42 protein-coding genes, 2 tRNA genes and 3 pseudogenes (1 of these 47 only partly in view) are annotated in these 49,091 nt (G+C 43.9%); 37 read left to right on the forward strand and 10 right to left on the reverse strand.

The features are described 5' to 3' along the window. The 5 genes from truA to WJQ40_RS04925 form a co-directional block, all read left to right on the forward strand. On the forward strand, positions 1 to 582 hold the 3' portion of the coding sequence (truA, locus tag WJQ40_RS04905; RefSeq protein ID WP_262575118.1) for a tRNA pseudouridine(38-40) synthase TruA. Its footprint begins 207 nt before the window's first position; the window shows 582 of its 789 coding nt (coding positions 208–789); its start codon lies off the left edge, out of view; its stop codon occupies positions 580 to 582. After that, on the forward strand, positions 561 to 1,043 hold the full coding sequence (locus WJQ40_RS04910) for a VanZ family protein (protein WP_337405683.1): 483 nt from the start codon (positions 561 to 563) through the stop codon (positions 1,041 to 1,043). Before truA ends, WJQ40_RS04910 begins: the two co-directional genes overlap by 22 nt. Next, positions 1,036 to 1,629 carry a DUF308 domain-containing protein gene (locus WJQ40_RS04915; RefSeq protein WP_118798921.1) on the forward strand — a complete coding sequence of 198 codons (594 nt, stop codon included), beginning with the start codon at positions 1,036 to 1,038 and terminating at the stop codon, positions 1,627 to 1,629. Before WJQ40_RS04910 ends, WJQ40_RS04915 begins: the two co-directional genes overlap by 8 nt. A 223-nt stretch (positions 1,630 to 1,852) precedes the next feature. Next, a complete protein-coding gene (gene amt, locus WJQ40_RS04920; RefSeq protein WP_337538234.1) occupies positions 1,853 to 3,601 on the forward strand; it encodes an ammonium transporter in 1,749 nt (582 codons plus the stop codon). Positions 3,602 to 3,810: 209 nt separating this feature from the next. Then, complete coding sequence (locus WJQ40_RS04925; protein WP_337538237.1) at positions 3,811 to 4,860, forward strand: hypothetical protein; 1,050 nt, start codon at positions 3,811 to 3,813, stop codon at positions 4,858 to 4,860. Between the two features lie 127 nt (positions 4,861 to 4,987). On the opposite strand, the gene WJQ40_RS04930 is transcribed toward WJQ40_RS04925, so the two are convergent. Beyond that, the gene (locus WJQ40_RS04930) at positions 4,988 to 5,863 is read right to left on the reverse strand and encodes an aldose 1-epimerase family protein (protein WP_118798924.1); all 876 of its coding nucleotides are present in this window, start codon (positions 5,861 to 5,863) and stop codon (positions 4,988 to 4,990) included. A gap of 154 nt (positions 5,864 to 6,017) precedes the next feature. Between WJQ40_RS04930 and WJQ40_RS04935 the strand changes: the two genes are divergently transcribed. The 4 genes from WJQ40_RS04935 (at position 6,018) to WJQ40_RS04950 (ending at position 9,894) form a co-directional block, all read left to right on the forward strand. Continuing rightward, positions 6,018 to 6,395: a hypothetical protein gene (locus WJQ40_RS04935; RefSeq protein ID WP_337405676.1), complete on the forward strand. Its 378-nt coding sequence runs from the start codon at positions 6,018 to 6,020 to the stop codon at positions 6,393 to 6,395. Positions 6,396 to 6,473: 78 nt separating this feature from the next. Continuing rightward, positions 6,474 to 6,995, forward strand: a complete 522-nt coding sequence (locus WJQ40_RS04940) for a DUF1653 domain-containing protein (protein ID WP_337405674.1) — start codon at positions 6,474 to 6,476, stop codon at positions 6,993 to 6,995. Between the two features lie 10 nt (positions 6,996 to 7,005). Next, on the forward strand, positions 7,006 to 8,751 hold the full coding sequence (gene mutY / locus WJQ40_RS04945) for an A/G-specific adenine glycosylase (protein ID WP_337538239.1): 1,746 nt from the start codon (positions 7,006 to 7,008) through the stop codon (positions 8,749 to 8,751). Between the two features lie 117 nt (positions 8,752 to 8,868). Next, entirely contained in the window at positions 8,869 to 9,894 is a 1,026-nt protein-coding gene (locus tag WJQ40_RS04950; protein WP_337538242.1) for a glycosyltransferase family A protein, read from the forward strand. A gap of 89 nt (positions 9,895 to 9,983) precedes the next feature. Here WJQ40_RS04950 and WJQ40_RS04955 read toward each other — a convergent pair whose 3' ends face one another. Both WJQ40_RS04955 and WJQ40_RS04960 read right to left on the reverse strand, forming a co-directional pair. Then, positions 9,984 to 10,664 carry a phosphatase PAP2 family protein gene (locus WJQ40_RS04955; RefSeq protein WP_337538245.1) on the reverse strand — a complete coding sequence of 227 codons (681 nt, stop codon included), beginning with the start codon at positions 10,662 to 10,664 and terminating at the stop codon, positions 9,984 to 9,986. A 28-nt stretch (positions 10,665 to 10,692) separates the two neighbouring features. After that, positions 10,693 to 11,667: a diacylglycerol kinase family protein gene (locus WJQ40_RS04960; RefSeq protein ID WP_337538248.1), complete on the reverse strand. Its 975-nt coding sequence runs from the start codon at positions 11,665 to 11,667 to the stop codon at positions 10,693 to 10,695. 172 nt (positions 11,668 to 11,839) lie between these two features. Here WJQ40_RS04960 and glyA point away from each other — a divergent pair, with 172 nt between their 5' ends. From glyA to WJQ40_RS04975, 3 genes are all read left to right on the forward strand, one after another. Next, on the forward strand, positions 11,840 to 13,078 hold the full coding sequence (glyA, locus tag WJQ40_RS04965) for a serine hydroxymethyltransferase (protein WP_262575106.1): 1,239 nt from the start codon (positions 11,840 to 11,842) through the stop codon (positions 13,076 to 13,078). A gap of 874 nt (positions 13,079 to 13,952) precedes the next feature. Then, entirely contained in the window at positions 13,953 to 15,287 is a 1,335-nt protein-coding gene (locus WJQ40_RS04970) for a glycoside hydrolase family 3 protein (RefSeq protein ID WP_262575105.1), read from the forward strand. A gap of 185 nt (positions 15,288 to 15,472) precedes the next feature. Further along, a tRNA-Gly gene (locus tag WJQ40_RS04975) sits at positions 15,473 to 15,545 on the forward strand. A gap of 94 nt (positions 15,546 to 15,639) precedes the next feature. Here WJQ40_RS04975 and WJQ40_RS04980 read toward each other — a convergent pair. Further along, positions 15,640 to 16,848, reverse strand: a complete 1,209-nt coding sequence (locus tag WJQ40_RS04980; protein ID WP_337538253.1) for a site-specific integrase — start codon at positions 16,846 to 16,848, stop codon at positions 15,640 to 15,642. Between the two features lie 656 nt (positions 16,849 to 17,504). Here WJQ40_RS04980 and WJQ40_RS04985 point away from each other — a divergent pair. From WJQ40_RS04985 to WJQ40_RS04995, 3 genes are all read left to right on the forward strand, one after another. After that, complete coding sequence (locus tag WJQ40_RS04985; RefSeq protein ID WP_337538256.1) at positions 17,505 to 18,350, forward strand: PD-(D/E)XK nuclease family transposase; 846 nt, start codon at positions 17,505 to 17,507, stop codon at positions 18,348 to 18,350. Between the two features lie 59 nt (positions 18,351 to 18,409). Beyond that, on the forward strand, positions 18,410 to 19,030 hold the full coding sequence (locus WJQ40_RS04990; RefSeq protein WP_337538259.1) for a hypothetical protein: 621 nt from the start codon (positions 18,410 to 18,412) through the stop codon (positions 19,028 to 19,030). Positions 19,031 to 19,153: 123 nt separating this feature from the next. Continuing rightward, on the forward strand, positions 19,154 to 20,146 hold the full coding sequence (locus WJQ40_RS04995; RefSeq protein WP_337538262.1) for a hypothetical protein: 993 nt from the start codon (positions 19,154 to 19,156) through the stop codon (positions 20,144 to 20,146). A 76-nt stretch (positions 20,147 to 20,222) separates the two neighbouring features. Here the strand turns inward: WJQ40_RS04995 and WJQ40_RS05000 are convergent, their stop codons facing one another. Beyond that, on the reverse strand, positions 20,223 to 20,417 hold the full coding sequence (locus tag WJQ40_RS05000; RefSeq protein ID WP_337538264.1) for a Txe/YoeB family addiction module toxin: 195 nt from the start codon (positions 20,415 to 20,417) through the stop codon (positions 20,223 to 20,225). 65 nt (positions 20,418 to 20,482) lie between these two features. Continuing rightward, positions 20,483 to 20,737, reverse strand: a complete 255-nt coding sequence (locus tag WJQ40_RS05005) for a type II toxin-antitoxin system Phd/YefM family antitoxin (protein ID WP_337538266.1) — start codon at positions 20,735 to 20,737, stop codon at positions 20,483 to 20,485. A gap of 386 nt (positions 20,738 to 21,123) precedes the next feature. Here WJQ40_RS05005 and WJQ40_RS05010 point away from each other — a divergent pair. From WJQ40_RS05010 to WJQ40_RS05040, 7 genes and pseudogenes are all read left to right on the forward strand, one after another. Beyond that, positions 21,124 to 21,570, forward strand: a pseudogene (locus WJQ40_RS05010) (reverse transcriptase domain-containing protein); the annotation flags it as partial. A 157-nt stretch (positions 21,571 to 21,727) separates the two neighbouring features. Beyond that, positions 21,728 to 24,085 (forward strand): DEAD/DEAH box helicase family protein, encoded by a 2,358-nt coding sequence (locus tag WJQ40_RS05015; RefSeq protein WP_337538269.1) that lies wholly within the window; start codon positions 21,728 to 21,730, stop codon positions 24,083 to 24,085. A 2-nt stretch (positions 24,086 to 24,087) separates the two neighbouring features. After that, positions 24,088 to 24,582 (forward strand): hypothetical protein, encoded by a 495-nt coding sequence (locus tag WJQ40_RS05020; protein ID WP_337538272.1) that lies wholly within the window; start codon positions 24,088 to 24,090, stop codon positions 24,580 to 24,582. A gap of 8 nt (positions 24,583 to 24,590) precedes the next feature. After that, positions 24,591 to 26,063, forward strand: a complete 1,473-nt coding sequence (locus tag WJQ40_RS05025) for a class I SAM-dependent DNA methyltransferase (RefSeq protein WP_337538323.1) — start codon at positions 24,591 to 24,593, stop codon at positions 26,061 to 26,063. Next, positions 26,063 to 27,565, forward strand: a complete 1,503-nt coding sequence (locus WJQ40_RS05030) for a restriction endonuclease subunit S (protein ID WP_337538274.1) — start codon at positions 26,063 to 26,065, stop codon at positions 27,563 to 27,565. The genes WJQ40_RS05025 and WJQ40_RS05030 overlap by 1 nt, the downstream gene beginning before the upstream one ends. Positions 27,566 to 28,198: 633 nt before the next feature. After that, the gene (locus WJQ40_RS05035) at positions 28,199 to 28,582 is read left to right on the forward strand and encodes a zinc ribbon domain-containing protein (RefSeq protein WP_337405560.1); all 384 of its coding nucleotides are present in this window, start codon (positions 28,199 to 28,201) and stop codon (positions 28,580 to 28,582) included. A 12-nt stretch (positions 28,583 to 28,594) separates the two neighbouring features. Further along, positions 28,595 to 29,971 (forward strand): MATE family efflux transporter, encoded by a 1,377-nt coding sequence (locus WJQ40_RS05040; protein ID WP_262575100.1) that lies wholly within the window; start codon positions 28,595 to 28,597, stop codon positions 29,969 to 29,971. Here WJQ40_RS05040 and WJQ40_RS05045 read toward each other — a convergent pair. Continuing rightward, on the reverse strand, positions 29,940 to 30,887 hold the full coding sequence (locus WJQ40_RS05045; protein ID WP_262575099.1) for a tRNA-dihydrouridine synthase family protein: 948 nt from the start codon (positions 30,885 to 30,887) through the stop codon (positions 29,940 to 29,942). The genes WJQ40_RS05040 and WJQ40_RS05045 overlap by 32 nt on opposite strands. 80 nt (positions 30,888 to 30,967) lie before the next feature. On the opposite strand from WJQ40_RS05045, the gene WJQ40_RS05050 reads away from it, so the two are divergent. From WJQ40_RS05050 to WJQ40_RS05110, 13 genes are all read left to right on the forward strand, one after another. Next, entirely contained in the window at positions 30,968 to 31,801 is an 834-nt protein-coding gene (locus WJQ40_RS05050) for a DNA/RNA non-specific endonuclease (protein WP_337538279.1), read from the forward strand. Between the two features lie 51 nt (positions 31,802 to 31,852). Continuing rightward, positions 31,853 to 33,010: a hypothetical protein gene (locus tag WJQ40_RS05055; RefSeq protein ID WP_337538283.1), complete on the forward strand. Its 1,158-nt coding sequence runs from the start codon at positions 31,853 to 31,855 to the stop codon at positions 33,008 to 33,010. 55 nt (positions 33,011 to 33,065) lie between these two features. Further along, positions 33,066 to 35,801 (forward strand): cation-translocating P-type ATPase, encoded by a 2,736-nt coding sequence (locus WJQ40_RS05060; RefSeq protein WP_337538286.1) that lies wholly within the window; start codon positions 33,066 to 33,068, stop codon positions 35,799 to 35,801. Between the two features lie 54 nt (positions 35,802 to 35,855). After that, complete coding sequence (locus tag WJQ40_RS05065; protein WP_337538289.1) at positions 35,856 to 36,170, forward strand: hypothetical protein; 315 nt, start codon at positions 35,856 to 35,858, stop codon at positions 36,168 to 36,170. A gap of 279 nt (positions 36,171 to 36,449) precedes the next feature. Continuing rightward, on the forward strand, positions 36,450 to 38,048 hold the full coding sequence (locus WJQ40_RS05070; protein ID WP_337538291.1) for an MBL fold metallo-hydrolase: 1,599 nt from the start codon (positions 36,450 to 36,452) through the stop codon (positions 38,046 to 38,048). A 17-nt stretch (positions 38,049 to 38,065) separates the two neighbouring features. Beyond that, the gene (gene thyA, locus WJQ40_RS05075; RefSeq protein WP_337538295.1) at positions 38,066 to 38,914 is read left to right on the forward strand and encodes a thymidylate synthase; all 849 of its coding nucleotides are present in this window, start codon (positions 38,066 to 38,068) and stop codon (positions 38,912 to 38,914) included. Between the two features lie 27 nt (positions 38,915 to 38,941). Then, entirely contained in the window at positions 38,942 to 39,433 is a 492-nt protein-coding gene (locus WJQ40_RS05080) for a dihydrofolate reductase (RefSeq protein WP_262575089.1), read from the forward strand. Between the two features lie 58 nt (positions 39,434 to 39,491). Further along, positions 39,492 to 40,541, forward strand: a complete 1,050-nt coding sequence (locus WJQ40_RS05085) for a branched-chain amino acid aminotransferase (protein WP_262575197.1) — start codon at positions 39,492 to 39,494, stop codon at positions 40,539 to 40,541. A gap of 199 nt (positions 40,542 to 40,740) precedes the next feature. Further along, positions 40,741 to 42,744 (forward strand): methyl-accepting chemotaxis protein, encoded by a 2,004-nt coding sequence (locus WJQ40_RS05090; RefSeq protein WP_337538301.1) that lies wholly within the window; start codon positions 40,741 to 40,743, stop codon positions 42,742 to 42,744. A 134-nt stretch (positions 42,745 to 42,878) separates the two neighbouring features. Next, positions 42,879 to 44,171: an adenylosuccinate synthase gene (locus tag WJQ40_RS05095; protein ID WP_337538304.1), complete on the forward strand. Its 1,293-nt coding sequence runs from the start codon at positions 42,879 to 42,881 to the stop codon at positions 44,169 to 44,171. A 74-nt stretch (positions 44,172 to 44,245) separates the two neighbouring features. After that, positions 44,246 to 44,905, forward strand: a complete 660-nt coding sequence (locus WJQ40_RS05100; protein WP_262575086.1) for an epoxyqueuosine reductase QueH — start codon at positions 44,246 to 44,248, stop codon at positions 44,903 to 44,905. Between the two features lie 74 nt (positions 44,906 to 44,979). After that, positions 44,980 to 46,746 (forward strand): arginine--tRNA ligase, encoded by a 1,767-nt coding sequence (gene argS, locus WJQ40_RS05105; protein ID WP_337538327.1) that lies wholly within the window; start codon positions 44,980 to 44,982, stop codon positions 46,744 to 46,746. 255 nt (positions 46,747 to 47,001) lie between these two features. Continuing rightward, a tRNA-Gly gene (locus tag WJQ40_RS05110) sits at positions 47,002 to 47,072 on the forward strand. 297 nt (positions 47,073 to 47,369) lie between these two features. On the opposite strand, the gene WJQ40_RS05115 is transcribed toward WJQ40_RS05110, so the two are convergent. The 3 genes and pseudogenes from WJQ40_RS05115 to WJQ40_RS05125 form a co-directional block, all read right to left on the reverse strand. Beyond that, the gene (locus tag WJQ40_RS05115) at positions 47,370 to 47,786 is read right to left on the reverse strand and encodes a hypothetical protein (protein WP_337538310.1); all 417 of its coding nucleotides are present in this window, start codon (positions 47,784 to 47,786) and stop codon (positions 47,370 to 47,372) included. A 135-nt stretch (positions 47,787 to 47,921) separates the two neighbouring features. Next, positions 47,922 to 48,181: pseudogene (locus WJQ40_RS05120) on the reverse strand (Txe/YoeB family addiction module toxin). Then, entirely contained in the window at positions 48,178 to 48,429 is a 252-nt protein-coding gene (locus WJQ40_RS05125; protein ID WP_337538313.1) for a type II toxin-antitoxin system prevent-host-death family antitoxin, read from the reverse strand. Before WJQ40_RS05125 ends, WJQ40_RS05120 begins: the two are co-directional and overlap by 4 nt. Positions 48,430 to 48,496: 67 nt before the next feature. Here WJQ40_RS05125 and WJQ40_RS05130 point away from each other — a divergent pair, with 67 nt between their 5' ends. Beyond that, positions 48,497 to 48,850 carry a hypothetical protein gene (locus tag WJQ40_RS05130; RefSeq protein ID WP_337538317.1) on the forward strand — a complete coding sequence of 118 codons (354 nt, stop codon included), beginning with the start codon at positions 48,497 to 48,499 and terminating at the stop codon, positions 48,848 to 48,850. A gap of 59 nt (positions 48,851 to 48,909) precedes the next feature. Further along, a pseudogene (locus WJQ40_RS05135) lies at positions 48,910 to 49,091 on the forward strand (hypothetical protein); the annotation flags it as partial.

Consider the following 49,091-nt stretch of genomic DNA (forward strand, 5'->3'; position numbering starts at 1 on the left):
GAGAAAACACCGGCGCAGATCATGGAATATATGAACCTTTATCTGCCGGAGGATATAGCAGTCATTGACATCTGTGAAGTGGAAGAACGTTTTCACAGCAGGCTGAATGCAAAGGGAAAAACCTACTGTTACCAGGTAGTAAATTCTGCAGTTCCGCATATATTTGAGAGAAGGTATGCCATTCAGATAGAAGAAAAACTGGATGTACCTGCGATGAGAAGGGCGGCAAAGCTCCTTAGTGGAACACATGACTACAGGGCATTCACATCTCTGAAAAAGAGTAAAAAGTCAACAGTAAGGACAGTTGACAGCATCAGGATAGAGGAAAGTGAAGCGTTGCCCGGACTTTCCGGTGACAGGGCAAGGAAGCTTACCTTTACATTCAGCGGAGATGGATTTTTGTACCATATGGTGCGGATCATGATGGGAACGCTGCTGGAGGTAGGTCTTCATAAGAGGGAGGCTGAAGATATCCCTGCTGTTTTTGATGAGGGAAGAAGGGAAAGAGCAGGAGAGTTAGTACCGGCAAAGGGACTTACATTAATGGAGGTTCGTTATCTGTGCAGAAAAGAAGAAAAATAATCTTCTTTCTTTATCTGATTCTGGTGGTCAAACTGGTTATCTTTAAATATCCGATAGAAGATCTGAAGGCAATTGCAGCCTCCTGGCAGAAGGATGTGATACTGGAGGGTCTGTATACGGCGAATTTTACACTGTTTAAGACAATCCGCATGTATATTGATTATGCCTATAAGCTGAACAGCTTTGAAAACCTTGTGGGAAATATCGTACTGTTTATCCCCTTTGGGTTTCTGCTTCCTCTCTGTATGAAGCAGGGATGTAATTTTTTTGTGATGCTGCTGAATGCATTTCTTTTTGTACTTGGCATTGAAGTATTTCAGCTGTTCAGTGCTTTTGGTGCATTTGATGTGGATGATATTCTGCTTAACTGCCTTGGTGCAGTGATGGGATATTGTCTGTACATTATAGCAAAGGCAATAAAGAAACAGAAAAGAAAAAAGGAGAGACAAGAAAATGGCTGATTTTTTCAAAAATCTGAAGGCAAATGAGCTGATCTCAGCAATCATCTGTATGGCACTCGGGATCGTACTGATCATCTGGCCGGGAACATCTGTGAAGGTAGCTTGCATGATCCTTGGAGGGGCACTGCTTCTGTATGGAGTACTGCAGATCATCCTGTATCTTTTTGCAAAGGAAAGGACGATCTATCTGCAGGGCATGCTCCTGTTTGGAATCGTGCTGGCAGTGATCGGTGCATGGATCCTGCTGAAACCGGAAAGTATCATGAAAGCGGTTCCTGTGATCGTTGGCATTATTATCGTGATCCACGGAATCAATAATGCTGTCCAGTCTGTTGATCTGAAAAAGCTGGGTTATGGAAACTGGTGGATTGCCTGCCTGCTTGGTCTTGCAACCATCGTCCTTGGTGCTGTGCTGATCTTTAAACCATTTGGTGTTATCAATACTGTGACGAGAGTGATCGGCGGGTTCCTGATCTATGATGGATTATCAGATCTCTGGATCCTGTCAAGACTGTTTAAGGCCAAAAAAAATTATCAGAAGATCGTGGATGTGGATGCCAGGATCATTGATGAGGATGAAAAATAAAAAAACAGTTGACAATCGTATACTGGGATGATAGTATACAATACATAAAAGCGAAGGCGCTATGGAAGAGATCCGTAGCGCTTTTTGTTTTATAGGCTTTAAGCTGAATCCTCTGATACTAAGGGAAGAGCGGAGGAAAACAAAATAAGAAGGAGTGGAGCAAAGGAGCTCGTTTAAAAACGGATACTTTGCCTCCACTCTTTTTACATGAGGAGGAAAAAATATGACAGAAGAGATTTTTAGTGTTGTGAACGGTGAAGTATTTGGTGTCTGGTTCCTGATTGGAGCAGCGCTCGTGTTCTGGATGCAGGCAGGGTTTGCAATGGTGGAAACTGGATTTACCAGAGCAAAGAATGCCGGCAATATCCTGATGAAGAATCTGATGGATTTCTGTATTGGTACAGTAGTATTTATTCTTATCGGATTTGGACTCCTGTTTGGAGAAGATCTGGTTGGGCTGATTGGAAAGCCGGGATTTGATATTTTCACAGATTATGCTAATTTTGACTGGTCCAATTTTGTATTCAATCTGGTGTTCTGCGCAACAACAGCAACAATTGTATCAGGAGCTATGGCTGAAAGAACCAAATTCCTTTCTTACTGCGTTTATTCAGCTGTGATTTCTGCATTTATCTATCCTGTTGAAGCACACTGGATCTGGGGTGGCGGCTGGCTTTCACAGATCGGGTTCCATGATTTCGCAGGTTCCTGTGCAATACATATGGTAGGCGGTATTTCCGCACTGATCGGTGCATGGCTGCTCGGACCGAGAATTGGGAAATTTGTAAAGGATGCTAAGGGCAGAATCACGAAAGTAAATGCATTTCCTGGTCATAACCTTCCTATTGGATGTCTCGGCGTATTTATCCTCTGGCTTGGCTGGTATGGCTTCAATGGTGCTGCATGTACAAGTGTTGAACAGCTTGGCTCTGTATTTGTAACAACTACAGTTGCTCCGGCAATTGCAACAGTGGTATGTATGATTTTTACCTGGATTAAATATGGTAAGCCTGATGTGTCTATGTGTCTGAATGCTTCTCTGGCAGGTCTTGTAGCAATTACTGCTCCCTGCGATGTAACAGATGTAACAGGGGCTATCATTATAGGTGCAGTTGCAGGTCTGTTAGTAGTATTTGGTGTGTGGTTCCTTGATAACAAGCTTCGTGTAGATGATCCTGTTGGCGCAGTTGCAGTGCACTGCTTAAATGGTATCTGGGGAACAATTGCAGTTGGTCTGTTTGCTACAACCTCTGCTCCTGGAAATGACAGCATAGTTGGTCTCTTCTACGGTGGCGGGTTCAAACAGCTTGGACTTCAGCTTGCCGGCTTTGCAAGTGTTGCAGCATGGACAACAGTTATGATCACAATTACCTTCCTGGTAATTAAAGCAACCGTTGGTCTCCGCGTGAGTGAAGAGGAAGAGATTGTAGGACTGGATTCCTGTGAGCATGGACTTCCTTCCGCATATGCAGGCTTCAGTATCATGGATATTTCTAATACCATGACAATGGATGTGAATGAAAACACAGATCTTGGTGTTTCTGATTATGATTCAGCATCCAGCTTCCAGAAGAAGGCAGCAGTAAATGTTGTGAAAGCACCCGAGATGCTGACAACTGGAATTTATAAGGTAGTGATCATCGCAAAGCTTTCCAGATATGATCATCTGAAGAAGGCAATGAACGATCTTGGTGTAACTGGTATGACGGTAACACAGGTTATGGGCTGTGGTGTTCAGAAGGGTGCTGGAGAAATGTATCGTGGTGTTGAAGTAGATGCTACACTTCTTCCGAAGGTAAAGGTAGAAGTAGTAGTCAGCAAGATCCCGGTAGATTCCGTGATCGCAGCAGCAAAGAAAGCACTTTACACAGGTCACATCGGAGATGGCAAGATCTTCGTATACAATGTGGATAAGGTTGTAAAGGTACGTACTGGAGAGGAAGATTTTGAAGCTCTGCAGGATGTAGAATAAAGAAGCGTGTATCTATTCCCTTAGTTTAGTATAGCGAAAGGCTCCGGATTATCCGGAGTCTTTTGCTGTCATAGCTGACACAAATGTCATAAAAAGGAAAACACAGATAAAATAAGGCTTTCCTGGCATTGCATTTTCAAAACGCGTATTGTATGATGAATTCAAATGATAAACGTATTCTGGTAAAGAAGGGGAGGAAAGGTAATCAAATGAAACGAAAACTGGCAGCGATTGGAATGGCATTCTGTCTGATGACCGGTACGGTCAGTGCTATGGGAATAGAAGCGGCTGCAGCTGAAGCAGCAACAGTAACAGGAACAGTAAGATCAGGGACAACATCAGATCTGCTCTTACTCTCTACGAAAGAGGGGAATATGGAGATCAAGCTGGACAGTGGTACAGATACAAGCGGATGCAAGTTCCTGCTTCCGGGCAGTCAGATCAGTGTGACTGTAACCCATGGATCAGATGAGTATCTTCATGCGACAAAGCTGAGTGGAAGCACGACAGTCACCGGTGTGACAGTGGATGCCTCCAATGTTTCCACTGTTTCCGGCAGTGTCAGCGAAAAGACAAAGGATGGACTGCTGGTGCTCAAGACGGCGCAGGGGGAAATGGAGATCAAGCTGGATACTTCAACAGATATGAGTGGATGCAGAGTACTGGTGGCAGGCAAGACCTACAGCGTAGCAGTTGCCAGAGGCTCTGATGCCTATATGCATGCGGTAAGTATTTCGGATTCTGTAGCAGCATCATCATCTGCAGCAGCAGCGGGTCTGACACCTGCGCCTTCAGGAACTGTTACCGCACAGCTTACAACAGTGACCGGTACAGTCGGTGACAAGACAAAGGATACCCTTCTGTATCTTGTTACTTCAGATGGCACCATGGAGCTTGTAATCGACAGCTATACAGATTCCAGAAATGGAATGGTACTGACACCTGGCAGATCACTTACCGTAACCTGCTACAGAGGAAGTGATGCCTATATGCATGCGGCATCTATTTCAACGACCAAAACCTATGGTGGACTGGTAACGATCGATACCAATACTTCTACAGTCACCGGAACGATCGGAAGCAAATCTACAGAGAATATGTTATATCTGACGACACAGCAGGGAGATATGGAGCTGAAGCTGGATGCAGTCAGAAGTGTGACAAACTGCAAGGTACTGGTAGAAGGCTCCAGAGTTTCCATTGTGTGCGCCAGAGGAAATGATGCTTATATGCATGCGCTGGAGATCAAGGGTGCCTGAATAGGCTTTTCTGATAACAGATTTTAAACAGAATTGAAAATCCCTGTGAATGACTAATATGGTCAAACACAGGGATTCTTTATGCTCTGCAGAAACTGCAATGCTTCAGTATCCTGACAGAAAGCTCCTATACGGTAATGGTGTAGGAAGCTTCAAAGGTCTGATGGGGTGCAAGCTTATTGCCCCATTCTCTTTCAGTAAGATCACCGTCGAAATATTCGTCATCACAGCGTCCATACCAGGGCTCGATACATACGAAGGGAGCATTTTTACCCGGAGGAGACCAGATGCCGAAAAGAGGAGCTTCCATTTTGACAGTCAGGTAAGGCGTACCATCCTTCCTGCAGAGAGCAACAGTATCGGTCTGATGATCTTCAATGACAAGGGCGTCATGATCAAAAAGGTTGCTGGTAAGGGAAAGATGACCATCTGCCAGATGGTAAATATCCATGCAGCCGGTAGCAAGCCCCTCTTCACTGATCCTTGTGCTGACAATCTCGTCAGTATCAGCAAAGGAAACAGAATAATCGCTCTGCTTTGTTCCTTCGGTAAGTGGACAGTTGAAGGCAGGATGTCCTCCAATAGAGAAATACATCTGCTTTTCAGAAGGATTCTCTACCTTCCAGAGGACGGCAACAGTACTGCCCTCAAGTCTGTAGCCCAGATTTAAAATAAAAGGGAAGGGATACCTTGCAAGGGTTTCTTCTGTCGATTCCAGTGTAAACCAAAGTTCACTTTCAGTCTGCGTTTCCAGTTCAAAATCCATGTCTCTGGCAAATCCATGCTGTGTCATGGAATAGGTCTTTCCTTCAAAACGGTATTCCTTGTTTTTCAGACCACCTACAAAGGGGAAAAGAACCGGTGAGGTCCTGCCCCAGAATTTTGCATCGCCGCACCACATATATTCCTGATCGTCAGCGAGCTTTTTGAGAGATTTCAGCTCTGCGCCATGACTGTCAACAGTAATGGCGATTTGTTCGTTCTTTAATTCATATAATGCCATGTCAGACTCCTGTTCTATTCGTTTTGTAACTATTTTGCGTGATTCTGAATAGTTACTTTATTTTACATCAGATAGACAATAAAGTGCAAGTCCGTATTTTGGGACACGTAAAATGATATGCTTATGTTATCAAAGAGAGAGCGGAGGATTTATCATGAAAACATTTCTGAGGACCGTTAGCGTATCGGTATGTCTGGTGCTGATCACAGTACTCTGCATATCAGGGACAGTGATGAGCAGGGAGAAAAGAACAGAAGAAGCAGAAGGTAAATATTACAGAGAGCTGGGAAGCATATATGCGGAAGAGATGCGGGAATTTCTGAAGGGACAGGGCTATGCGGACTGTGGAGTAACCGTGACTTCAGTGGAGGATGAGAGCGGAGCAAGAAGGTATATTGTAACGATCCATCATGGCAGGATCGACAGAATGACGCAGACAGAAAAAGAAAAGCTGCTCGCAGAGTGCGGAACGGTTTTGTTCCCTGACAGGGCATGTAGTGTTTACCATAAATTTCTGGAGGAAGACTGCTAAAAGAAGCATGACAGACAAAGAAAGAATGCGTATAATGGGAATATCAGCATAAAAGAGATTGCTGATCAGGAGGAATATATGATGAGACAGAATCCCATGCCGCAGCAGATCTACAGACATTTCAAAGGTAATTTTTATCAGATCGTGACACTGGCAGAGCATACAGAAACAGGTGAGTGTCTGGTGATCTACCAGGCACTGTATGGAGATTACAGAATATATGCGAGACCGCTTTCCATGTTTATGGAGAAGGTAGACAGAGAGAAATATCCGGAAAGCACGCAGGAATACCGGTTTGAGATTGCGGATGTACCGGCGGTGAGCATAGAGGGCGGTGCACGACGCACAGAACAGGTAGAGTGTCAGGCAGAGGAGGGAGGTCTTGATCCGCTGGTGATCGAGTTCCTGGATGCAGACAGCTATGAAGAACGTCTGAATATCCTTGCAGCGCTTCATCACCGGATTACAGATGACATGATCAATACCATGGCGATAGCTATTGATGTGGAAGTAAGAGAAGGTGAACTGGAGGAGCGATACAGCGAATTGAGGAATTGTCTTCTTCTTTATGATAAGTTTGAATGTAACCGGCTCAGATAAGAGGAAATCTATGAAATACGGACAGATAGAAAAGGCATATTTTGAGAGCAGGCCAAACCGCTTTATTGCTTATGTGGACAGGCTTTCACAGCAGGAAAAGGTACATGTGAAAAATACAGGACGCTGCAGGGAGCTCCTTTTGCCGGGAGCAGAGGTATATCTTGCCAGAGGCAGTGAGGATAAGAAGGAAGAGAGGAAGACGAAGTATGATCTGGTTGCCGTGAAAAAAGGGGAGCGGATCATCAACATGGACTCCCAGGCACCGAACCAGGCAGTTTATGAATGGCTTTTGGAAAAGAAGCTGTTTCCGGATCTTGTATCAGTAAGACCGGAAACAACGTATGGTGATTCAAGGTTTGATTTCTATGTAGAAACGCAGGATGAAAAGATATTTCTGGAGGTAAAAGGTGTTACCCTGGAAAGGGATGGGGTGGTATTATTTCCTGATGCCCCCTCAGAAAGGGCTGTAAAGCATGTGAAAGAGCTGATAACAGCTGCCAGAAATGGATTTGGTGCTTATCTTATCTTTGTGATCCAGATGCAGGATGTCCAGTACTTTATGCCAAATGAAGAAACGCAGCCTGAATTTGCAGAAGTGCTGCGGGAAGCCAGAAGGGAAGGCGTGAAGATCCTTGCTTATGACTGTCAGGTGACACCACAGAGCATGGAAATCCGGAAACCGGTGCCGGTGAAGCTTTCCCTTCTTGACAGGATTGAAAAGCCGCTGCTTTCCTGGTATGACAGGGGAAGACGGATCCTTCCCTGGCGTGAGGATCCGACACCATATCATGTATGGGTATCTGAGATCATGCTCCAGCAGACGAGAGTGGAAGCGGTGAAGCCTTATTATGACAGGTTCATGCAGACACTTCCGGATATTGCATCACTGGCAGCTGCAGAGGAAGAAACGTTGTTAAAGCTGTGGGAAGGACTTGGGTATTATAACAGAGTACGGAATCTGAATAAGGCGGCAGTCATGATCATGGAAGAATATGGTGGCAGGATGCCGGATGAATATGAGGAGATCCAGAAGCTTCCGGGGATCGGAAGCTATACAGCAGGAGCCATAGCATCGATCGCCTATCACAGAAAAGCACCGGCAGTGGATGGCAACGTCCTGCGGGTACTTGGGCGGCTCAGGATGGATGGCGGAGATATCATGCAGCAGTCCGTGAAGAAAAGAGTAGAAGAGGAACTGTTCCTTTCTATGGGAGAAGAGAGACCGGGCGACTTTAACCAGGCTCTGATGGAGCTTGGGGCTATGGTATGTATTCCAAACGGAGAACCAAGATGCGGCCAGTGTCCATGGGAAAACCTGTGCCTTGCCCACAGGGAGGGGAGAGAAACTGAATTTCCTGTAAAGTCTGCAAAAAAGCCAAGGACAATAGAAGAAAAGACAGTGCTGATCATTTTGGACGAAAACAGGGCAGCACTCTGCAAAAGACCGCCAAAGGGACTGCTTGCAGGTATGTATGAATTTCCTTCCATCAGTGGGAAGCGGACAGAGGAAGAGGTTCTTTCTTATTTGAAAGACAGAGGACTCTCTGTACTTAGGATTGAACCCTTAAGAGAATGCAGACATATTTTTACCCATAAGGAATGGCATATGACAGGCTATTTCATCAGGGTAGATGAACTGAGCAGACAGACAGACGGGGAGTATATCTTTGCGGAGAAGAATGAGGCGAAGGACAAATACCCGATCCCCTCTGCGTATGATGTTTACAGAAAGTATTTCTATGAAAAGATCGTCTGAAGGTCTGTTAAGGAAATGTTTAGGAAACCTTAAGATTGATAAGGTGGGAAAAAAAGACAATATATGTTATACTTTCCCTGAAATCATGAAAATCAGTAAAAGTAAAGGAATGAAGGAATGAAGCTATTAACGTTTGCTGTACCCTGTTATAATTCGGCAGCCTATATGGAAAAGTGTGTTGCTTCCCTGCTGCCCGGTGGAGAGGAAGTAGAGATCCTGATCATTGATGATGGTTCTACAGATGAAACTGCAGAAATTGCAGACAGACTGGAAAGGGAACACCCGACTATCATCCGGGCGATCCACAAGCCAAATGGTGGACATGGATCGGCAGTCAATACCGGGATCGCCAATGCAAAGGGAATTTATTTTAAGGTAGTAGACAGTGATGACTGTGTCAGGGAGGATGCCTATCAGGAGATCCTTCAGAAGCTACATGAACTGACCGGCGGCAGCAGGACACTTGATATGCTGATCAGTAACTTTGTATATGACAAGGCAGCAGAGAAGCATCATAAGGTGATGCATTACCGTCACATCCTGCCAAGAAATGAATTTTTTACATGGAGTGATATCCACCATTTTTACAAGGGGCATTATATCCTGATGCATTCAGTTATTTTCAGAACAAAGCTACTTCGGGAATGTGGGATCAGACTGCCGGAGCATACCTTCTATGTAGACAATCTCTATGTGTTTGAGCCGTTGCCCTATGTGAAGACCATGTATTATCTGGATGTGAATTTTTACAGCTATTATATAGGCAGAGAAGATCAGTCTGTGAATGAAACCATTATGATCGGGAGGATTGACCAGCAGCTTAAGGTCAATCAGATCATGATCGATTATATGTCGGAGAATAAGGGAATGATCTCCGTAAACAGAAAGCTGGATCAGTATATGCTCAGTTATCTGGACATCATTACGACAGTTTCCTCTATTCTTCTGATCAAGTCAGGAACAGAGGAGAATCTTAAGAAGAAAGAAGAGCTGTGGAGCTATTTGAAGAAAAAGGACTGGATCCTGTACAGGAGACTGCGCTTTGGGCTGCTTGGCCAGGCCATGAACCTGCCGGGAAAGGGAGGCAGGAAAATCTCAGTAGAAGGATATAAGATCTGTCAGAAGTTCTTTGGATTTAATTAATTCAGAAACGGGAAACAAGAACAAAAAAGCTGTGTAAATGCAGATCCCGGAGTGGGAAGCATTTACACAGCTTTTTGCGGCTCAATGATCTATACCTGTCTGATCTGTTTGCGGGCTCTTACTTCATAGCGGTGATTCTGCCAGATTGTTACAATATCCATGCCATATACTACAATATACATCACAGCCGCCATGATGAAAGCAGTCAGCACATCAAACACAGAATGCTGCTTGATGAACATGGTGGACAGGATAATGGAAACACATAGTATAAGGGATGCTGTGTGGACTGCCGGATTTTTGCGCAGCTTTTCATTACGGATTACTGCAAAATGGGTTCCAAGTGAATTATACACGTGGATACTTGGCCACAGATTGGTTGGTGTATCGGTATGATACAGGAATGCAACCAGATGGGTGAAAATATTGTCCCTTGGCATTACGGCAGGGCGCAGGTGGTGGCCATTTGGCCAAAGTGTGGATATGATCAGGAAAATGGTCATACCTGTAAATAAAAATACACAGCTTCTGAAATAATCCTGTTTATCTTTAAAGAAAAAATAAACTACAACTGCACTGACATAAAAGAACCACAAAAAATAAGGAACCACGAAAAATTCGCAGAATGGGATCACGTCATCAAGACTCATGTGGATCAGATTTGCAGGTCTTGTCACATGTTTTTCCAGATAAGTGAACCAGGTCAGGTAAATGATGCCATAGATAATAAGAGGTATGGCATGCTTATACCGGTCATAAAACTTTTTCATAATCATCTCTCCTCAAAAACGATTGAAACTATAAAAGCATCTGCAGCTTATTCTGCCCGCAGGTCAGGGTAATGGAAGAAGATTTCATGGAAACCTCTCCATCTGTATGTACCCATAGCGGTGCAGAAGTGACAAGGCGCAGTTTCCTTGCCGTATACTTGTCAACACCACGGAAGCGGTAGTGCTTTCCCTGAAAAGCAGTAGGCAGTACGATCAGGATCTTTGGCTTTGGAATATCACCAGCCACACAGATATCAAGAATTCCGTCGTGATAATTGGCACCGGGACAGAATTTAAAACCGCCTCCCTCATACTGATGTACCATTCCTGCAACAAACAGAAAACGGTTTAAGCGGATGGGTGTGTCAGAATCATCCAGATACATGTCACAGGAGACTTTCCTGGCTGCGATGAGCTGCTTTAAGGCAATGGTGAGATAGGTCAGCTTGCCGAGTCCTATCTTATTTAATATATTCTTAAAACGGGAAGCTAATGCTTCTTCACAGACAGCAGCATCAAATCCTATACCGCAGCTTACTGCAAAATAGCGCACAGTCAGAAGCTCACTGCTGTGGTGTCTTGACAACTGTGAAGTAGTATTTTCATAAACTACCTGTCCCATGTCCAGACACTGTGGTTTCTTACAGGAAAGAATATTCGTAAGAATTTCCACCGGGTCTTTTGGCAGGTGAAGATCACGTGCCATGTCATTACTGGATCCTGTTGGGATATAACCAATGGCAACACGGGAAAAATCAGAAATGCCCTGCAGTGTTTCATTCAGTGTCCCGTCACCACCAAGAACGATAAGCTTCAGCGGATCCTCCGGTGAACAGGGCACCCTGCTGCACAACTCTTTGGTAATTGTGATTACATGGCCGGCTCTTTCTGAAAAAAACACTTCATAGGACACGGCTTTCTCTTTTAAAACCGGTTCAATTCTGGCGTAGATCTTGGCTCCACGCCCGGATTTGGAAGCCGGATTGACGATAATATAGTACATAAATATCCACCCTCGTAAAATCTTTCCCTATTTTAACAGCATTATTTCCTATAGTAAAGCTTTTCGGAGGATATTTAGATTTTTTTAAGAAAGGCTTTAGGAAACTGTTCCCTTTTCCGGTAGGTTCGTGTTATACTACATAAAATATTGAAATTAGTGAGGAGGAAGAAACATGTATTCACTTGATGAAGTAAGGAAAGAAGATCCCGAAATCGCACAGGCGATCGTGGATGAGCAGGAAAGACAGAATAGTCATATTGAGCTGATCGCTTCTGAAAACTGGGTGAGCAAGGCGGTTATGGCTGCTATGGGAAGTCCGCTGACGAATAAATATGCAGAAGGATATCCGGGAAAGCGCTATTATGGCGGATGCCAGTGCGTAGATGTTGTGGAAAACCTTGCAATAGAAAGAGCAAAAGAGCTTTTTGGCTGTGAATATGCCAATGTACAGCCCCATTCAGGTGCCCAGGCGAACTTTGCAGTACAGTTTGCCATCTGTAATCCCGGTGATACGATCATGGGAATGAACCTGGACCATGGCGGACATCTGACTCATGGAAGCCCGGTCAATGTATCCGGTAAGTATTTCCATATTGTTCCTTACGGAGTCAATGAAGATGGTTTCATCGATTATGATAAATTAAGGGAGATCGCTCTGGAATGCAAGCCCAAAATGATCATTGCAGGTGCATCCGCCTATGCAAGAACCATCGATTTCAAGAAGTTCAGAGAGGTTGCAGATGAGGTTGGTGCAGTGCTGATGGTAGATATGGCGCATATCGCAGGTCTTGTGGCAGCAGGACTTCATCCAAGCCCGATCCCTTATGCAGATGTCGTTACCACAACGACCCACAAGACTCTGCGTGGACCGAGAGGCGGTCTTATCCTCTGCAATAAGGAAGCAGCAGAGAAGTACAATTTTAACAAGGCAGTATTCCCGGGAACCCAGGGTGGTCCGCTGATGCATGTGATCGCAGCCAAGGCTGTCTGCTTCAAGGAGGCACTGACAGACGATTTCAAAGAATATCAGAAGCAGATCATTAAAAATGCACAGGCACTCTGCAAAGGACTGCAGAGCAGGGATATCAGGATTGTATCCGGTGGCACGGATAACCATCTGATGCTGGTGGATCTGACCACTTATGATCTGACAGGCAAGGCTGTAGAGAAGATGCTGGACGAGGCACATATCACAGCTAACAAGAATACGATCCCCAATGATCCCAAGTCTCCTTTCGTAACAAGCGGCGTACGCCTTGGCACACCTGCTGTTACTTCCAGAGGTATGAAGGAAGATGATATGGATCAGATCGCTGAAGCAATTGCTCTGATCATCAAGGGCGGCGAGGAGAAGATCCCCGAAGCAAGAGCTATCGTACAGAAGCTGACAGACAAGTATCCGTTAATTTAATAATTTAAGCGGATGGGATGTAACAGAATATTGAACTGAAAAGGACAGGGCTTTCTGAATGCCATACAGGGCAGGAAGAAAGTCCGTTTTTATGTCATAGGAAATTACTTCGTAATGTTCCAATGACATAAAAAACCCTCCGGGCAGGATCGCACTGCGGCGGAAGGGTAGATGTCGTATGGAGCGACCCGCCGCAGGCGGAGAATCCTGCAAGCAGGATTCTTTTTTTTTTACAGGAAATCAGGTTGTTCCTGACATTCTGGATTGAAGCATGCAAAATAAAATAACAGAATAATCGACAAAATATGAAAATAAAACTGAAATAAATCCACAAACTGGAAAATGAATAAAAAAATAGAAGAAAAATGAAAAAATGTGTTGACAAATAAAGACCGGTCGATTATACTAAAGTTACAAAAACACAGAAGAAAAAGAAAAAAGTACAAAGGACAAGTACTTAAGAAGCACTCAATCGTATGGATGCACAAAAGAAAAAGTAACGAAGAACATAAGAGAAACAGATTGATGAACCGTTACAGTACCTGGTACAAAAGAAAAAGTGGAGAAGTACGAAAGAGAAAAGAAAACTGAATAAGGAAACGATACTACGAAAAGAGGTAGAGACCATTGGAGAGTATAGTTTAGAAGCGGGTGTTGATCGAAAGGATTGATGCCCGCTTCGCCGTATAGGAAATTACTTTGCAAAAATTTTGGACGGGCTTTTTGGGATCAAACCAGAGAAAAGAAGCGAAGAAAGAAATTTCCTGTGGTATTTCGGTGGTAAATAGGGTATCATGGTTTACAGATGCTGACTTTTGAAACGGCAGTTGCTTTTAATAGAAGAAACATATGCAGTACAGGAATGAGGATGAAAATGGCAGATACCGACAGAGATGAAGAATTTGATGAAATAGACAGAAGAGAATACCGGAGAAAACGACGGATGAAAAATCAGATCATTGCCTATGTCAGTGCAACAGTTATCATGGCAGTGGTAATCGCCGGAGCTGGGATTGGAATCCATAAGGGAATTACCTCCTATCAGGATAAGAAAAATGCCAGAGAGCTGCAAGCACAGCTTGAAGAGATGAGTGCACAGCAGGAAGAGCCGGTGGTAGTGGAAGCTCCGGCGGCAAGCCCGGAAGAAGAGACACAGGAGCAGCTAAGCCCCCTGGATGAGATCGTAAATGCACAGATTGAAACGATGCCGATCGAAGATAAGGTAGCCGGACTCTTTGTCATCACTCCGGAAGCACTGACAGGAACAGATCAGGTGACCAAGGCGGGCGATACTACGAAGGAAAAGCTGACACAGTATGCAGTAGGAGGACTGGTTTATTTTAAGCAGAATATTTCTTCGGGAGATCAGCTGAAGGAAATGATCAGTAATACAGACAGTTACAGTAAATACCCATTATTTATTGCTGCAGATGAAGAGGGCGGATCTGTGAGCCGTCTTGCAGCAGCAGGTCTTGCTGAAAATGTGGGAACCATGAAGGAGATCGGAGCATCCGGAAACCCGGACAATGCGAAGACTGCAGGAAGCAGTATTGCCTCCTATCTGACAGAGTATGGATTTAATCTTGATTTTGCACCGGTTGCTGATGTAGTGACAGAAGGAAATACTTCTATTGGAGACAGATCCTTTGGAACAAATGCCGGTGATGTGGCTACTTATGTGGCAAAGAGCGTGGAAGGTCTGCAGGAGGGCGGTGTCAGTGCCTGCCTGAAGCACTTCCCCGGACTTGGCAGTGTAGACGAGGATTCTCATGAAGGAATGGTCGTTTCTGAAAAAACACTGGAGGATTTTGAAACAACAGATTTCCTTTCTTTCCAGGCAGGAATTGATGCCGGAGCAGATTTTGTCATGGTCGGACATCTGTCTGTACCTGGTATTACAGGAGACAATACCCCCTGTACGCTTTCTGAAAAGATGATCACGGAGGTTCTTCGTGGCCAGATGGGCTTTGACGGAGTTGTTATTACCGATTCTATGGCAATGAGTGCCATTACAGATTATTATACAGCAGATGAGGCAGCCGTAAAGGCGCTGCAGGCCGGAGCAGATATGATCCTTATGCCTGAAGATTTCGAGACAGCCTATCAGGGAGTGCTGGATGCAGTAAATAATGGAACCCTTACTGAAGACAGGATCAATGAATCTCTTGTCAGGATCTACCGTGTGAAGCTGAAAGACAGAGCTTCGTAAGAAAACCCGGATTCCGGGTTCAGGGAAAATCCCTGAGGAGAAGCCGGGTTTTCAGTGCATGTAATGTATAAAGATTTCAAAAAATTAAAAAATTTAAAAAAACTTCAAATTTGCTGTTGACAAAAAGAATAGTATCATGTATATTAATACTTGTCCGTTGGATACAGCGGTTCGAAATTGAAAACGCACGAGTGGCTCAGTTGGTGGAGCACGACCTTGCCAAGGTCGGGGCCGCGGGTTCGAGTCCCGTCTCGTGCTCTATTAAAATCACTCAAAATGCTGATAAATACAGCGTTTTGGGTGTTTTTCTTTTTCTCAAAAGCTGTAGACAGTTGTAGACAGTCTTTGCAGATTATTTAAGAGCACAGGAAATAGCATCATATGTCTCTTTCTCTGTCAGTGGATTGTAGATATATCCAAGCGTAGTAGTGAGATCACTGTGCCCTAACTGTTCACGAATAACGTCAAGTGGCACACCGGCGGCATTTAAACGGCTGGCATATGTCTTTCGCATCTTATGACTGCTTTTTGTGTGCATTCCCATGCGTTCAGCAAATTTCTCCAAAACATAATTAATCTGTCTGGAAGTAAGCCTTTTGCCATCACGGACAAAAACGTACTCATCAACATGATTGACTTTTTCCAAAATCTCTTTTGCCTGTGGAATAAGAACCACAAAACGATCAGTATTTGTTTTGGTGTGTTCCACAACTTCTACGGCATTTGTATCCTGATTACGAATTTCCTCACGCACAATGTGGAGATGATTATCGTCACAAAGATCTTCCCATTTCAAAGCTACCAGTTCCCCCACACGCAGACCCAAAAAGAAATTTAACCGAATAGCCATAAAACTACAATCGTGCGTTTCTGAATACTTTTGGTCGAGATAAGCATTCAAAGCAGAAAGTTCATCTGTGTCGTAGGTTTCCGTCTTTCCGGTTTTTCGTTGTACCTGTTTATAACGTACCTGAATAACTACTTTTGACATGTAATTCTCTTCAATGTATCGTTTGCGAAATGCGTAATCATACATGCCGTTTAGAATGACTTTAGCATTGACCCATTCCTTGCGTGTCAGATTGTTTTCTGAAACGATCCGGTTACATTCTTTGTCAAGAAGCAACTCATCAATAGACTGGACTTTCATGGAATCAAGCACCGATGTTTCAAAATATTTCTTATAACGCTGTTTATGGCGTTTCATGGTGTTGGAACTGCCACACAGCGCAGTCTTATATTCAAGCCACTCTTCGTATAATTCGTGAAATGTTAAGTTGTCAATGTGCGTCTTAGCAAAGTAGATAGGAATTAGTTTATCTAACAGAGCTTTTTCGCTGGGTGCCTTGATATTCTTCCGCACACCACGGGCATCCTTATAAAATGTCTGCCAGCGACCGTGTTCAGAGGACGGAGCAGTAATTGCATAGGGATGCATTTTTTTGATTTTCTCTCTTTGTGTTGCCATAATATTATCGACCACACTGTCTGATAATAGAGTAGCATCGGATTTTAAAATTTGCAATATGGTATCATACGATGATCGTTCTTTTTGGTTCATTCAGGTTTACCTCATTTCTGAAAATGGGGCTTGTGTCTTTTGACTTCTTTTTTCTGTGATCTTCTTTCTTGCGCAAGCTGTTTGATTGATATTTATTGTGGGCGTATACATTGCATACATTGATGTATTCAGGACGTTTTCCCTTATTTTTAAAGGCTTTGTGGGTAGATGCATACGCCCCGAGTAATAATATGGCGGGGCGTAACCGCCTGCGGCGGTGTCAGTCATATGCATTCCATACAAAACATACACACGCGCGGATGCGCTGTTTTTCCTTTATTTATGGGGTTTTTGGGATGTTTCATACAGGGTTTCCGGGGTAATACTGCACCCGGAAATCCCAGACCGCCTGCGGCGGTCAATGACCGCACCTGTGTGGCTGGTAGCTACGCTACCGCCCCACGCACGGTCACGTCCACGGACGCAGTTATCGAAACCGGCAAGGCATCTGGTAACTCCCTAATCTACCTATGATAAAATCATCTCAATGCACAAAAAAATATCTCAAATACAGATAAACCAACTCAGCTAAAAACTGAATGATTAACAGGGGCATCTTGACTATTTAACAGCATTCTGAAAAGGCATGGTTTTATGCAAGTTTTATTTGTAGGAAAGATAAATTCGTGTTACGATAATAGTGAAAGCAGGTAGTTATGAAAGAAAAACAATTTTACGATGAAAATGAGCAGAAACGGGTAAATAAACTCGTTGATGATATGACTCTTTTTGATGATGATCTGATGAGTCATGTATTTGATAAAAATATAGAAGCTACAGAGCTTATACTTCGCATTATCCTTGGAGAAGATATTAAAGTAATCAGTGTGGAAGGACAGGATGAGTTAAAAAATCCGCTGGTAGATGGTCGTAATATTACACTGGATGTACATGCGGTAGACTCTCATGGAAAAGAGATGGATATAGAAGTCCAGAGTGATGCAAAGGGTGCATCGGTAGAGCGTGCAAGATTCCATAGCAGTATGATGGATGCCAGAATGCTGAAAGCAAGTCAGGACTTCAAAGAACTCAAAGATTCCTATGTGATATTTATCTATAAAAAGGATAAATTCAATGAGGGTATGCCGGTTTATCATATTGATCGATATATCAGGGAAACCGGGAAATTCTTTGAGGATGGTTCACATATCATATATGTGAATGGAAGCTACAGGGGCGAAGGCGAAATTGCCCAGCTTATGGAAGACTTTCATCAAAAGGAATCAGAGGATATGCACTACAAGGCGTTAGCCGATGGTGTAAAACATTTCAAAGAAACTGAGGAAGGACGTGAGACTATGTGTGAATCAGTAAAAGAATATGCAAAAGAATATGCAAAAGAATATGCTAAAGAATATGCTAAAGAATATGCAGATGAACGTGATGTGATTAAAGTAAGAAAACTTATGGAAAATTTACAGTTTACATTGGAGCAGGCTTTAAATGTACTTGACATTCATGGAGAGTCCAGAACCTATATCGAAAAACGACTACAGAAGTAGCTCGCACAACTACAGCTAGGGTTTGTGTTTTGGATGGGAATATGCTAGGATATGGTTGGATGGAGATAGTATCTTCAATAGTTAAAGACCAACTCAACAGATTTATCATAGAAATGGGGGTTTTTGCCATGAAGAAAAAGACAATTATTATATCCGGAATTGCGGCTGTATTGGTCATCGGCTCGGTGGTGTTTTGTTTTGCGGTTAAGGGAGACGGCACCCAGCCAGCAGAGGTAGCCCAGACAGTAACGGAGGCAGTCGCAACACCAACCATCGAGATCCCCGAAGAAGTAGTTGAGGAGCCAGAAGTAGTAGAGGAAGTTCCCGAAGTACAAGAAACCACCGAAGAGGTTTCTTCTATCGTCGATGTAGCTGAGACTTCCGAAGAGGTTTCAGAGGATTCGGGGGTATCTACTCAGAAAGAGGAAGTTTCCACAGAGCAGTCAGCAGAGCCAAAGCAGGAAGAGGTTAAACCTGCGGAGACAAAGCCAGTAGAAGCTCAGCCTACAGAGTCAAAGCCAAAGCCAAACGTGAATCAGATTTCTACGGATGAAGTTTCACAGGCTCTGATTAATCAGATTCTTGCAGATGGTGGAGTTTTGGGTGGTAATTCTACTAATTCCACATTAGGCGAAACTGCAGCATTCAATAGTGCAGCATTAGACGTTATTGTAGAGTAACTCATATTGCGTATAAAATTGAAAGACAGACCACAAATATTGAAGACTCCTAGAAGCGTTTCCTTAGCTTCTAGGAATTTTCTGTTTTTAAGAGGCTTTTTTAGTCAAGAAGGAGGTTAAAGTATGAAGAAACTGATAAAACGTATCGTACCCATTTTACTATCGGTTTTCATGTTATTTGGGGTACTAGATACGCCTGTTTACGCATCCAGTACGGAGGAAAACTCAGACGGTAATAATTCAGGAAATCAGGGTTCACAGGATTTAAGTGGTAAAGACGGTGCATCCGTTCAGCGTTCAGGTTTTATTATCTATGTATCAGATGGCTCAGGTCATGCAGTCAGTAAGATTGTAGCTATCTCATCTATGGGGGTAGAACCGCACAGTTCTTCGGGGGCGCCAAGAATAGATATGTTGTACACTACTTTTGGAGAAGCAGTAAATACATTCCAGTGGGATACAAAGCCTGCATGGGGCGGTTCACCTTTTACGACAACAGGTACGGCTATTACAGCTTGGTTGAAAAATCCCCAGACACTAGCAAATGGTAACCCAGGTTGGTATTACGTCTGTACATCTATTCTCGGTATGAGTGAAGACGAAGCAATGGCTTTAGCAGATAAGCAGGAGATGTATATGAACGTTGAGACATGGATGGGTGGCGGTTTGTATGTTGGAATGACCCATACGGGTGTATTTCTTGTGGCAGACAGCTCAACATGGGGCAAGTACACTCAGCCAAACAATCGACTTGGTTTGTATACGCATGACAAGTTGGTTAACGGGGTAGCCTACAGAGAGAGTTGGTTAGGTTTAAGTGTTCCGTCATCCCTTAAGGGAAAACATCCATCAAGTGAGTTGACGGGTATGGTTGGCTTAGGTATCTCATCTATCCGCTTAAAGCCGGGTGACCGCCAAGTGATAAAGTGTTATTACACTGCAGGAAAATTAGACAGTACCTCTTATTCCTTTGCAGACGAGTCCTACGAAATCAAAGACGAGGGTTCGTACAAAGCAAAGGACTGGTTCGTGTCGGAGAAGAAGTCTAACAGGTCGGGTGATACCGAGTTTTCCTCTTTCCAGTCGGAGTTGCCATCAACTAGAACATATGCTTGAAATAGATTAAGTAGTAGCACTAATGAATATATGCGTATCTTTAGAAATTGTAAAAAAATTAGCACCGTTTAAAGTGCTAATCTTCATAATGATATTTACATGAGTATATAATCAGATTTTGGGTGTTATCCATATTGTAAATTAATCTATGCTCATCGGTAATGCGTCTGCTGCATGCTTTACGGTGCTTTAATGGCTCCGGCTTAACAATTCCGGTTAAAAGTCCATTGCGGTCAATATCCTTAATAAGTTCATTGATCCGCTTAACCATTTTTTATCTTCCTTCTGCCATTCGGTTTAGTGTTCCCAAGCAGTAGGAGTAAATATTATATTCATTTATTCGTATGCCTCCAATTCTTCAATGGACTTAGCAACAAAATCACCTGCCGCAGCTTCTGCCATAGATTTATCAAGCATAGCAAGATACTCAGCGTTTCGCTTGGCTTTCATCATTTCGTTGTATTCAGCTTCGGAAAGCATAACAATATTTTCGTTCTTAGGTCTTGATATAATTATTGTTTCACCATTAAAAACCTTATCACATAAACTCTTGAAATTATCTCTAACATCCATGCTCTTTACTGCTAACATATAAAACACTCCTTTTTGCACATAAAAACGTATGGCTTTCCGTACTTTTATTATATGCTATTATTATCTCCATGTCAATAAATTTAATGTATTCACTTTCTGGCTATTTTGGATTTTGAATTACAGATATTGAGAAAATGGGCGATAGAAGCAAGTGTCTACAAATTGTCTACAAAATATCTACAGAGGTGTCTACAGCTTATTGCTAAACATAAAACGGATGAGAATATTCCCGTCTCATAAAATCAGCAAAAAAAGAAAAGTTAATAAAGTTGTAGACAGCTTGTAGACAGTGTGATGTCTCGTATTGCAGAGGAGACATTCATCTGCCGTAACCAATCGGGTAAAAGGTGGTCAAATCAAGCGAGACGGAAAGGAAAGAACGCATGGACACAAGTAATCTAATGGAGCAGATATTATCTAGTGATAATCTCAACAGAGCATATCTGCAAGTCGTACGAAACAAAGGTGCTGAGGGAGTGGACGGAATGAAGTACACAGAACTGAAGGAACACCTTGCAAAGAACGGCAAAACCATCAAGGGACAGTTGAGGACAAGAAAATATAAGCCTCAGCCAGTACGAAGAGTGGAGATATCAAAGCCTGATGGCGGTGTCAGAAATCTGGGAGTACCAACAGTAACAGACAGATTCATACAACAAGCCATCGCACAGGTGTTAACACCAATCTATGAGGAACAGTTCCATGACCACAGTTACGGATTCAGACCTAATAGATGTGCACAGCAGGCAATTCTAACGGCACTCGATATAATGAATGACGGAAATGACTGGATTGTAGACATCGACTTGGAAAAGTTCTTTGACACCTTATTAGGTTTAGGTACTGATTATAATAACGATATCGTATCATTTTTAAAAATCTATAACAAGTGCAGATTGCAAACTAAAGTTACTTCGTGGTATATTTTTATTGTGTGAGTATTATAAAAATCAAGCAGTATTGTTTGTGTCTTACGGGGGATAACACATGACGGTTCTGAATAAAAAACAAATGTCTGAGGAAGATGTTAAGCTAAACTATATCACGCCTGCAATTCTTCGTGGCTGGCAAGACCACATCACTATGGAAACCAAGGTTAAAATTACAGATGGACAGATAAACATCAAGGGAAATATGGCTGTTCGTAAAAACCCTAAGTATGCGGATTATGTTCTCTATTTGAACGACAACAAGCCTATTGCAGTAGTAGAAGCTAAGGACAATAACCACACCGTATCCTATGGTATTCAGCAGGCTATTGAATATGCAAAGATGATGGATCTGCCTTTTGCTTACTCTTCAAATGGCGATGCTTTTTACGAACACGATTTTCTTACAGGGAACGAAACGTTTATCGAACTTGATAGGTTTCCCTCTCAGGAACAGCTTATTGCCAGATACTATGCTGAGATTAATGGTGGTAAGGGAATTTCGGAGGAAGAGAAAAAAATCATAGCACAGCCCTACTATTCGTCGCAAACTTCTTTTCCCCCTCGCTATTACCAAAGAAATGCCATAAACAGAACCGTTGAAGCTATTGCAAATGGACAGAAAAGGCTCCTTCTTGTTATGGCAACCGGAACAGGAAAAACCTATACGGCATTTCAGATTGTGTACCGCCTACTTAAATCAGGCTTCAAAAAGAGAATTCTTTATCTTGCTGACAGGAACATCCTTGTGGATCAGAGCGTTGAACAGGATTTTAAACCGCTTAAAAAAACCATATATAAGGTGGACTTTGCCAAAAAAGACTGCCTAAATCAAATTCGCTCTCATGAGGTGAATTTTGCTCTCTATCACCAAATGGTTGGACAAAACGGTGAAGAGCATTTCAGACAGATTCCGGCAGGCTACTTTGATCTGATTGTTGTGGATGAATGCCACAGAGGATCTGTAAAAGAAGACAGCAACTGGAGAAAGGTGCTTGAGTATTTTTCGGAAGCAACCCAGATAGGTATGACAGCAACTCCAAAGGAAAGCGAAAAGGTGTCGAACATCGATTACTTTGGTGATCCTGTATACAAATACAGCTTAAAACAGGGAATAGAAGACGGATTTCTTGCGCCGTTTAGGGTGATAAACGTTACTCTCAATATAGGAGACGGATGGAGACCTACTAAGGGACAGGTTGATATCTTTGGCAATGAAATCGAAGATCGTATATACAATAACAAAGACTACGACTATCCAAATGGTGTTATTTTGGAAGATCGGATCAATGAGGTCGCAAGTGAAATTACGGAATATTTAAAAGCTACAGACCGGATGCAGAAAACCATAGTGTTTTGTGCAACAGAGGATGCAGCAGACAGAATGAGATCGGCACTTATAAAACTGAATTCGGACATGGTGAAGAAAGATTCTGATTATGTTGTTCGCATTACTGGGTCTGATACATACGGAAAAAGTAAATTGGACTATTTTATTTCTGTCGCATCTCCGTATCCTGTTATTGCAACCACATCTGAGCTTCTTTCCACAGGGGCAGATTGCAAAATGACAAAGCTCATCGTTCTGGATAGGCGCATTGAAAGTATGACCACTTTTAAGCAAATTATTGGTAGAGGAACCCGAATAAGGGAAGATCTGGGTAAAACAAACTTTACCGTAATGGATTTTAGAAATATTACGAGACTCTTTACGGATCCTGACTGGGATGGACCTGTAGAACAGGATGAAAAATACTGCCATTCTGGAAAAACCTTCCATAACGAAAACCCTGATAAGAAGGAAGAACAAACAGAAGGCAGGCAAGAAAAGAAAGAGATCCCGATAGTAAACAAAGATGGATGCAGAGTAAAAATTATTAACAAAATCGTATCCGTATACGATGTGGATGGGAAGCTGCTTAAACAGGAAGATATTATTGACTACACAAAAACAAATATTAGGGGCGAATACGCATCTCTTTCTGACTTTATATACAAGTGGAAATCCTCTGACAAAAAGGAAGAAATTGAAAAATCCTTTGCCGAAATGGGAATAGATCTTACGGCTTTGAAGAAAGATCAGGGGTTGGAGGACGTAGACGATTTCGACTTTATTTGCTATGTTGCATACGGAACAAAACCTCTTACGAGAAAAGAACGGGCAGACAACGTGAAGAAAAGGGACTTCTTTTCAAAGTACTCCGGAGATGCAAGAGCGGTTTTGGAAATTCTTTTGGACAAGTATATGAACCAGGGTATAGCAGAGGTAGAGGACATAAAGGTGCTTTCTCTTTCAGACTTTGCTGATTATGGAAAACCTGCCAAAATCGTAAAGCTTTTCGGAGGCAAGCTTCAGTATGAAACAGCAGTAAAAGAACTTGAAGACAATATCTATGAGGGTGTGGAGGAAATGTAGTTATGATGGATTTTTTGAGTTCTTCTCTTTTAGGAAATGCATTAGGAATTGCAGGAATAATCATATCTTTACAAATTAAAAAGAAAATAGATGATAAAAACAGCCTGATAAAAAAGTTGATTTGTAAAACGAAACAGTCTACACTTTATTGGAAAAATTTTTATATGTTAGACGAAAAGGAATCTATTGTTCGTTTACTTGAAGAGAAAGGCTTACCTTGTGATTATGACAATAATACAATCAGAGAAAGCCAGTCATATTACATTAATAATAATGATGGGTACATTCTGCTCCTTGAACTTTATCATGGAGATCCAGCGGTAATGTCGCCTAAGTATGATACATTAGGGTTATTCATTGTAACAAAAGAAAAAGAGGCATGTTCATTATCAGATTTTGAAAAAGTCGAACAGAAGAAATTAAAAGAGTTGAAATATCATATACAAAGTTATAATAATTTGTTTGGATTGGTGAATGAAATAATGGGGGATGATTAAGTATGGCAATGCAATCGGGATTTGTTAAGAGAATAAGAGACATCATGCGCATGGATGCAGGTATCAATGGTGATGCACAGAGAATTGAGCAGATGGTGTGGATGCTGTTTCTGAAGGTGTACGATGCAAAGGAAGACGACTGGGAAATCAATGAGGATAACTATACGTCTATCATTCCGGAAAACTGTAGGTGGCGTAACTGGGCAAAGGCAGATGAAAACGGTCATGCCATAACTGGAGATGTTTTGCTTGATTTTGTAAACAATACGCTGTTTCCGACACTAAAGGGACTCAGTATAACTTCGCAGACCCCTGTAAAGAAAGCAATAGTTAAGTCCACATTCGAGGACGCTAACAACTACATGAAGGACGGTGTTTACCTTCGGCAGGTTGTAGATGTGATAGACGAAATCGAATTTGACGACGTAAAGGAAAGCCACGCCTTCGGATTTGTGTATGAAGAAATCCTGAGAGATTTGCAGTCAGCAGGTTCTTCCGGTGAGTTTTACACTCCAAGAGCTGTTACAGACTTTATGGCTATGATGATCAAACCAAAGCTTGGAGAGTGCATGGCAGACTTCGCTTGTGGTACCGGTGGATTTATTACCTCTTGGCTTTCGCAGTTGTCAAAGCAGGTCACGAACACAGAAGAGCAAAAGCAACTTGACGACAGCATTTACGGTGTGGAGAAAAAGCCATTTCCGTACCTGCTTTGCGTTACGAATATGCTTTTGCATGACATTGAAGTTCCGAGGATTTATCACGACAACTCTCTGAGATACAATTTGCTTGACTATACAGAAAAGGATAAGTTTGATGTTATTCTTATGAATCCTCCTTACGGAGGACATGAAGACAAATCCATTCAGGGGTTCTTTCCAGATGATTTGGCTTCATCTGAAACGGCAGACCTTTTTATGTCTGTTATTATGTATCGTTTGAAGAAGAACGGCAGAGCTGCTGTTGTAGTTCCAGACGGATTCTTATTTGGACTTGATAATGCAAAGGTATCTATTAAGAAAAAGCTTCTTACAGAGTTTAACTTACATACCATCGTAAGACTTCCAGGCTCTGTATTTAGTCCTTATACATCTATTTCAACCAATCTACTGTTCTTTGATAATGAAAAGCCTTCAGGAAAAACTTGGTACTACAGAGTGGATATTCCATCAGACAGAAAGCACTTTTCAAAGACAAAACCTATGGAACTAAAGCACTTTGACAACTGTGTTGCATGGTGGAATGACAGAAAAGAAATTGTTCTCGAAGACGGCCCTAAAGCACAGAAATTTACTGCAGATTATCTCTTAAATGAGCAAAGCTGTAATCTTGATCTCTGTGGTTATCCTCATGAGGAAGAAGAAGTCCTTTCGCCTATGGAGACTATTCAGAACTATCAGGAGAAAAGAGCAAGCCTTAATGCGGAGATAGACCATGTACTTGCAGAACTTGAAGCTCTGCTTCCTGGAGGTGATAAGTAATGACCCCAGAACAGTTACGAGATAGCATTTTACAATATGCAATTCAAGGTAAACTTGTAGAACATAAAATTGAAGATGGAAATGCCAAAGATATTCTTCAAAAAATATCCGAACAAAAAAATATTCTAATCAAAAAAGGAGAAGCTAAAAAATCAAAGACACTTACGCCTATATCTGATGAAGAAATACTATTTGATATTCCAGAAAACTGGCAATGGACTAAACTCGGAGAAATTGCAAGCTTAATAACAAAAGGCACAACTCCACGAGGTGGTAATGTAGCTTATTTAGATAATGGAATTGGTTTTTTGAGAGCCGAAAATGTAGCTGGCTTAGATGTTATAGATAAAACCAATTTAAAATACATTAGTGAAGAAACACATAACGGATATTTAAAAAGATCAATAATAAAAGCAAACGATATTCTTATAACAATAGCGGGTACACTTGGAAGGACAAGTCTTGTTAGAGAAAAAGATTTGCCATTAAATGCAAATCAAGCAGTATCTATGGTTCGTTTAGTCGATATTTCATACATTGACTTAAAATACATTATTTATGTATTAAATTCTCCCGAGATACAAAAATATCTTACGCAACAGAAAAAAACTACAGCAATACCTAATTTAACTTTGGAAATTATTGAGAATTGCGTTTGTCCTTTACCTCCCCTCGAAGAACAGCACCATATTGTTGCAAAAATAGAAGAGCTTCTTCCATTTGTAGACCGATATGCAGAAGCTTATGAAAAGCTTGAGCAGTTCAATGTAAAGTTCCCGGAGGACATGAAGAAGTCTATTCTGCAGTATGCTATTCAGGGTAAGTTGGTAGAGCAAAGACCGGAAGAGGGCAGTGCAGAAGATCTTTATAATCAAATTCAAGAAGAAAAGCAGAAGCTCATCAAGGAAAGTAAGATAAAGAAAGATAAACCTCTTGCGAAGATTACAGAGGATGAAATACCTTTTGATATTCCAGATAATTGGAAGTGGGTAAGATTTGGAAATCTTGTTACTGTACAAAATGGATACGCATATAAATCAGAAGAAACAAATAAAAACGGAATTGGACTACCTGTAATCAAGAGTGGAAATTTAATGTCATTAAATGTTCAATTAAAAACAAGAAATGACTATGTTGAAAATCCATCTGAAAAAATGCTAAGCAGTAAAATTGTAAAAGGTGATATGCTAATGTGTCTTTCTTCACAATCAGATAATCCTGAACCTTTAGGAAAAACAGCAATTTATGAGTGGAGTACACCTGCGTTATTAAATCAGCGTGTTCTTAAAATAAGAACTTGTGTAGACAGCACAACATCTTACTTATATTATACTATTAACTCGGAATATTTTCATTATACTGTATCACATCAAGGTGGTGGTTCTGCACAAGCAAATCTAAAAATGGAACATGTATTAGGTATGCTTATTCCGCTTCCGCCTCTTGAAGAGCAACACCGTATTGTAGCTAAGATAGAAGAATTGCTTCCTTATTGTGATTAACTAATTGAAAAAAATTGTGATAAATAAATTTTGCAAAGGAATGTGGCAGATGTTTACCAAAGAAGATTTGGATATTATTGACCGGGAATATTTTGTAGTGTTGCATGAAGGAGCTGTGCATACCATACTCAAAAGCAGAATGACCGGACATATATGGGATATTGAAAACAGGGTACTCAATAGCGAGATCCGATCAATCGTGGTTCATCACAAGCACAAAAGCTCTATGCAGAATACAAAGACGAATACGTGGAGTTTGAGTTTTACGGAATTGACGAAAATATGGAGAATCAGTTTGATATAGGCTATGCAACAAGCAATCGATACGAATTTTTTGCCTGCTCTATGAAGGATTTCTACTGCCATCAGGACTATCTGAGAGAGCATTATCCGAATCTATATGTGTACTTTGTAAACCTTGTTAGTCAAAGTTCATTGTAAAATAAGCGAATATAAAAGACCTCTCAAATGCAGAGGTCTTTTGCCCTGATAAGAGAAAAACTTTCCTTTTGGGTGCATAAGACAGTTTTTGAAATTTCTTCTTATCAGGGACAGGCGAAAGCCTGTGGATCACGATATCACAAGAAAATGATGGACAAAATTTTATAAAATGGTAAGATAGGGAGAAGTGCCATGTTTTTTATGATGGGTATTACGGATGGCAGGAAGGATTTTGATTTTACACAGACGATTATCTGTAATCTGTGTGGAAAATATGGGAGATATCAGGTTTTTATGACCTATACGGTGCTTTCCCTGTTTTTGATCCCCTGCCTGAAATGGAATAAGCATTATTACGTGCAGACAAGCTGCTGCCATGCCCTGTATGAACTGGATCCGGAGATTGGAAAAGCAATTTCCCACGGGGAGCCTGTGGAAATACGGCAGGAACATCTGACCAGAGTAAACAGGGGAGGCTATGGCAGCTTTTATGGTGCGTATAAACATTGTCAGTGCTGTGGCTTTGAGACGGCAGAGGATTTTGAATATTGTCCCAAATGTGGAACGAGATTTTAATGGTGATAAAAGATGAAAGAGCGGTTGGACAGAAAACAGTTTTTATTATATGCCCTGAAGCTGGCATTTCCGATCATGATACAGAACCTGATCAGTACGCTGGTGAATTCAGCGGATACGATCATGCTTGGTTATGTGAGCCAGACAGCCATGGCGGCCTCGTCTCTGGCAAATCAGTATACCTTTGTGCTGTTCTGCTTTTATTATGGACTTGGGATAGGGACAAGCGTGCTCTGCGCCCAATACTTTGGAAAAGGAGACAAGCAGACAGTTGAAAGGATCATTGGACTGGCAGCCAGAGTGGCGATCCTGATCTCGCTTCTGTTTTTTGTGTTTTCTTTTTTTGCACCGGAAGCGATCATGAAGATATTTACTGACAGTCCACAGACCATAAAGGAAGGAGCAGCTTATCTGAAGGTGCTCTCCTTTTCCTTTGTGTTCATGGGATTCTCACAGGTTTTTGTGAGTGCCCTGCGCAGTGTAGGGAAGATCGTTTTTCCTTCTGCGCTGTATGTGGTTTCCCTGTTAGTCAATGTGCTGATGAATGCAGCCTTTATTTTCGGGCTGTTTGGACTGCCAAGACTGGGTGTTGTAGGAGTAGCGCTTGGCACGGTATCGGCAAGAGCAGTGGAAGTGATCCTGTGTTTTGTATATTCTGCAGCAGGTAAGGATATTAAATTCCGGCTGAAGAATCTGTTCAGGCGGTCAGGTGTTCTTTTTAAAGATTTTTTGAAGATAAGTGCACCGTCTGTGGTGAATGATCTGATGTGGGGAATGGCAGCCACGACCTGTACGGCGATCCTTGGACATATCGGAGATGATATGGTAGCGGCCAATGCAGTAGCTGTCATGGTGGTCAATATGGGTGCCATTGTCTGCCGTGGCTTTTCTAATGCCACAACGATCATTGTCAGTCAGACGCTTGGTGAAAACAGGATGGAGGATACGAAGGTATATGCGAAAAGAATACTGTGGCTTACTGTGATCGTAAGTCTTCTGGGCTGCTGCGTGATCCTGGCGATCCGTCCGTTTATGGTACAGTTTTATCGTGATAAGCTGACAGAGACAGCGATATATTATCTGGGGATCATTATGATCATGACCACCTGGAGACTGGTAGGGGAAGGCATTAATACCTGTCTGATCTGCGGGTGCTTTCGTGGCGGTGGTGATGCGAAGTTCGGCATGGTAGTGGATACGGTGTTTATGTGGGGAGTATCAGTACCACTGATGGCGATCGCTGCGTATGTGCTGAAGCTGCCGCCGGTATGGGTTTATTTTGTGATGACGCTGGATGAGTTTGAAAAGATGCCGGTGGTATTTGCTCATTATTTTAAATTCAAATGGATGAAAAACATTACCAGGGATCAGAAGGAGCTGGAAGGATGACTCTGCAGGTGCGGAATATGGCATTGACAGCGAGCCGGTAATCAGTGACAGTTCTGGCCTTGCGGATAGCCTTCAGGTACTTTTCAGCACCATCGAAGCTCTGACCGAAGAATGTCCAAAGATCTTTCATTTTGTATAATGTATTCATATCACCAGACATGATGGAAAGATATCCGTCCAGAATGGTATCGTGGAAGCTTTTCAGCGTGGAGGGATCCGTATTTTCCTGACGGAGAAGTGCAGGAAGAAGCGGATTTTTCAGAAGACCACGTCCGAGCATGATCGTTTTTATGCCGGGAAGTGTCTTAAGAGTCTTTTCCTGTGTGGCAGGAGAAATAATATCACCATTATAGCAAAGAGGGCAGGAAAGCATTTCTTCTGCTCTTTTGTATGCACTGAGGTGAGGCGTGCCGCCATAGCCCTCCTTCTGAAGTCTTGGATGGATGATCAGTTCTGCAATTGGGTATTTCTGATAAAGGGACAAAAGTGTTTCCCATTCAGACTCCTGTTCCATGCCGATCCTGGTCTTGATGGAAATAGACAGAGGACATCTGCTGAAGATTTCGTCAAGGAAGGCATCAAGCTCATCAGGACAGGAAAGGAAGCCGGCACCCCGCCCCTTGGCAACAACGGTTCCGGAAGGGCAGCCGAGGTTCAGATTGACAGTGTCATAGCCGTAAGAAGAAAGATCCTGGCACAGGGAAAGAAAATCCTCTGCTTTGTTTGTCAGGATCTGGGGAATGGTACACATCCCTCTGTTATGCTCCGGCAGAATATCGTTCTTTTCTCTGCTGCTCATATGACGGTTACAGAGAAAGGGTGTGAAGTATTTGTCAATACCGCCATAGTACTGATGAAAGGCATTGCGGAAAATGTAGGTGGTAAGTCCCTCCATGGGAGCCATGTAATAGTTCATAAAAGTGTTATCCTTAAGTAAGCTGTAGTTTGTACAGGGATCATTATAGTATGTTTTTGGTTGACAGGAAAGATATTCTGATGAAAAGAAGTAAGAAAAGAAAGCATGCGTGGTGTTGTGATATGCGTACCCTGATGGGAATATTGATACTCTGTCTGTTAAGCTTTACCGTGCCGGGAATACTGGAAAACAAAGAAGAGCAGCCAGCAGCTTATGGAAGCGAAGCCTATCTGCCAGATGAGGGAGGCTCGGAGAGTACCTGTATCGCAGATCCGGACAGTATTCCGGACTATTCAGGAGAAGACTATATCGTTCTGAATGGTGGAAGACCCAATTTTACGGAATGGGAGCTGAGCCATATTACCGGAGAGCATTACAGTGAGCTGGATGGACTTTCAAGGTGTGGCACAGCAGTCGCCATGCTGTCCAGGGACATGATGCCGACAGAAAAAAGAGGGGATATCGGAGAAATACGCCCTTCCGGATGGAAACAGAAGAAATACGAAGATCTGATCGATGAAAGTCCGCCCTATTTATATAATAGAAGCCACCTGATCGCCTATGCCCTGACCGGGCAGGAGGCCAATGAAAAGAATCTGATCACCGGAACCAGGTACCTGAATGCCACGACTATGCTGCCCTGGGAGGAAAGGGTCATGCGCTATCTGGATCGTACTGAGGGACATGTGCTTTACCGGGTGACTCCTTATTTTAAAGGAAGTGAGCTGGTGGCAAGAGGTGTGGAAATGGAAGCATATTCTGTGGAGGATCATGGGAAAGCGATCTGTTATCATGTTTTTCTTTATAATATACAGCCCGGCATCATTATCGATTATGCTACAGGGAAAAGTGCCGAAGAACAGGGAAAAAGCAGGGAAGAAATAGGGATAATTTCAGATAGAACAATAAGATAAAGTATGATAAAATATCTTCATATAAGAAGAAGGTCATAAGAGGAAACAGCTATGGGAAGTGTGATGAAGGTGCTGACAGGGATCCTGGGGGTATTAGCAGTGATCGCCTGCCTTGCAACAATAGGAATTATCGGTTATACAGTGATCGGTGGCAGTGGGAGCCAGAAGATGGCAGACAACGTGAAGCCGGACAGTACGCAGGAGGCGGATATTGCGGATGCGCCTTCCCTTGCACCGGTTCCGACGATCCTGCCGGATCAGACAGGCAGTACGGATCAGACACCGTCAGATCTTTCCGGCGATACAGAGAAGCACAGCCCTTCTGCCGCAGCAGATCATGTACATGATTATAAAGAGAGCGTGGAGAAGAAGGCTACCTGTTATCAGTCAGGCAGGCTGAAATATACCTGTGATATCTGCGGGGATGTTTATTACGTGGATAGCCCCTCTACTGGTCATGTGGCAGAGGACAGCTGGGAAACTGTGAGAAAGGCCACTGCAGATAAGGAAGGATTAAGAGTTAAGAAATGTATTTATTGTGATGAGGTGGTAGCACAGGAGGTTGTACCTTATAAAGGAGGCTCCGCATCGGCCGCATCCCATGTGCATGACTATATTGCTTCTGTAGAAAGAGAGCCTACCTGTGTGCTGGCAGGCCTCAGGAAATATACCTGCAGCTGCGGCAGCTTTTATACCGAGCCGATCCCGGCTATGGGACATATTGCAACAGACTGGAAAGTGGCAGAAGCAGCAACAGAGAAGCAGTCGGGAACTGAGCAGAGAACCTGTACTGTCTGTGGTGTGGTACTGGACACCAGGTCTATCCCGCCGGTAACACCAAGTGCATCGCCTTCGGCAACAGCTGCCGCAACGCCAAGTGCTTCAGCCGGGACAAGCGCATCCCCTGCGGCTACAGCTGTGGCAACGGCATCACCGAGTGCAACAGCATCACCAAGCGCCACACCACATGTGCATAATTACACCTCCTATGTATTACAGGAGGCCAACTGTACACAGCCGGGGATCCGGTCATATGTATGCAGCTGCGGCAGTACCTATGCAGAACAGATCCCGGTTGATCCGAATAAACACAATTACAGATCCGTTGTGATCCCGCCTACAGCCACAAGCGCCGGTTATACGCTGTACCGCTGTACCAGATGCAATGACACTTATATGGATGATTACACACAGCCTACTGGTCAATAGGTAGTCTAATCCCTCCGTATCCCGCATATAAATAGGGGTACAGGAGGGATTTGTTATGTATACAGAAAAAAGCGTCAGGGAACTGGAAAAGCTGTTTACGACCAGTCTGCAGGATGGACTTAAAGAGGATGTGGCAAAGGCACGTCTTCTTGAAAATGGAGAAAACAGGATTTTAGAAGGAAAAAGGAAACCGGTTCTGCAGCTCTTTTTTGAGCAGCTGTGCGATCCTCTGATCTATATCCTGATGGCGGCTATTGTGGTGTCGCTGTTTCTGAAGGAAGCGGGAGATGCCTGTATCATTGGGGCAGTGATCCTTTTGAATGCGTGTATGGGTGTGATCCAGGAGGGAAAAGCCAGGAGGGCTATTGAAGCGCTGAAAAAGCTGACAAGCCCAAAAGCGATTGTTGTCCGGGACGGCAGGGAGCAGGAGATCGACAGTGCATTTCTGGTGCCGGGGGATATTGTCCTGCTTGACAGTGGAAGACAGGTGCCGGCAGATATCCGGCTGACAGAGACGGTAAATCTGAGGATAGAAGAAGCGGCACTGACGGGAGAATCCCTTCCTTCAGAAAAAAATGGCACGGCTCTGACAGAAAAGGTGAAAAATCCGGGAGACCGGAAGAATATGGCTTATATGACCACTATGGTAACCTGCGGGAGGGGCAGGGGAGTGGTGACTGCTACCGGTATGGATACAGAGATCGGCAGGATCGCAGGCCTTATTGAGGAGAAGGGGGCAGAGCTGACACCCTTGCAGAAACGGCTTTCCGATCTTGGAAAGATACTCAGTATCGGGGCGGTGATGCTCTGTCTCCTTTTGTTTCTGGTGGCGGTTGTACAGAAGCGGAATATCGGGGAAATGCTCCTGACTGCGATCTCACTGGCAGTAGCAGCAGTGCCGGAGGGACTGCCTGCGATCGTGACGATCGTGATGGCACTCAGCGTTTCCAGGATGGTAAAGGCAGGAACCATTATCAGGAAGCTTCCTTCGGTGGAAACACTGGGGGCGGTGAACGTGGTCTGCTCGGACAAGACAGGAACACTGACGCAGAACCGGATGACGGTAAAGAAGTGCTATCTGGATGGCAGGATCGTGGATGCAGGTGATGTTACCGGAAAGGGACATGAATATTTCCTGGAAAGCTGTGTTCTGTGCAATGATGCTGACCTTGAAGAGCGGATCGGAGATCCTACAGAGATTTCCCTTCTTGCCTATGCAGATGGGTATGGATACGACAGAAAAGCTTATGGGCAGAAGTACAGAAGAGTGGCGGAGAGAGCCTTTGATTCTGAGAGAAAGCGCATGACTACAGTACAGGAGCGGGAAGGGAGCCTTGTGGCATACTGCAAGGGGGCAGCAGATGGGATCCTCCTGCGGTGCAGCAGGCAGTACCGCAATGGAAGGGAACTTCCCTTTTCTGAACGGGAGAAGAAGGAGGTCATGAAGGCTGCGGAGAAAATGGCGGGTGAGGCTCTGCGGGTGCTGGCCTTTGCCATGAAGACAGAGGGGAAAACCGGCTCACAGAAGGAGCTGCTCTCTGAGGAGAACCTCACATTTCTTGGACTTACCGGTATGATCGATCCACCAAGAGAAGGTGTCAGGGAGGCAGTTCAGAGCTTCCGGCGGGCTGGTGTTAATACTGTGATGATCACAGGAGATCATGTGGATACCGCACTTGCCATTGCAAGGGAGCTGTCGATTGCAGATGTAAGGAGCCAGTGCATGACAGGGGATGAGATCGCAGCTCTTTCTGAAGGAGAATGGGAGGACAGGGTGGAAGAGATCCGCGTGTTTGCACGGGTATCACCAGAGCATAAGGTAAGGATCGTGGAAGCCCTGCGGAAAAAGGGCAGGATCGTGGCCATGACAGGAGATGGCATTAATGATGCACCATCCCTGAAAGCGGCGGATGTAGGGATCGCCATGGGAAAGGAAGGAACGGATGTTGCCAGAAATGCAGCAGACATGGTGCTGACGGATGACAATTTCACAACCATAGAGAAGGCCATGCGGGAGGGACGTGGAATCTATGAAAATATCAGGAAAACGATCCTGTTCCTTTTATCCTCCAATTTCGGGGAGATCATGACCATGCTGGCAGCAGTCCTTGCGGGATTTCTGCCGCCTTTAAAGGCAAGCCATATTCTCTGGGTCAATCTGATCACGGATTCGCTGCCGGCGCTTGCCCTTGGAGCAGATGAAAATGATACAGAAGAGCTGATGGGACAGCCGCCAAGGAAAAGCAGGGAAAGCCTGTTTGCACAGGGAGGACTTTCCTGTATGCTCTGCTATGGGGTTGTGATCGGAAGTATCAGCCTGCTGGCATTTCTGACGGTGCCATACCGGGAGCTTCTTGTAAGGGGACTGCCGGTGAGCATTGATAATATAAGAAAGATGCTTATGGTAACCAGTGTGCTGAATAAAGCACAGACTCATGCATTTACAGTTCTTGGCATGAGTCAGCTGATGCATGCCATCGGTATGAGGGACGTGAATAAATCCCTGTTTAGGATGAATCACCGGAACAATCCCTATATGTTGGTATCCTTTGTGGTTGGCATCCTTTTGCAGGTGATGGTGACGGAAATTCCGTACTTTGTGGAGCTGTTTGGCACAAGCCGTCTTACCCTGGAGGAATGGGGGCTTCTGCTTCTGTTGTCATCCATGCCGCTTGTGGTGCATGAACTGCTGGTGCTTTCTGCAAGGCTGTCAGGAGTACAGGAATTTCAAAAGCCTGGACAGGGCAAGAAAGAGAAAGAACAGGGCCGGGAGAAGAGAGAGTATGCATGAATGCTTCCTGAGAAGCCGTCTGCTTAAGGAGAGTCCGAGGATCAGGGACAAAAGGTGGATCGCGGAGGAAAGCAGCAGTATGACAGGGAGCGGAGGAAGATTAAGCTGATAACCGGCGCCTGCGGTAAGACTGTCAAGAGACAGGACAAGGGAGAGCAGGAAGGCTTCCTTCACAGAAAGGACAGAGGGCTTTGCATAGTTAATCCTGCGGGAAAGGGAATCGGTGGTAAGAGCTCCGGCCAGTGCTTTTTTCTGTCCGCATCTGCCGCGGCTCCTGAAGGACAGGGCATCATAGCCCTTATAAAGAGAAAGACAGAAAAAGATCAGAAAGGAAAGAAGAAGGACTGCTTTTTCCGGAAAATGCACTGAGAGAAAAACGGAGAAAAAAACAGAAAGGGTAAACATGAGACCGGAAACGAGGGCCAGAATAAGCTTTGAGGGAGCAGGGATCCTGACACCGGAGCTGCCATAGGATAGCCCTGCAGTAAAGGTGTCTGCAGAAAGCGCAATGCAGAAAAGAAGAAAGGTCAGAAAAGACGAAAGCATTGGAAGTGTCCTTATAAGGTTTGCTATATTATATTCAGATATGGTATACTTTGTTATATTGTGAAGGAATTTGTAGCTTAGGAACAGATTGGAGGAAATGGCATGAGGCTGATGTTTATTGGGGCAGATCATGAGGTTACAGGGAGCTGTCATTATCTTTATGCATGTGGGAAGCATATCTTGGTGGATTACGGTATGGAGCAGGGCGTTAATGTGTTTGAAAATGCACCGCTTCCTGTGGCAGAGTCCGTGATTGATTATGTACTTCTGACCCATGCACATATTGACCATTCCGGTATGCTGCCACAGCTTTCGGCGAGAGGATTTCACGGACAGATCCTGACAACAGAGGCAACTGCGGATCTTTGCAGCATCATGCTGCGCGACAGTGCGCACATCCAGATGCAGGAGGCGGACTGGAAGAACCGTAAGGCAAAGAGGAATGCCAGGCAGGAGCCCTATGAACCGCCATATACAATGGAGGATGCCCAGAATGCGATCAACAGGCTTGTGCCTTGTCCCTATGGAAAGAAGATGCCTCTCTGCGATGGGATCGAGATACGGTTTACGGATGTGGGACACCTTCTTGGTTCAGCCAGTATCGAGGTATGGATCACTGAAGAGGGGGTCACGAAAAAGATCGTCTTTTCCGGGGATATCGGAAATAAAAACCAGCCATTGATCAAGGATCCGCAGAAGACGCAGGAAGCAGATTATGTTGTCATGGAATCCACCTATGGTGACAGGCTGCATCCGGGAGAACGTCCTGATTATATAAGGGAACTGACCGGGATACTGAAGGAAACCTTTGATAAAGGCGGTAATGTGGTGATTCCTTCCTTTGCTGTCGGAAGAACCCAGGAGATGCTGTACTTTATCAGAAAAATAAAAGAAAACAGACTGGTGGAAGGGCATGAGGACTTCCCGGTTTATGTGGACAGTCCTCTGGCGGTAGAGGCTACCGGTATTTTTCATCAGAATGAAGCAGACTGCTTTGATGAGGAGGCCATGGAGCTGGTAAAGAAAGGGATCAATCCTATTTCTTTTTCAGGCCTCCGGCTTTCCATTACCAGTGAGGAGTCCAAGGCTATCAACTTTGACAGTACACCAAAGGTTATCATCTCAGCTTCCGGTATGTGCGATGCAGGCCGTATCCGTCATCATCTGAAGCATAATCTGTGGAGAGAGGACAGTACGATCCTGTTTGTCGGCTATCAGGCAGTGGGTACGCTTGGCAGAAGTCTTGTGGAGGGCATTGATGAAGTAAAGCTGTTTGGGGAACCTATTGCGGTACGGGCAGGTATCCGATCCCTTACGGGATTGTCCGGACACGCAGATAAAAACGGATTGATCGACTGGCTGCAGGGCTTTACGGAGAAGCCGGAGCGTGTATTTGTGGTTCATGGTGAGGACAGCGTATGTATGTCCTTTACGGAATGTCTGAAAAAGGAGTACGGATATCAGGCCTATGCTCCTTACAGCGGAACGGAATTTGATCTGCTGACCGGCGAATTTGTCTATGAGGCAGAGCCGGTGGCACTGAAGAAAAAAGCAAAGGCGGTATCCGATGTGTTTGCAAGACTTGTGGCAGCAGGCCAGAGACTTCTTTCTGTCATCCAGAAGTGTGAGGGAAGGCCGAATAAAGAGCTTGGCAAGTTCGCGGACCAGATCAATTCCCTTTGTGATAAATGGGAGAACTGAAAGGAAAATCGTGTATTATGAGTATGGCAGATAAGATATTTGTGGATATGTGCAGGGATATTCTGGAGAATGGCACCAGCACAGAGGGGGAAAAGGTAAGACCTCACTGGGAAGATGGGACACCGGCCTATACCATCAAGAAATTCGGGGTGGTAAACAGGTATGACCTTTCAAAGGAATTTCCCCTGATCACATTAAGGAGGACCGCGCTGAAAAGCGCAACGGATGAGATGCTCTGGATCTGGCAGCAGAAATCCAACAATATCCACGATCTTCACAGCCACATCTGGGATGAATGGGCCGATGAGAACGGTTCCATCGGTAAGGCCTATGGCTATCAGCTTGGTGTGAAGCATCAATATAAGGAAGGCATGATGGATCAGGTGGACAGGGTGATCTATGATCTGAAGAACAATCCGTTCAGCCGCCGGATCCTGACCAATATTTATGTGCATGAGGATCTTCATGAGATGAACCTGTATCCCTGTGCATACAGCATGACCTTCAATGTGACCCAGAAGAAGGGAGAGGATAAGCTGACACTGAATGCGATCCTGAACCAGAGATCCCAGGATGTGCTGGCGGCCAATAACTGGAATGTAGTCCAGTACGCAGTGCTTGTCCATATGCTGGCACAGGTATGTGATATGAATGCAGGGGAGCTTGTGCATGTGATCGCAGATGCCCATATTTATGACAGACATATTCCGGTCATAAAGGAGCTGATAGCAAGAGAACAGTACCCGGCGCCCACCTTTCATCTGAATCCGGAGATCAGGGATTTCTATAAATTTACGAGAAATGATGTCAGCGTGGAAAATTATGTGACGGGAGAGCAGATCACAAATATACCGATCGCTATTTAAAAACAGAAAGAAAATGAGGATAAATACATGAATGTAATTGCAGCGGTAGATGAAAACTGGGCCATTGGAAACAGGAATGAGCTCCTTGTGAGGATTCCGGCAGATCATAAATTTTTCCGGGAGGAAACGACAGGAAAGGTCGTGATCCTTGGGCGGAAGACACTGCAGACATTTCCGGGGGGACTGCCGCTTAAGAACAGGGAGAATCTGATTCTGTCCGGAAATGAGAATTTCAAGGTGAAGGATGCAGAGGTGTTCAACAGTATCGAAGAGCTTCTCGAAAGACTGAAGGACTACGACACAGAGGATGTATATGTGATCGGCGGGGAGAGTGTTTACAGACAGCTTCTGCCTTACTGTGATACCGCACATATCACAAAGATAGACCGTGCCTATGAGGCAGATGCCTTTTTCCCAAATCTGGAGGAGGATCCGGAGTGGGAGCTGACTGGTGAGAGTGATGAGCAGGTGTATTTCGATATCACCTATCATTTTCAGAAGTATGAACGCAGAAAATAGGGAAAACCAAAGAACTATTGACTTTTTTTAGGAAAAGGATAATAATAAAAAAAATTCAATATGGTTCTACACAGGAGAGGAGCGTAACAGTATGGAAAAGAAAAATATTGATTGGGCCAATCTTGGCTTTGGTTATCTACAGACAGATTACAGATTCGTTTCCAACTATAAGAATGGTGCATGGGATGAGGGAACCCTCACAACCGATGCTAATATAGTCCTTAATGAATGTGCAGGTGTTCTACAGTATGCACAGACTGTATTTGAAGGTTTGAAGGCATATACTACTAAGGATGGTAAGATCGTAACTTTCCGTCCCGACTTAAACGGTGAGAGACTGGAGCAGAGTGCAGCTCGTCTTGAGATGCCCATTTATCCTAAGGACAAGTTCGTTGAAGCAGTTAAGAAGACTGTTAAGGCGAATGAAGCCTTCGTGCCTCCTTATGGAAGTGGTGCTACCTTATATATCCGTCCCTATATGTTTGGCAGCAACCCTGTTATCGGTGTAAAGCCTGCTGATGAATACCAGTTCAGGATCCTGACCACACCGGTTGGTCCTTATTTCAAGGGCGGCGCTAAGCCGATCACCATCCGTGTCAGTGATTTCGACAGGGCAGCACCGCACGGAACAGGCCATATCAAGGCTGGTCTGAACTATGCAATGAGCCTTCATGCGATCGTAGATGCTCATAAGCAGGGCTATGATGAGAACGTATATCTGGATGCAGCTACCAGAACCAGGATCGAGGAGACAGGTGGGGCAAATCTTCTGTTCATTACAAAGGATGGCAAGGTAGTAACTCCCAAGTCAGACAGTATCCTGCCTTCTATCACACGTCGTTCACTGATCCAGGTTGCAAAAGAATACCTTGGACTGGAAGCAGAGGAGAGACCGGTATATCTTGATGAGATCGGAGAGTTCGCTGAGTGTGGACTTTGCGGAACAGCAGCAGTTATCTCACCGGTTGGCAAGATCGTAGATCATGGCAGGGAGATCTGCTATGGCACAGAGATGGGACCGATCACCAGGAAGCTGTATGATACATTAACAGGTATCCAGATGGGAACCATCAAGGCTCCTGAAGGATGGATCTGTGAGATTGATTAAGTAAAATAAAGAATACAAGTGATCTATGAGGCATTCAGATTTTAAGATCTGGGTGCCTTTTTCTCTTTTCAAACAGAGATCTGTTGTGTATAATAAAAGAAGGATGCGAAAATTTACGAAAGTTTCTCAATGGAGGTTTCTTATGAGAAAAGGGAAAAAAGAAAAGAAAGTTATATTTTTCAGGAGGATGAGTTTTCGGATGATCCTGGCATTTCTGGTGCCGGTTGCATTTATCCTGGTGCTTGGGGCATCCTCTTATCAGAAGGCATCTGCGCAGATCATAGAAAGCTATGAGAAATCCACACTGGGGACAATGGAGATGATGAACAGTTATTTTGCCCTTTCAGTAGATATGGTGCAGAGTACCTATAAGGATTATCTGACAGATGAAACACTGGTGAAATATTATAAAGGGGTATTAAATATGGATTCGTCCTATGCCTATATCCCAAGGCAGTTTCAGGATACACTGGATCATGAGGTGGTTGCAAACAGTCTGATCACAAATATTTATTTCCTGTCGGACGAGCATACGTCGATCACAACAACCCAGACGAAGGAACCTGGTCTTTACTCTGCTTATATCGCAACTTCTGAAGGGGAACAGGTAGCCGGGGATCAGTACCATTATTTTTTATTTGGAAACAGGTGTGACCTGGATGAAAAGCTGAAGACAGACAGCAGCAAATATGGTGTGAGACTTGCCAAATACTTTGTGAATACCAGGACAGTCATGCTTGTGGATATTAGTAAGGAGGTAGTAGAAAGCACACTGTCTTCGTTAGAGGGAGGAGAAGGCAGTATTGTAGGACTTGTGACGGGTGATGGCACAGAATATCTTTCTTCAGCATCACAGAAGCCGGAAGAGGGAACTGTGTTTGTGGGAAAGGATTACTTTGAAAATATCAGGTCAATGGAAGGGGAGGAAGCCCTCGAAGGAGCCTTTTATGTAGAAGAGGATAAGTATCTCTTCCTCTACACCGCGGTGGAGGGAAGAAATGCTTATATCTGTGCACTTATCCCCAAAGAAACCATTGTGGGACAGACGCGGGAGATCCAGAAGCTGTCTGTAGTCCTGACAGTTGCAGCCTGCATCGTAGCAGTACTGATGGGATTTCTTCTGGCAGGTGGCTATGGAAGGGCGATCAGAGATGTCCTGAGGAAATTAAAGAAGGTTTCCGGAGGAGATCTGACGGTAGAGATAACGACAGGAAGAAAAGATGAGTTCGGACTGCTTGCAGAAGGGGTTTCCCATATGGTAGGTCATATGAAGAAGCTGGTAACAGGTCTTAAGGATGTAGATGGGGAGATTGCAGGAGCTTCTGAAAAGATGATCAGCGCCTCCGGAAGCTTTCTGGAGACTTCAAGAGGGATCCAGGGTGAAATCGGGGAGATCAATCAGGGAGTTGCAAGGCTGGATGAAGAAGCAGCACTCTGCCAGGATCAGATGGATTCTCTTTCTGGACGTATCAGCATGGTTGGGGAGAATACCACACAGATCAGTGATCTTGCCAGAGAGGCAGAGGGTGGAATAGAAACAGGACGCAGTTCTGTTAATCATCTGAAGGAGAGCGCAGGATCCACAACCAGAATTACAGAAAAGATCATAGGAACGATAGAGAAGCTGTCCGGTCAGTCCAAGTCGATCTATAAGATCATAGAAACGATCAATGAGATCGCTGAACAGACAAATCTTCTGAGCTTAAATGCATCCATTGAAGCGGCCAGAGCCGGAGAAGCAGGTAAAGGCTTCTCAGTGGTGGCACAGGAGATCAGAAAGCTGGCAGACGAATCCGTACATTCCGCAGAAGAAATTGCAGGGATCGTATCAGAGATCGAGAGAAGCAGTCAGGAGGCAGCAGAGGTTGCGAGACAGGCAGAGAGCGTTGTGGAGGATCAGCAGAAGGCGGTAGAGCTGACTACGGAATCCTTTGACAGGATTGGAAAACAGGTTGAGGGTCTTCTGGGAGCATTGTCTGTGATCAATGAAAATGTAAAAAGCATGGAAGAAGGAAGAAATGCAACACTGGCTTCAATTTCGGCGATCAGTGCGATATCTGCACAGACAGCGGCAGGCTCCGTTAATGTAGCTCATTCAGCAGAAAGACAGCTTGCCTCTGTAGAACAGCTGGATGTGGCTGTAGAAGCATTGGAAGAAAAGGCAAATGAACTGAACCAGATTCTGCAAGAATTTGCTGTATAACTGCAGATTATGACAAATATAATGAATATTGATTTTACTTATAACAAAGAATCCTGTATAATCATAAAGTAAAGAGCTCAGAGTAAACAGAAATCCGCGGATGCGGTTTTCTACATGAAAGTGAGGATATTTTTATGGTAAAAGCAGTTGTAGGTGCTAACTGGGGTGATGAAGGCAAGGGCAAGATCACAGATATGCTTGCAGCACAGGCAGATATTATTGTCCGTTTTCAGGGTGGAGCAAATGCAGGACATACGATCGTAAATGATTACGGTAAATTTGCATTGCATACGCTTCCATCAGGTGTTTTTTACGGACATACGACCAGCGTGATCGGTAATGGTGTGGCACTGAACATCCCGATCCTGATAAACGAGATCAAGTCTATTACAGACAGGAATGTTCCGATGCCGAAGATTGTAGTTTCTGACAGGGCACAGATGGTAATGCCTTACCATATTTTATTTGACCAGTATGAAGAGGAGAGGCTTGGCAAGAAGTCCTTTGGCTCCACCAAATCAGGTATCGCTCCTTTTTATTCTGATAAATATGCAAAGATCGGTTTTCAGGTCAGTGAGCTGTTTGATGAGGCGCTGCTGAAGGACAAGGTGGTAAGAATCTGTGAACAGAAGAACGTTATCTTAAAGCATCTTTATCACAAGCCGGCTCTGCAACCGGAAGAGCTGCTTGCTACCCTGCATGAATATAAAGAAATGATCGAGCCCTATGTATGTGATGTATCTGTATTCCTTGATAAGGCACTGAAGGAAGGAAAGACCATCCTTTTAGAGGGACAGCTTGGTACACTGAAGGATCCTGACCATGGTATTTATCCTATGGTTACTTCATCCTCTACACTGGCAGCTTATGGTGCGATCGGTGCGGGAATCCCGCCGTATGAGATCAGACAGATCGTTACGGTATGCAAGGCATATTCTTCTGCAGTCGGAGCAGGCGCGTTTGTGTCCGAGATCTTCGGGGATGAGGCAGATGAGCTGAGAAGACGTGGCGGTGATGGCGGTGAATTCGGTGCTACTACAGGTCGTCCGAGACGTATGGGCTGGTTTGACTGTGTGGCTTCCAAGTATGGCTGCAGACTGCAGGGAGCAACAGATGTGGCATTTACCGTACTGGATGCACTTGGCTATCTGGATGAGATCCCGGTTTGTGTTGGCTATGATATCGATGGAGAGGTTACAACAGACTTCCCTGTTACCTATAAGCTTGAGAAGGCAAAGCCGGTACTGAAGAAGCTCCCAGGATGGAAATGTGATATCAGGGGAATTAAGAAATATGAGGATCTTCCGGAGAACTGCAGAAGGTATGTTGAGTTCGTAGAAGAGCAGATCGGATATCCGATCACTATGGTCAGCAATGGACCCGGCAGAGAGGATATTATTTACAGAGAAAGTCCTCTGCAGAAATAAAGATCAGAACGTGAAGGTGCACTGCAGATCCGGTATAAGGATCTGCAGTGCATTTTTTGAATAAGGACAGAGAGATGCAAAAAAAGAATTACCAGAAAATGCTGGATGAAATTCTGGCAGATAAAGAGAATTACGGAAAGAAGCTGCTGCTTCACAGCTGCTGTGCACCCTGCAGCAGTTACGTGCTGGAGTATCTGAGGGGATTCTTCAGGATCACAGTTTTTTATTATAATCCCAATATTACAGAGGAGCCGGAGTACCATAAGCGGGTAGAGGAGCAGAAGCGTCTGATCAGGGAATGGAACCGGAGGGAGGATGTGGGAAAGGAAGCTTTTTCTATTGAGATCATAGAAGGGGATTATGAGAGAGAGCTTTATTTTGAAAGAATAAAAGGACTGGAAGCCTGCAGAGAGGGAGGAGAGCGCTGCTTTGCCTGCTTTCTGCTCAGACTTGAAAAAACAGCGGCACTTGGAAAAGAAGAGGGAGCAGATTATTTCACAACAACGCTGACCATCAGCCCTTTGAAAAATGCACAGAAGATCAATGAGATCGGGGAGCAGCTTGCAAAGGAATATGGGATTTCCTTTTTGCCTTCCGATTTTAAAAAGAAAAACGGATACAAGCGGTCAGTAGAGCTGTCGGAAGAATACGGACTGTACAGGCAGGATTACTGTGGATGTATTTTTTCAAGGATGGAACGGGAAGAAAAAAAGCGTTCTTGTGAAAAAGCGTAAAGAATGCTAATATAAAAACAGTATGAACCGGAGGCATGGAAATGCGGACGGGAGAAAGGCATGGGATTAAGATAATGAAGAAATTTCTGGATCTGATATCGGAGGAGATCATGCAGGCATTTGAGGATGCCGGCTATGACAGAGAGCTTGGAAGGGTAACTCTTTCAAACCGCCCCGATCTTTGTGAATATCAGTGTAATGGAGCAATGGCAGGTGCCAAGAAGTATAAGAAGGCACCGGTCATGATCGCCGGGGATGTGGCAGCGAAAGCGGAAGGCAGTGAGCTGCTTGCAGAGGTGGCGGCCGTAGCTCCCGGGTTTTTAAATATCAAGGTGAAGGAATCCGCTGTTAGTGATTATCTGAAGAAAATGGCAGAAAGTGAAAGGTTTGGCCTGGAGCCCCCGGCAAAGAAGGAAAAGATCGTAATGGATTATGGCGGACCTAATGTTGCGAAGCCGCTTCATGTGGGACATCTTCGTTCAGCTGTCATCGGAGAAAGTATCAAGAGAATTGCCAGATATGCCGGTCACGAGGTGATCAGTGATATCCATCTTGGTGACTGGGGTCTGCAGATGGGGCTGATCATTACAGAACTGAAGGAACGGAAACCGGAGCTTGTTTATTTTGATGAAAATTATACGGGAGAATATCCTGAAGAAGCACCTTTTACAATTTCAGAGCTGGAGGAGATCTATCCGACAGCAAGTGGTAAATCCAAAGAGGATCCGGCCTACAAGGAAAAGGCCATGGAGGCAACCTACAGGCTGCAGAATGGAGTGAGAGGATACAGGGCACTCTGGGAGCATATCATAAAAGTGTCTGTCACTGACCTTAAGAGAAATTATCAGAACCTGAATGTGGAATTTGATCTCTGGAAAGGTGAATCTGATGTCCATACCGTGATTCCGGGTATGGTGGAATACATGAAAAAAGAAGGCTATGCACATATGAGCGAGGGTGCGCTTGTCGTGGATGTCAAAGAAGACACCGATACCAAAGAGATCCCGCCCTGTATGATCCTGAAATCAGATGGTGCATCTCTTTATAATACGACAGACCTTGCTACCATTATGGAAAGAATGGAAAAGCTCCATCCGGATGAGATCATTTATGTGGTAGACAAAAGACAGGATCTTTATTTTGAACAGGTATTCCGCTGCGCAAGAAAGACAAAGCTGGTAGATAAGGATACGAAGCTGAAGTTCCTTGGTTTTGGAACTATGAATGGCAAGGATGGCAAGCCCTTTAAGACAAGAGAGGGTGGTGTCATGCGTCTGGAAACACTGATCTCTGAGATTAATGAAGAGATGTACAGGAAGATCACAGACAACAGGGAAGTGCCGGAGGCAGAGGCGAGGGAAACAGCGAAGGTAGTAGCTCTTTCAGCAATCAAGTATGGTGATCTTTCCAATCAGGCTTCCAAGGATTATATCTTTGATATTGACAAGTTTACCTCCTTCGAGGGAGACACAGGTCCCTACATCCTTTATACGATCGTCAGGATCAAATCTATTCTGAATAAGTATAAGGAGCAGGGCGGGAGACTGGAAAATGCGGTTCTGCAGGAGGCAGTCAGCGAATCAGAGAAGGCGCTGATGCTGCAGATCACAAGGTTTAGCGCGATGATGGAAAATGCCTTTGAGGAGACAGCACCTCATAAGGTGTGTGCTTATATCTATGAGCTGGCCAATGATTTCAACAGATTTTATCATGAAACAAAGATCCTCTCAGAAGAGGATGAAAAAAAGAAGGCAGGCTTTATCGCACTCCTTGTTCTGACAAGAGATATTCTGGAAACCTGTATCGATGTACTTGGCTTCTCAGCACCGGAGAGAATGTAGGTGACATCTGAGGGAGGAAACAGAAGGTACATTCCATGTATAAGTCAGTTACAGATAAATTTTCCGCACGGAAGACTTTTATAGTCTTCCGTTGCAGGGAGAGAAGAACCATTCCAGAATAAGAAAATTTGAAATGAGGAATTTGCAGCTTGCCGGTTTACAGAAAAAGGAGATAATGCTATAATATAGCAAGTGCAGGAGAAGTCAGACGATTGTGAAGCACTGGCATATGAGTTTTTAAATATTTTATATTCCGCAGATATAGTTCATCGGTAGAACACCAGCTTCCCAAGCTGGGGAGGCGGGTTCGATTCCCGTTATCTGCTCTTCCTTTTTAGATGCGGAAGCCTGTAAAATCAAGGCTTCCGCTATTTCTTTTAATAATTCCCAAGGGGTACACTGGGGTACACCCCTTGAATCAGTTGAAAATCTCGTTGATTTTCATTGTCGTAATAAGTCCGAGTCTGGAAGGACGTTTATAATGATCTGTTGTGCTTGGACAGGCGTGACCAGCAGTGTACTGAATTCCTGCCTGATCAACTCCTGCTTCGTACATTTTCGTTACAGCCTAGAATCTCATTTTGTGTGGAATTCTATAGGTAATATCAGCTTCGCCACAGAACTTATGCATGCCTGTAAACGGGACTTTCTGAAACAGGATTTAAACCATTGGTAAAGCTGAAAACAAAGAAATCTTCATTGGCATTCGTTTGTAATTCGTATTCCCTACGAAACAAATCTTCGGCTGTTTTTGAAAGAGGAATGTAACGATTACACTTTTTCCTTTTCCCCTTTGTATGATTTTCAAAGTCTACATCAGACCACTTTATGGATCGTACTTCACCAAGACGGAGTGGCATGCAGAACAAAATCACGAACATTCTTGCAATCACGTCCTCTGGATGGTTCAAAACCACTTTCAAAAGTTTTTTACGTTCCTCATCCGAGTAAATTTCTTCATAATTATCCTCATCACGGAAATTTAGATCCTTTAAGTTTACCTGTCTGGAAACATTGTTGCTGATTTCATGAGTTGTCATGGAACTGCTCTCATGAAGTACATGAAAGCTGCAAAGCAGATGGGGTAGATCTGGATAGAAAGATTAACTGTTCGTAGCGGATGCTATCGAGAACTATGGAGAAAAAGAAAGAGGGCTCAGTGCGAGCCCTCTTTATCAATCCTCATAGTGTCCACGGCAGGAAATAATCCACAAAAATCCATTTTCATCAATGCTATAGACGAGTCTGTTTACATCATCAATTCTTCGGCTCCACGCTTTTCTGTGACGAAGCGGTTCCGGTTTACCGATTCCTGCACTAAGGCCATCCCGTTCAATGGATTTAACGAGATCATTGATTCGTTTTAATGTTTTTTGTCTTGCGTCTGCCAGTATAGGTAGTCATCCCAAGCTCGGTCGGCCCAAAGTTTTTTCATTCGTCTACCTCAATAAGCTCATGTTCCTGACCTTTACCGGCCTCCAGCTGTGCAATACCGCGGTCAATCATTGCAAGATATTCATTGTTTCTTGCAGCTTTTTCCAGTCTGTTATATTCATCTAGGCTCATTAAAACGATATTCTTTTCATTTTTTCGAGTAACGATAATAGTTTCGTGTTGGTCGGAAGCCTTGTCGCAGTAATCTTTAAGGTTATTTCTGATCGTAGAGTAGTTTACGGCAACCATGTGTTACTCCTTTCTTACTGAACAATATGCTGTACAAGTTCTTGTACAATTATAATACTATATTATTATGCCACTGTCAACCGATGTGATTCATGAATCGTATAAAAATCATGGAATAAGAGGTGCATCCCTTACAAAAGAAATTAAACATAGAGGTTATAAACAGGGTTGGGTAAAAGAAAAGCTGGATTCTGAAAAAACAAAGGAGGGAATTGTAGCACTAAATAGAGAAAACGTTAAAGTAAAAATGCAGGAAGAAAAATGCCGGAAGAACATACCGATGACAAAGAGTTGTTATAAGGAGTTTAATGAGTTTTTAAAGGGTAAGAAGAATGCATATATTTATTCCACAGCAGCTTTGCACTTGTTTGTGAAGATGTACAAGGAAAATCGGGTGGATATCGAAATTGATCCCTGTTAAGAAAGGATCTGATTTTATGGCTGGTGTGTTGTTTCAAAAAATGGAATTATCCGCTTTTTGAATTTGACCAGGATTTTCACTATTGCTCTGGCGAGGTGTGCCATACTCCCAAGGAACTGTTCAATCTCGTAGCTGATGATTACCGGACTTATGTGGAGATTGAACTGACCAAAGGCAGACGGGAGTTGACGGAAGATGATGAGAGAGAAGCGGATGCCCTGTGCAAACGGCATCTGGAGCG

This window comes from Suilimivivens sp. (assembly GCF_037359455.1).
GTDB lineage: Bacteria > Bacillota > Clostridia > Lachnospirales > Lachnospiraceae > Suilimivivens > Suilimivivens aceti.

Coding starts and splice junctions, on each gene's coding strand:
- WJQ40_RS04915 (WP_118798921.1), top strand. CDS start 1,036: ATGGCTGATTTTTTCAAAAATCTGAAGGCAAATGAGCTGATCTCAGCA.
- amt (WP_337538234.1), top strand. CDS start 1,853: ATGACAGAAGAGATTTTTAGTGTTGTGAACGGTGAAGTATTTGGTGTC.
- WJQ40_RS04925 (WP_337538237.1), top strand. CDS start 3,811: ATGAAACGAAAACTGGCAGCGATTGGAATGGCATTCTGTCTGATGACC.
- WJQ40_RS04930 (WP_118798924.1), bottom strand. CDS start 5,863: ATGGCATTATATGAATTAAAGAACGAACAAATCGCCATTACTGTTGAC.
- WJQ40_RS04935 (WP_337405676.1), top strand. CDS start 6,018: ATGAAAACATTTCTGAGGACCGTTAGCGTATCGGTATGTCTGGTGCTG.
- WJQ40_RS04940 (WP_337405674.1), top strand. CDS start 6,474: ATGATGAGACAGAATCCCATGCCGCAGCAGATCTACAGACATTTCAAA.
- mutY (WP_337538239.1), top strand. CDS start 7,006: ATGAAATACGGACAGATAGAAAAGGCATATTTTGAGAGCAGGCCAAAC.
- WJQ40_RS04950 (WP_337538242.1), top strand. CDS start 8,869: ATGAAGCTATTAACGTTTGCTGTACCCTGTTATAATTCGGCAGCCTAT.
- WJQ40_RS04955 (WP_337538245.1), bottom strand. CDS start 10,664: ATGAAAAAGTTTTATGACCGGTATAAGCATGCCATACCTCTTATTATC.
- WJQ40_RS04960 (WP_337538248.1), bottom strand. CDS start 11,667: ATGTACTATATTATCGTCAATCCGGCTTCCAAATCCGGGCGTGGAGCC.
- glyA (WP_262575106.1), top strand. CDS start 11,840: ATGTATTCACTTGATGAAGTAAGGAAAGAAGATCCCGAAATCGCACAG.
- WJQ40_RS04970 (WP_262575105.1), top strand. CDS start 13,953: ATGGCAGATACCGACAGAGATGAAGAATTTGATGAAATAGACAGAAGA.
- WJQ40_RS04980 (WP_337538253.1), bottom strand. CDS start 16,848: ATGAACCAAAAAGAACGATCATCGTATGATACCATATTGCAAATTTTA.
- WJQ40_RS04985 (WP_337538256.1), top strand. CDS start 17,505: ATGAAAGAAAAACAATTTTACGATGAAAATGAGCAGAAACGGGTAAAT.
- WJQ40_RS04990 (WP_337538259.1), top strand. CDS start 18,410: ATGGAGATAGTATCTTCAATAGTTAAAGACCAACTCAACAGATTTATC.
- WJQ40_RS04995 (WP_337538262.1), top strand. CDS start 19,154: ATGAAGAAACTGATAAAACGTATCGTACCCATTTTACTATCGGTTTTC.
- WJQ40_RS05000 (WP_337538264.1), bottom strand. CDS start 20,417: ATGGTTAAGCGGATCAATGAACTTATTAAGGATATTGACCGCAATGGA.
- WJQ40_RS05005 (WP_337538266.1), bottom strand. CDS start 20,737: ATGTTAGCAGTAAAGAGCATGGATGTTAGAGATAATTTCAAGAGTTTA.
- WJQ40_RS05015 (WP_337538269.1), top strand. CDS start 21,728: ATGACGGTTCTGAATAAAAAACAAATGTCTGAGGAAGATGTTAAGCTA.
- WJQ40_RS05020 (WP_337538272.1), top strand. CDS start 24,088: ATGATGGATTTTTTGAGTTCTTCTCTTTTAGGAAATGCATTAGGAATT.
- WJQ40_RS05025 (WP_337538323.1), top strand. CDS start 24,591: ATGCAATCGGGATTTGTTAAGAGAATAAGAGACATCATGCGCATGGAT.
- WJQ40_RS05030 (WP_337538274.1), top strand. CDS start 26,063: ATGACCCCAGAACAGTTACGAGATAGCATTTTACAATATGCAATTCAA.
- WJQ40_RS05035 (WP_337405560.1), top strand. CDS start 28,199: ATGTTTTTTATGATGGGTATTACGGATGGCAGGAAGGATTTTGATTTT.
- WJQ40_RS05040 (WP_262575100.1), top strand. CDS start 28,595: ATGAAAGAGCGGTTGGACAGAAAACAGTTTTTATTATATGCCCTGAAG.
- WJQ40_RS05045 (WP_262575099.1), bottom strand. CDS start 30,887: ATGAACTATTACATGGCTCCCATGGAGGGACTTACCACCTACATTTTC.
- WJQ40_RS05050 (WP_337538279.1), top strand. CDS start 30,968: ATGAAAAGAAGTAAGAAAAGAAAGCATGCGTGGTGTTGTGATATGCGT.
- WJQ40_RS05055 (WP_337538283.1), top strand. CDS start 31,853: ATGGGAAGTGTGATGAAGGTGCTGACAGGGATCCTGGGGGTATTAGCA.
- WJQ40_RS05060 (WP_337538286.1), top strand. CDS start 33,066: ATGTATACAGAAAAAAGCGTCAGGGAACTGGAAAAGCTGTTTACGACC.
- WJQ40_RS05070 (WP_337538291.1), top strand. CDS start 36,450: ATGAGGCTGATGTTTATTGGGGCAGATCATGAGGTTACAGGGAGCTGT.
- thyA (WP_337538295.1), top strand. CDS start 38,066: ATGAGTATGGCAGATAAGATATTTGTGGATATGTGCAGGGATATTCTG.
- WJQ40_RS05080 (WP_262575089.1), top strand. CDS start 38,942: ATGAATGTAATTGCAGCGGTAGATGAAAACTGGGCCATTGGAAACAGG.
- WJQ40_RS05090 (WP_337538301.1), top strand. CDS start 40,741: ATGATCCTGGCATTTCTGGTGCCGGTTGCATTTATCCTGGTGCTTGGG.
- WJQ40_RS05095 (WP_337538304.1), top strand. CDS start 42,879: ATGGTAAAAGCAGTTGTAGGTGCTAACTGGGGTGATGAAGGCAAGGGC.
- WJQ40_RS05100 (WP_262575086.1), top strand. CDS start 44,246: ATGCAAAAAAAGAATTACCAGAAAATGCTGGATGAAATTCTGGCAGAT.
- argS (WP_337538327.1), top strand. CDS start 44,980: ATGAAGAAATTTCTGGATCTGATATCGGAGGAGATCATGCAGGCATTT.
- WJQ40_RS05115 (WP_337538310.1), bottom strand. CDS start 47,786: ATGACAACTCATGAAATCAGCAACAATGTTTCCAGACAGGTAAACTTA.
- WJQ40_RS05125 (WP_337538313.1), bottom strand. CDS start 48,429: ATGGTTGCCGTAAACTACTCTACGATCAGAAATAACCTTAAAGATTAC.
- WJQ40_RS05130 (WP_337538317.1), top strand. CDS start 48,497: ATGCCACTGTCAACCGATGTGATTCATGAATCGTATAAAAATCATGGA.